Origin of the sequence: Microcoleus sp. K4-B3, assembly GCF_036704615.1 — a bacterium.
In the GTDB taxonomy this organism is placed as follows: Bacteria; Cyanobacteriota; Cyanobacteriia; order Cyanobacteriales; family Microcoleaceae; genus Microcoleus.
Window position 1 is genome coordinate 1 of the sequence record NZ_JAUBSF010000049.1, and the last position, 48679, is coordinate 48679.

Sequence of the window (48679 nt, forward strand, 5' to 3'; positions counted from 1 at the left end):
AGGCTTCGACTTCATCCTCTCCGATTTTTTCTGACGATTTCTTTTGAGTCATTTCAACTCCTACTTAGATTCACATACCTCATAATACAGGATTTATGATTTACAAACCATTTGCGATCGCTATAGATTATTTTCATTTTGACGTTTAGGAATGCGTCTTAAGAGGCTAAGAAGTTGTTCATTGCAAGGGAAAATTCGAGTATTGTAGGTTTTAGTATCCTTTAACTCTCCCTTTGAGTAGGCTTTGCTAACCACTATCACAGTCCTCCCATTTCTTTCTTTGATATCATTCCAATTGAGAGCTATTGCTTCCTCTGGTCGGAAACCTGTTAAAGCTAGAAACTCTACATAACCAGAGTAGTAGGAATGAGAGTAAGCACTAGCAGGTGAACAGAATTCATTACTTGAGAATGACTGAATAATGCTTTTAACTTCTTCAGGCTCAAAGCATTCTTTAGAACGTTTGCTTTTTTGTCCTTTAGGCAGTTGCTTTTTGAGATTGTGATAGGGATTATCACTGATTAACTTAGTTTCAACAGACCAGTTGCAGGCAGCATTGATGTTAGCAATTGCTTTTTTTAGGGTGCTGGAACTGTAATGCTCCAATAATTCCTGCAATAGTAAGTGAGGATTGTCAAGGTCAAGAGCTTCACTGGAAACTTTAGTTAAGCACCTCTCTACTTCTTTCCAGTCTTTTTTTTGAGTTGTTTTAGCTACTCGCTGTACATTGGCTTCCTTGTAGTGTTCCCAAACATCAGCTAGATTGAGCTTAGTTACCCGTTGTACAGGTGCTAGTGCTTGTGCGTGTTTAGGGGAATATTTAGCTAGACTCTCATCGAAGCGTTCCATTAGGATATCGCTGTTGATTTCTTGAGCCTTAGCACTGGCTACCTTGAGAGTAGTATCAGTATCAGCTTTACCGACTGTTATGACGTAACGCTGACCATTGAACCGCCAGCGAATACGATAGCTACCTTGAAATCGCTCTACCGAAACCTTACCGTACTTAGCTACTACACCATCTTTGCTGTCATCAGGGGTGATAAACATGATTTTGGGTATGGGTAAATTTCATACCCGCCTCATACCCAGTTTCTTTGCAGAGGGTATCTAGTAGAGCTTCCAGCCGTTGGTTTACCTCAAAAGTAGTTAAAGCTAGCTGATTTGTAATCAGCCTGTCGCAAGTTCGAGTCTTGTCACCAGCTTTATAGCAGTTTTCACTCGGATTAAATATCGGATTAAATACAGTAGGGACACGGCACTGCCGTGTCCCTATCTGATATCTGCTATTTTGTACCTTTGGAGCGGGCTAGAAGCCCACTCCACAAGAGTTTTAATAAAAATAGGTGCACAAGTTAAATGTGCGACCAATTACAAGGCTTTACCTAACGCAGCGCAGGCTTTTTTCAACCATTCAATTGCTGCTGCATCAAGTACGGGTTCCAATTTCTCGACTACCGAAGCGTGATAATTATTTAACCATGCGAGTTGAGTCTGTGACAGCCGATCGACATTTATTAATTTGCGCTCAAACGGAATATACGTCAGCGATTCAAATCCGTACCAAACCGTACCGTTTTTGGAGGGCATTTCCCTGACAACATAAAGATTTTCGATGCGAATTCCGCCCCATCCCGGTTCGTAATATCCCGGTTCGATGCTGGTTACCATTCCGGCTTCCAGGGGATACTGCACAGATTTGCTGATGCCGTTTGGCCCTTCGTGACCGGCTAAAAACGCGCCGACTCCGTGCCCGGTGCCATGTCCGTAGTCTAGCTGTTCTTGCCATAATACTGCACGGGCGATCGCATCTAATTGCGCTCCCGTTGTTCCTTTGGGAAATTGCTGCATTGCACAGTTGATGTGCGCGATTAAGACTGTGGTGTAGTGTTCTATTTGTAGCGCCGTCGGTTCTCCGATACTTACTGTTCTCGTATCGTCGGTTGTACCTGCTAAATATTGCGCGCCTGAGTCAAGCAGCAGCAATTCTCCGGGTTTTAAGGTAACTTCTGGGCTGGGGGTTCCGTAATGTACGATCGAGCTATTGGCTCCCGCACCTGCGATCGTTCTAAAAGTTAAAGTCTGAAAATCTGTTTCTTGCTGGTAAAATCTTTCGATGGTTTCCTTGACATCAAACTCTGTCACTACCTTACAATTTTCTAGCTGTTCTGTCAACCACTTTAAAGTCAAAGTTTTAGCTCGACTTGCTTTGAAATTGGCTGATTTCATCTGCTCGATTTCAACCGGATTTTTGCGAGCTTTCATCCCTTCTACCGGATGACTCTCAAAAACTATTTCGATGTTGTAGAACTGCGCTTCTTGATGGTTTAATATTAACTGGTACGTGCCTGCTGTGCTGTGTTTCGGGTCTAAAAGTACCCGAACTTTTTTCGGCAAATTTACGCAAGTTTCTAATGTATGCGGATAGTCTGCGTAGGGAAGCAAAGTTACATCCGCCCGCAATTCTTGCTTGATTTCTAGTGAAATCCGTTCGGTGTTTGTAAACAAAAACGCTGAATCTGTGGTGACAATGGCATAGGATATGAAAATGGGAATGTGGGGAATATCCGAGCCTCGGAGGTTGAACAGCCACGCTATTTGATTCAGGTTGGTAATCGGAAGCACATCGATGTTGGCTTTTTGCATCGCTTCCCTGACTCTGGCTAATTTTTCGGCGGCGGTTTCTCCTGTCAGGGATGCAGGTAAGCTAAATATGGGTTCTGCATCAATCGCGGGTAAAGTCTCTGCTGTTTGCCAAGGAGTTTGCGATTGCACTTTGTCTGTCAAATTCTCCCGGATTGGTATGAGTTCAATCTCTGCATTCGCGAATTTTTTCACCCAATTTTGATAGTGCTCTGTCGCTACTGTAAACGGGTCAAAACCCAGGCGAATTTTAGTTGATTCTTGTGTTGATTCTACAACCAGCTTTTCTAAAGTTTCAATTAAAGTTAAATTTCCTTCTAAGCCCAGTTTCGATATTTGAATAATTCCAGTATCTACTTGCAATTCTGCTTGTTCGTAATAGCGGGAATCCACAAACAACCAAGCGGAATCTTTGCCCACCAACAAATCACCGGCGGAACCCGTAAAACCGCACATCCAAGCTCGCCGTTGCTTGGCTGCTGGAACTGATAAATTTAAGTGTTCGTCAACCGCTGGGATGAAATAGCAATCTAAGTCGTAATCGGCCATCAAATCGCGCAAGTCTGCCAGTTTTGCAGCGGAGGTATCTTGAATATTTGTATTTGCTTTTAAGTTAGTGGCAACCATTTTCAAATTTCCTATTTTACTTGTTTAAAATTGTCTTCAAACCTTTAACTAATCTCCTAATACCTGCGGTGGCGGTTGCTTTTTCCAAAGCACCATAAGCAACGCGCAAATAGCAGCCGCTATCCATGCCGAAGGTTGTACCGGGAAGCACTGCTACGTGATATTCGCGAATTAATTGTTCCACTAATTCCATTGTATCGAGTTCAGTATCAACTTTCAAGAAAAAGTAGAATGCTCCGGCTGCTGGGGAAATTGTACACAAGTTTGGGATGGTCTTGAGTTCGTCTAATACGAGTTGCCGCACGGATGCGATCGCCCTTACATAATTATCGCAGTAACCTCTACCAATTTGCAAGGCTCCCAGGGCTGCATACTGAGAAATTACCGGCGGACAAATTAAGATTGTATCTTGAATCTTTCTCACTGAAACGAGCAAGTGTTCTGGTATTACCATATACCCGATCCGCCAACTCGCAAAACCGTAGGCTTTGGAGAGGCTAAATAGAGAAATTGTATGTTCGCTGCTGTTGGGAAAAGCGGCGGGCGAACAGTGTTTGACGCCGTTATAAGTAAAATATTCGTAAGCTTCATCGCTGATGTGATATATGTTGTGCTGGCGACAAATTTCGTTAACTTCCCGGAGTGCTTCGACCGAATAAACAACACCAGTGGGATTATTTGGTGAAACCGTAACGATGGCTCGCGTTTTGTCGGTAATTGCTTTTTTTATAGCATCGATATTAAGTTGATAGTTGGTGTCGGTTTCTACTATCACTGGTCGGCAATTTGCCATAAGTGCCGCCATTTCGTGGTTGAAATAATAAGGGGATTGGATAATAACTTCGTCTCCAGCCGAGGTAATAGCGAGAAGGGCGTTGGTAAATCCCATGTTGCTGCCGGCGGTAACGACAATGCAGTTTTTGCTATTAATTTCTATGTCGTTATCTGTTTTGAGTTTGGCTGCAATAGCATCCTGTAATTGTGGAATTCCTTCGACAGCTTTGTATTTGTGATTGTCGGGATTTGCGAAGAATTCGGGAATTTTATCAAATGATTCTTGTGGCGGATTGTAGTAAACTACGCCTTGTCCTAAAGATATCGTTCCCGGATTTTGGCGAATCAGTTCGCCAACTACTGGAATTATGGGCGACTGTACCGATTGCATTCGAGTCGCGTGATTTTTTATCATATATTATAGGTAATTGTAGGAGCTGGTTTAGTGATAATGTACGTCCTTAAGCAAGTTTACTATTTCACGCACGCGCCTCTCCACTTCAGGATCTATGTAATTCTATTTTAGAACCTTGCGGCGACTTAAATACTTTAACTTGTGCGGGCAATCTTTCGCCCAATTCTCGAACATGGGTAATCACTCCAATAAGCCTTTCTCGCTGCCGCAAAGATTCTAAAATTTGAGTAACGCTTTCGAGAGTTTCGGTATCTAAAGTACCAAATCCTTCATCGAGAAATAAGCTGCCCAAGTGAGCTCCTTGAGACAGTTTTTCTGACAACGCTAAAGCCATTGATAAGGAAGTGGCAAAGGTTTCACCGCCGGAAAGAGTGCGTACTCGTCTAGCTTCGCCGCCGTTCCAATTATCTGCTACCCAGTATTCGCCGTCTTGGTTTCTTAGTTTATAGCGATTTTCGGTTAATTCTTGCAAAATTAATGTGGCACTGCCGACTAATTCTGCTTCTAAATGTTCTAAAATGTAGGATTGAAATTCGTTGGATTTGAGATTCTGCGCTAAGGTGTGATAAGTTTGCTCTTGTTCTGTGAAATTTGTGATTTGCTGTGACAGTCTTTCGGCTTGTTCGAGATTTTGAGCTGCTACTTGAATCCAAGCTAAAAGTTCGGCGCGGTTGTTGTTGGCTTGTTTGAGGTTTTCTTGGGCGGTATGTTTTGCCGATCGCACTTGTGCTAAATTATTCTCATCGGTAGTTCTGCCTGCGATCGCCTCGCTCAAATCTTTCGCCCGCGTCTCTAACTGAATTTTTGATTCGCGGTGAGAACGAATAGCATTTTCCCATTGCGATTGTTCCTGAACAGTCGCAACCGCTGCTAAAAATGTCTCTTCTGTGAAATCAGCCGCTGTTAATTTTGCTGACCAATCCAGGTTTAGTTGCTGTTTATGGGCCTGGGCTTGTCCAAAAACCTCTCCAGCTTGTTGCTCTCTCTCTGCTGCTTGAATAACCGTATTTTGAGCAGTTTGATAGGATTTTTCGGCAACTTTCAACAGATTAGCCAAGTCTTGCTTATCTTCTTCTAAGGCTTTTGCTAAATTAGGATAAGGTTGATATTCGGTAATTTGATAAAGCGCATTTACACAACTTTGCAACTGCTGCTGTCTGCGGTCTGATTCGGCGATCGCATCTTGATATTCTTGTTGTTTAGCTGCTTGAGTCGCCACAGCAAAATTAAACCTTTGCTGACAATTATCATATTCCAATGATGCCAGTTGGAACTGCTGCTCGGTTTCGCGGTATTGGCGATCGCTCTCTTTAAGTATTGCGAGTTCCTGCTGCAACCCCAAGCTTTCCCACTGAGGAGTTTCCAGAATTTGAGCGATTTGCTGCTGCAATTCGGCAACTCTATTCGCAGTTAATTCCAACATTTGAGCAGCTTCCGACTCTTTTTGCAGGCAGGCTGAAACTGCGCTTTTTCCCTCAGCCTCCAACCTTTGAGCAGCTTGAAAAGCCTGATTTGCCGCCGCAAATTTCTGCCGCAAACCAGTGAGATCGACAATATTAGAATTCGGCAAAGGAGGCAGGCGATCGCTCTCAGGATGCACCCCCCCGCACACCGGGCAAGTATCGCCAGAATTCAGCGACATTCTGACAGCAGCAACACTCTCTAAACGTGCCGCTTCCGCATTAGCGGTTTCCGCCGCTTCTAACTCGCGGCTGCACTCTTTTAGCCTGATTTCGGCTGCTTCTAAATTAGTGGCAACCTCCACATAACTCTGTTGAGCCCTTTCCTTCTCTGCGATAGATTTATCCAACTGTTGCTCCTGAGCTTTTCCCTGCTTGGCAAATAGCTGAAATTCCATCAATAAGGGTGCAATTTGCTGCAATTGCTCTAAACGCTTTCCTCCCAGCGAATACTGTTCGAGCTGTGCGGCTGTTTGAGTTACTCGAAAACCCGCACCTTGAATTTTAGTGTTAGCACCTTGCAGTTCTTTATCTGCTGCTTGAAAAAAGCGGAGTTTTTCTTGTTGAATTTTTTGGGCTAGCGCAACTTCTTTTTCTAATTGAGCGCGCTGTTCTTCATATACTTTCGCAGCAGCTAGAGCATCTTCGCGAGCCTTAATTTGTGGCGCTAATGCCTTTTCTTTGGCTTTTGCCTCGTCAATTTTCTGCTGCTCTACTGCTAGCTCTGAACGAGCTTTAATTAACAGTTTTCGCGCTGCCATCGAGGCACGTTCGGCAGTTTCATGCTGACTGCGAGCCGATCGCACTAAAGCCCAATCTCCCTGTAAATGATTGGCAGCTTGCGCTCTTTCTAAACGCTGTGCTAAAATTTTCATCTCAGCAGAATTAGCATTTAATTTAGCCAGTTGTTGTTGCAGCTCTTGCCAGCGAGCGATTTGCGAAAATAGCTGTTCCTCTTCATCTAGATCCTTCTGAGCTTTCATCACAACGCGATCGAACTCAGGCAACTGCTGCTCTAAAATCAAAAGTTGCGATCGTCTTTGAGCCACCTCATCCGCCGTCGGCGCACTCAAATCAGCTAACTGCCTTTCCACCATTTCCCGTTCTTGTTTCAGCAACTTTGCGAGTTCATTTGTTTCCTTCCGCATCTGCTCAAAAATCTCAAATCCCGCTAGCTGCCGCAAAATTTCCCGGCGTTTTGAAGTATCCCCTTTAATAAACTCATCAAACTTGCCTTGAGGCAGAACAATTGCTCGCGTAAAAGTATCAAAATCCATTCCTAAAATCTGTTCAATGGTATTTTGAACAGCAACGATACTCGTCCCCAAAGTTTCCCATTGACCATTTTGCCAGTTGTCTAAAATCACCTTATTTTCGGGAGATTTCGGACGAAAACGCCACCTTCTGGTCACCCGATACTGTGCCGAACCCACAGAAAAACGCAACTGCACTTTTAAATTTTCGCTGCCTTGACTTGCCAAATCACTGACTTGTTTGCCGCTGCGAGTTGTCGTGCCAAAAAGAGCGTAGGTCATGGCATCTAGCAGTGAAGATTTGCCCGCACCTGTAGCACCAGTAATTGCAAACAAATCGAGTTGAGAAAAATCTAAACGCTGTTCGCGGTGGAAGCTGGTAAATCCTTCGAGAATAAGTTCGAGTGGACGCATACTGATTTTAGATTTTAGATTTTAGATTTTGGATTTCTATTACTCTTTACCAGGTGGAGCCTGGTAAAGCAGATCGGGAGCATCTGCCTCCTATGTTTCTATTTAAGCGGGAGGCAGAGCAAGAGTCATATCGGTTCCCAGACGGAGCCTGGGAACCAGTTAATTTGAGATTTTTGATTTGGGATTGTATCTTTTTACCCCTTTAATTATTAACTGTTTCCTTAAACTTCTTGTACAAATTTTTAAATTCCTCCAATACGGCCGGTTTCGGTGTCGTTCCCAATCGGTTTTGATAATAGTTGCAAAACTCTGCTGCCGGATCGAAATTATTGGGATCGATATTAGTTATTTCTGTTGGTTCTAGCGCTGCATCTGGATAGCGCGGTTCAATTAACAGCGCTTGAGAACAGATTTGACGCACTCGATCGGCAAGTCCGATTTGCGGACTGTCCAGTTCGACAATTACTTTCAAGAAACCAGGATGATACTGATGAGCTTGTAAAGTTTTATCGAGATTGTCGTTATGACATTTAAGCACTTTTAACGGCTTGTGGCAAGTCACAGGCTTAAATTCCACCTTTGCCTGACTTCCCGGCTCAACTTCTATCAAGCAAAATCCTTTTTCCTGTTCCGCTTCTCCAAAATCTAACTGAATCAAAGAACCCGAATAATAAGCGGGAGAAGTCTCAGAAATCCGCTGGTGAATGTGGATGTGCCCGAGGGCAATATACTGAGCTTCCGGCGGCAGAGTTTGCGATGACAGCAGGTATTTTTCTCGCGTGTAATAAGCGACTTCGGATTTTGCCAATCGAGCGCCGTCAATGCTCATGTGTCCCATCAAAATATTGACAGTATTGTTTCTAAAATCCCTGGTTAAATCTTCGAGTAAATATGCTACTATTTCGCGGTAATCTTTGCGACGATCGGCATCGCCAGACTGCCAGAGAGAATTAGCATCTAACAGTCTTTGTTCGGAAGCAAAAGGCATCGCTCCTACACAAAGTTTACCGCTTTTTGTATTGAGAGTAATCGTGCCGCCGTCTGCAGATCGCCTGGGTTTGCCTAAAGCGCGAACACCGGCGAGGGAAAGCAATTGCGCGATGCTGTCGATGCGGGATGCCGAATCGTGATTACCGGCGATCGCAATTGCGGGAATTCCTGCCGCTTGGAGTTCGCAGAAAAAGTTATAAGCAATGCGTTCGGCGTAAGCGGGAGGGTTGGGCACGTCGAAAATGTCGCCCGCAACGAGCACAGCATCGACATCCAAGGCTTTTGCTTGCTTCAAAATCTGTTCGAGGGCGATCGCAATTTCGGAAGTGCGATCGATCCCTCGAAAACGTCGCCCTAAATGCCAGTCAGCAGTATGAATTATTCGCATAGTACGAGGAGTATTTTGTTTATGTTAACTGAGATGTTGTACCATTTTCAAGAACGGGCATCTTGCCCGTTCCACAAGAAATTCATTCTTTGTGGAACGGGCATCTTGCCCGTTCATAAAAGCCTGATTTAAAATGGTAAAATATCTCAGTTTTAATGCTTTGTGCGATCGCGGTATAAATATCTGCCACAGTTTATGCCTCTTTCTGTTCTCTAATTGCTATTTCAATCTCATCAGAATATGCCTCAGCATAAGCCCAAGCATTCGCCAAATCAGCGGCACGCAGAGTCGGATAGTCTTCTAGGAGTTCAGCTTCAGAAATACCTAAACGGCGAGCATTCACCAGCACCCAAACAGGAATTCGCGTTTGTCTGATGCAAGCATCGCCGCCGCACACGCCGGGAGTCTTTTGAATTCCCGACCAAAATTTTCTTAAACTTTGGGCTAGTAATTCTATAGCTTGAGCCTTCTCTTCAGGAGTTAAAGCTAAGAGTTGCGGTTGCAATTCTTTCAGTGTCGTATTTGCAGTTATTGAGTTCATAAATATTAACTTTTTTTTGCCATACAGGTATTCTAGCACTGGTGGCTAAATCAAAACTTTCATTAAACAGGCTTCACATCGTGAAACCGAGTATAATCAACCACCCGCCCTCCCGTCGCCGATTTCAAAATAATATCTACAAACCGCATATTCCACAGAATTTCCGACGCCACAAAAGAATGTCGCGCGTGAATATTTTGCGAAACAGTTTCGTCAATTCCTGTTAACGTAATTACAATTTCCGCTTGCTGTTCCATCAAGTCTTTTGCAGTAAGTTGGTACAAAGGACTGCTCTCGTCAATTGGGTGCATAACCGTCCAAGTTAATGCAAAAATCGGAGAGTGACTCCGCATCAATTGCAAATCGTAAAAACGCCGCATAAATTCTCCTTCCGATGTTACCTCGTCGCGGATCAAAGTAGCTCGCTGCTGCGCTTCTAAAATCTGGTTGAAACGCTGATTTGCGGTGCGGTACATCAGAGTCGGAACGCCGTTGAAAGGAGCGATTACAGCTACGCGGCTGAAGATAACTCTAGCTGTTGGTCGAGAAAATCTAGCAAAAGCCAGTCCCGTCACCATCGCCACTCCCCACAAAGCAAAAAGCGCTTGGATCGCGACTATTGTATTGGCGTAATCATTGCGCGGATACATAGCGCCGTAGCCGATCGTCGCCATTGTTTGCACGCTGAAATAAAAGGCATCTTTGAAAGAACCCGGTCGCGCGTTAGCAATGCAATCTCCTCCCGCCAAGTAAGCTAAGGCAAATAAAGAATTCGTGACTGTATACGACAGACAAATGAGTATGAAAAATCGCGGCCAAGAAAGAATTAGCAGCCTGTGGTAGAGGTCGGCAAAATGCAGGCGAGGTACTCCCAACTTGACAATATTTAAGGAGAATTGTCCTTTGCGGCTGACTAAACGAGCTTGTGGCTGGCGGTTGCGGTGAATTTTCATTGCGATTTGTAACTGCGGCTGTTTCAATTTGTAACTATTGCTTTGAGCGGGAAAACTTATCCTTTAGACTGATGTCTGATTCCAAAAATTCGGATAAAAGCGGAGTTTAGAAATGGTTGAGCTTAACTGGCATGACTATCTCGTTATGGTTTCTTTTGTGGCTTCTATTGCGGGTCTAGTCCTGCTGGGTGATAATCGCAACTCGCAGCCAACGGACGAGCGCACTTTGAGCGAGGAAATCCTAATCAAGATGAGCTTTACTTACTGGATAGTGTACTGCATCTCTTTTTTCGGGCTGAAACTTCACCTACCAGAAGATAGCTGGTTATTGCTCAGTTTGAAGCTGACTACGGTTCTTTCTTACTTGTTGACCGCTTCTAGCATACTCAGCCTGCCGCTGCAACGCATGGCTGTCCGACGAGTTGAAGATTAAAAAAAAGGCCTTTGTAGTGAGGACTTCAGTTCTTTCGATCGCGGTGAAGAAAAACTAAAGTCCTGACTGCAAAGCTAATTGAGTTATATTACCGGGCAATAAGCTCACAGTTAGCTGTGAGCTTGTTTAATTGTTTATGATGTGAGGGATGCAGACTAACGCGCCCAAAATGGCTAGGGTCGATCGTACTCGTACTTGAAATTGTCATTCTGTTCCTGCCTTCTTTTGGCTGCGGCAATCTCAATGAGTATCCGTTGGCGAAGCGGGCGCGTTAGCGCATAACATGAGGTGGAGTTGGTGAGCCGCACTGTAGGCGATAGCAAAGCCTGTAGGGGTATGTCACGAACTTAGTTGCTCAGGATTTAAAGCCTTTAGAGTTTTTCTTTTTCTCCTGCGGTTTGGACTTTGATTTGTGAACTTCGCCTAAAGCTTCCTGAAATAAGTTGTGCAGGTGCAAGGGAACGCTGGCAATTTCCGGGAGTTCGGGTTCTAAGGGTTTTTTAAAGTCTTGCAGCAGGGCATCTAAATCGCGATCGATCTGAAAGTCTGGGCGTTCCAATACAGTTTGCAAAATTTGTTCTAATTTCGCTGGATTAACTTTCGCTAACCGCTGGAAAATCCAGGCATTAATTGCAGGATCTTCTAGATAGTTGCGAACCAGCTTCTCGTAACCGGGAATGCTAGAAAAGTCTTCGGCTGCTAGCATTGCAGTAAATTGAGCGTAAGTAGACAAAAAGGTTTGTCCCCAGCGAGGATGAGAAAGTGCTGTCACCTGTTCGGCTTTCTTGAAGCGATCGGGCAATTCGACTTTCGGGATTACCATTTTTGAGTGAGGATCGCTATCGATCGCGACCTCAACTGAAGCAGGATCTGCACCGGCTGCTGCTATAGCTGCTGCTTTAATTTCTTCTGCATCGACTCCGGCATCTTCAACGATATCCGCCAGAGATTTACTTTGATCGATGCCGATATCAGCTAGGCGTTTTTTAGTCATTAATTCCTGAAATTCAGCCAACTGTTTATTCAGGTGATATCCCGATTGCGTCACTTCATCGGTGCCAAAAAATTCGGTAAAATCTTCGTGGTACTGTTCTACAGACTGCCAAGCTTGCTCTAACAATTCCGGCGCATCGCTGTACAAATTCTTTTTGTGATTTTGCTTGAAATTGCCGATCGCCACCGCCAACTTCGGCTTGCCCAATTTCCCCATCGGTATCGGAGGGCCCGAGAGTATCCACCAGTCATCGGTGAGAGGAGCGATCCGAGCCCGCAAGATTTCTCCTAACTTAAAGCGAGACATTTCTTGCAGGAAATTAGCGCTGTTGGGCTTAACAACGTAGTGCTTAGCTGTCAGCCAGTTCGTGAGTTCAAAGCTGTCGGGGAAAAGCTGAGTGATTTCAAATAAGCCGGTGAAGCTTCTATGCCGCCAACTTTCTAGCAAGCTGCGATCGCTCTGGGTTAAATCCGGCTGACTTTCGACAAATAGGTCGATCGGCGTTTTCTCCCCGACTTTACCTTCAACTGTAAAACTGTCAATCACTTGATTTTGCTGAGCAATGTCGTAGCGCTCGCCGGTCGATCGAGCGGCAGCATAAGCTTCCAAAGCTACCGCTAACTCTCCCTCAGCATCCAGCACAAAGTCAATTAAATTTTGCTTGAGTGTCCAAGCTCTTTCCAGCATTTCATCCACAATTTATACCGATTTTGAATCAGAGGATTTAGATTAACAATTATCGGATTTGAGGCCACGAACGCTTTCACGCTCCGGCTGCGGCTAATGTGCATCGCGAACAATGACAGAAATATGCGATCGATGCCTCAGTCCTGAATTAGTTTAATTTTAAGGCTAACAGTCAAAAAAAAATGCCCATCTCAAACAGAAGCATCCCGATTTTGTAAAAAGCGTTTTTTAGGAGTGCGATCGTCCCCCACAGCAAAGCCTCTACATCTCGCTCCGTACTCTGCGGCTCGTACTCCTGTGAAATAAAAATCGTGGTGAAAAATGCGATTTCCACGGAGCATAAAAATACCCTCCCCGATGTAGAGAGGGGCTGAAAATCCCCAAAAACTTAGCTAAACTCGCGTTAAAAATAGTCCCAGGTATCAACAACAGTCCAAGACGCAGCAACCGGGTTTTTTTATCAAAACACTTCGCTGCATTCCCCACCAGGGGTAAAAAACCCGGAACGCTGGAGTTTGTGTGCATCCCAGACTGAGAAATACTTGGCGTCAGCCCTTAGCGGCCGTCTTTGTCAATGTCGCCAGGAACAGCGCGTTCCACGCGATCCCAAGCGTCGCGCGTGGCGTGCTTCGCTTTTTCCCAAGCCACATTAGACTTACCGCGATTTGTTTCGTAGTCGCGCTGCAAATCGTGTTCGATCTCGTTGAAGCTCTTACCAGTACCGCCATAGCGGCTGTATCCCTCATAACCGGTGCGGTATGCAGGCTGATAGTCGTCGTAAGTCGCGCTCGTGTCCACGTAAGGACGGGAACTGTAGTTAGTTTGCCAGTAAGCCTCTTCTACCGTGGGGTCGATCGCCTCTGCCACACCTTTGCCGGCCAAACCGCCGCCAAACGCACCCACAACAGCGCCGACAACTGCTCCTACAGGCCCACCGATCGCACCGCCGATCGCAGCACCCGCAGCACCCGCACTCGCCGCGCCAATACCCGTTCCTACTGGATGAGCCCCTGTTTCCCCGGAAAGCGGGTCGAGGTTAGCATCAGGTTCATGTACCGTTTTTTTGTCATCGCTCATGATATTTTTTTCCTTTTATTTAACTGTAACTATTACTCAGTTTACCTTTTCAATTACTCTGTATTCATCTGCCTTCAGGATGAATCTGCTAGCTTAAAAAGAAGGGGAAACAGGATTTTTTTTCGACGCAAAAACTAGTTTTACACCCTATTCTAACGCGATAAGGTGCGCACTGCGCACCCTACATAATTAGGTTAAAGTCAGTCCAGAGCTATGCTCAATTGTGTACTCACAGAAACTCTGTACTTACCAGCAACTTGAGTTAGATAAAAATCTCTTGATTTATTCCTTGCCAGTTACCTTTTGGATCAAATCTTCAGCTTTTTTAACTATGCCTTCTTGCGGGTGTTCTCCCTTGTACTCCTTTAAGCTTTCGTCGTAAGCTTTCTCGACCTTTGCAGGATTTTGAGAGGTTTTGACTATTTCATCGTAAGCTGCTTGGGGATTCAGATCCTCAAAACTTTCTGCGGGGTCAGTAATTTTAGCTTCTTGCTGCGCCTGACTCCTGTCTTGACCTGCGTAAGCAGCCTGACTGGGTACTACCGCTAGACCTAGCAGACCAATGAAAGCCAGCGTACAGACCAGCAAAATGCTTTGGCTCAATGTTTGTCCGAGAGCTTTTAAAACCCGCTTCATATCAACTTCTCCTCGTATTTTTCCGCAAAGATTATGGTGTTTGTCACCCCTTCACTGCGATCGCACGTTTCATAATTTAGCGATCGGGGCAACTTTGGTTGCAAGTGCTGCGCCCAGAGACAGCGAAAAGGAATATTTACCGTGTTGTGAAATATATTAAACGCCTGCTCGTTAAGTTTACTTCTACCAAAAGATAGATTAGTTCGCTCCGCTCCTAAATAGAAGATTCCTCACATCAGGTACTATGCTCAGTAACAGGCTATGATTGCCCGTTCCACAACAAATAAACTTTCTTGTATCAGAGACACAAAAGCCTGTTTATGAAAGCCTGATTGAGATTGCTACGCCATTTCAGTTATTCGCAACTCGACAAACATCCCAACGCATTTCAAGCCAAAATTTACAAAGATTCTTGATTAATCTTGAGGTGGCGACTCTGCATCGCTTGTTCAAATAATTCGGTAGAAAGAGCTTGCTCTACCGACCAAATGCCCGGTTTTTTTAGTTCTCCTTCTAACATTAATTGAGCTATGCTGCCAGTACCGATGCCAGTAGCGGCGGCAGCATTGGGGTGTACCGCTGTCGAGCAAACTTTAGCGGGTTGACCGTTTTTGAGACCGGTCACTTGCGATCGCACTGCCACACCAACCCCACTAAAACTATTAGTAACACTGGTCATCCCGTAACTGACGTAGGAGAGAAATTCAATCACGGAGTTATTTTTGAGCCAGCTAGCGGGCCAATACTTGGCAACAAACCAGGTAAGGTGATTGTAAAGGTCGGGAGACGTACCAAATTTAGTCACAACGGATTTAACGGGGAAAGTTTCGGGCAAAGTGATTGCTTCCGGCATATCGAACCAGTAAACCCCTGTTTTGCCGTAGGGTGTGGGAAATTCAATTGTTTCGCGATTGCTGTAGGGTTTTACTTGTTGCCACTTGCGATCGACCCAAACGTCAAAAGGTGTTTGCAAGCCTAAAAAAGTGGTTCTCATTACTGTAACACCAGCACCGCCAGAACCTCCTACTACATAACTCAAATGGATGTGTTCTGCTTCATCTAATTGTTCCACATCTCGGCGCACCATGCTGTTAGACACACCGGGAAAAATGCCCGTGTTAATAATAGCAGTAATCCCAGCATTTTTAGCTGTTTCGCGCAATTCTAAAGCTCTGCGAGTAAAACTGCGGCTGTCGCTGACATCAGTATAATTAACACCTGCTTCTATGCAAGTTTTCAGTACACTAGCATCTCGGTAGTGAAAAGGCCCGGCACAGTGAACGACGAGGTTAGAGGATGAAACCGCTTGGTGCAAGGCTGCACTGTCTGCTAAATCTAAAGCTTGATACTCCACCCTATCCGGCGGCAATCCAGGCCCAATAGAGGCTTCAGAGTTGCGTCCGGTAACGGTAATTTCTGCGTCGGTATGGGTAACAAGGTCTTCGGCAACGCTGCTGCCAATTCGTCCTCGGCCCCCGACAATCAAAACTCGGTTTGCCATCGCTCAAAAAAGGGTAACGCTAATCTGAGTTTCTATATTTTCGCGCATAACTTGCATCTGCACAAAGGATGAATTTGTGATAACTCATATCTTGCACCAATGTCCATAACCCCAGAGGGGCGGGGAAAACCAATAAATCAAACTAATTGCATACAAGTTCAATAAACCCCCACCCAAGTATTGACAAGGTTGGGATGTCTGAGTTAGACTATGAGAATATGAACAGTGCGTAATATTTTTAATACTCCCTTATAATAAACCAAAAATAAAACACCATATAATAAACCAAATATAAAACACTATGACAGCAGAAGGTAATGTAGCTGATACGGGTATTGTAGAAGAAGCTAAACAACTAATCGCCGAAAAAGAAGCATCAGATATGCCTGAAGCACTCGAAATATTGAAACAGCAAGCTAAACGCGATAACGATAAAGAAAAAAAGGAAAAAATTAAAACAACCCAGAAAGCCTTTGGTGGCAGACATAGCCGATACAGCGGCAAAAAGAAGAAGACTACAAGGTAAGCTGCTCAAAGAAACATCTCCCAAAATTAGTCTGCAATTAGTGTAGTACCACGAAATTTAGAGAGTTTTGGGGGATGTCGAATTACTCACACTTAGTCATTTTGATACTTGCGTAATACCATTCAATTTAACTGACTAAGTGTGAAAATAACCTAGGCTGGAAGCACTAAAATTTAGGGAGGTGCAAAAATTATGGATAAGCTGACAACTGAAACACTGCTAGATTATTGCGATTCTGACGATTATGCCCTGCAAACAGAAGCATTGATACAGCTTGTAGATGCAGAAGTTTATGAGGCTGTACCGAAGATATTAAGATTGCTAAAATCCGCCGATGAATCAATTAGAGCCGATGCAGCCGAGGCATTAGGTTATCTGGGTTCAGAGGAAGTAGAGACAGTTGGCCTTGCATTAATGCCTTTGCTAAACGATCCAGAAGAACTGGTTAGGTCTGAAACAGTTGAGGCACTGGGAGAACTTGATTATACTCCTGCGGTTGCACCAATAGAATATATTCTCAGAAATGACCCTTCGGCACTGGTTCGCGCATCAGCAGCAGAAACTCTTGGATATTTAGAAGAACCATCCGCTATAGAAACTCTGGAGCTTTCACTGCTTGATGTGGATGAAGATAAAGCAGTTAGAGGGTATGCTGCTAATTCGATCGGGCTTTTAGGTACGCCGCAGCTATTGCCAAAACTTGAAGAGTATCTAAAATTAGAGCTTCCTTTATCAGTAAAAGCTGAATTGCTGGGAGCGAGGTACTGGTTGGGGGCAAAAGAAGATATCGAGAAGCTATTGAGTTTGTTGGATAATGCTGATGAACATTTAGCAACGATCATCCTGAATATTTTAACAGATTTGACCGAACGGGAGGATCAGCCAACATTGGCGAAAGATGCTCCCGATTTAGAAAGGGTATTGAGGGCGATCGCAAATCGTTTTCCCTTCACAGGGAATCAACCAGAAAAAATTCTCGCACTCGCACACTGATAAATCAATACAAACAAACGCAGATGTGATTCATCTGCGTTTATCTGCGTTCATCTGCGCTTGCTAAAAATCTTACTTCTCATTACTCCGAAATACCGACTTACCCTTCGCTTTCAGAGAATTAGCCGCATCTGCCAAAGTCTGCGCGAAAGGCTGCTGCGAGTGCATGAAAACGCGAGCGGTATTGCGTCCCGGCATACCCGAAATCGATCCGCCCGGATGCGTTCCCGCCCCCGTGAGAAACAAACCGTCGATCGGCGTTTTGTAATTAGCCAACTCCGGCAAAGGGCGGAAAAATATCATCTGATCTAGTGTCATATCAACGTGGTAATAATTCCCCTTCAAAGCCCCCAAACGCTCTCCTAATTCTGCCGGACTTTCCACGCGGCGGCCGATAATGGAATTCTTGATATTCGGTGAATATTCTGCTAATTTATCAATGCAGCGATCGGCAACTTTGTTTTTCAGCTCATCCGTCCACCCCGTACCGTGCTGGCCCGTTCCTTCAGCATTTTCGATCATGTAAGGAGCAAAAAATTCAATCCAAGCCGTATGATGTCCGGGGGGAGCCATTGACGGGTCTAGTACCGTCGGAAACACCACATACATCGATGGGTCTGAGTCGGGAATTCTGCCAATTGAAGGGTCGCTGTGAGCGATTTCAACGTGTCTCACCGAGTCTGCAATTAAAACCGAACCGATTAAATATTCGTCCCGATGATTCCAGCGCTCAAACTTGGGCATTTCATTGAGAGCTAAGTCTATTTTGAGAATAGTCTCGTTGTTGTTAACAATTTTGCGCTCCAATCTTTCCCGCAAATTCGGGTCAGCAGCATCGACATCGCTGTCATCCATTAAATGCAGAAACAAGCGCTTAGCATCAATATTAGAAATGACACCTTTTGTAGCGCGGTATTCCGTGCCGCCGGCAACTCGAACTCCCACAGCGCGACCGTCATCAATTAATATTTTTTCGACGTGCTGGTCGGTAAGTACCACACCTGAATAGGTTTTCACTAAATTGAGCAGCGCTTGCACTAATGCACCCGTCCCTCCGCGCGGTCTTGCCATGCCGGGATTGTGTCTCATTGCCAACATAATTGCGCCTACAGCAAGGGTTTTTTGGGAAGGAGGCGCGCCGAGTTCTGCGGCGAATCTTGCTAGGGGTGCTTTGATAAATTCCTCGTCAAACCACTCGTTGAGAATGTCTTCCGCGCTGGTGAGCATCGTGCGAATAAAGTCCAGCGTTTTGTCGGGTGAACCTATCACTGAAAATAAATCTTTGAGCTTTGCAATATCGTAGTTGCCGGCAATATCTATGAGGGATTTTGGTGGCGCATTAAACATGGGAATCATTGCACCTAAAGCCCGCTGCCAAAAGTCTGTATATTCGGCATATTTTTTAGCGTCGCGCTCGTTGTACCGAGCAATTTCAGCACAAGTTTTTTCTACGGATTTGTGCGCTAAGAAATATTTGCCGTCGGGATGCGGACAAAAGGCGACTGGATCGCAGTAAAGATATTCTAATCCGTATTTTTCCAGTTCTAATTCTTCTACAACTGGCCCTAAATGGATAAATTCGTGGTCGATCGCGCAAAGGTTGAATTTAAAATCTGGCAATTCGGGAATCGCAGCTTCAGTAGTTGCCGCGCCGCCGGGAACCGAACGTTTTTCTAACAACAGGACGGTATATCCCGCTTTCAGGAGATAAGAGGCGCAGACCAGTCCGTTGTGACCTGCTCCTATGATAATCACGTCATACGTTTGCATAGATGAAGCTCTGGGGATAGGATATTTTGCTTATTTTACAAATGTTAACAACTTGGCAGTCTCTACCAATAGAAATAGATTCATCTTAAGAGATGAGTTTGAGCATCTTACAAAAGAGAGAGCCTGTAGCAAATATTTAACTGCGATCGCCCTAATTTCCTCTCGGATTTTCAGAGCTATCGCCCTCTCAACAATCGCCCCAGTATTATACAGCATTTAGTCGAGTTTATCTGCGCTTCCCAAAAAAGTTAAGCATCAGCAATATCTGCCAGATAAACCCGAGTTTTTTAAACGGAGGAAGAGGCAAGAGGCTACAGACAAGAGAAAAAGTTTTGAGATTGTTTCCTTCCTCGCAACCCTGCGATTGGAATGAGTTAAGCCGTAGAAAAATTACTTACTCAACACTCAAAACTAATTACCCATTACCAATTACCAATTAGTACATTGAGAAATATTACTTTAGTTCCCGCAATGCTGCCTCAGCTTTTTCTGCACCATCATTGTTGCCTTGCTGGCGGTAAGTGTCGAGGGCTTGTTGAAAAGCTTCAATTGCTTCGGATTTGCGATCGCGCGCTTTGAGTGCCGTACCCATATTGTAATAAGCTTCTGCCCGATCTGGATCGAGCTGAATCACTCGGCGAAAAGTGTTAATCGCTCCTAAAAAATCTTGTTTTTCCAGTTGAATTTCCCCGATTCCTGCGTGTGCTGCCACTAAATTAGGTCGCACCGCAATAGCCCGCTGATAAGCTACCAGCGCTCCGTCGAAGTCGTTTTGAGCCTTGAGAAGTTCGCCAATTTCTAACTGCACTTCTGGATTCCGGGGCTCCAATTTGGCAGCTTCTTCAAAAGCTGCTAGTCCTTCGGAAGCGTGGCCAGTCCGCAGCAAAGCAGTACCTAATTTTAACTGGACGCTGGGCTGTTTGGGAGCGAGTTCGGCTGCTTCTTGGAGCACGGTAACTGCACTGGCAAAATTTCCCTGCTGCATCAATACTAAACCCATTGAAGAATAAGCTTGCCAACTTTTCGGATCGAGGGCGATCGCCTCTTGGTATGCTTTAAAAGCACCGCTGTAATCTTTTTGCTGAAAGAGTACCACTCCCAGACCGATCCGGGCATTGACATTTTTGCGATCGAGCACAGCGGCGCGGCGGTAAGCTGCGGCTGCTGCGGGATAGTTTTGCAAATTCGCCATAGCATATCCTAAGGCGTATTGGAAGTCAGCATTGTTCGGTTCGAGACCGATCGCTTGTTGGTAAAATTCCACTGAGGCTTGATAGTTGCCTTGACGCGCTTCTAAATAGCCAATACCAGAAAAAATCCGCGGGTTTTCTGTATCTAAACGCGCCGCTTGCTGATAAATGGCGATTGCCTTACTGTAGTCTCCTAAATCTACGAACTCGCGCCCTTGTCGCAGCAGAGCATCTAAATTTGAATCATTTTTAGGTTTAACTTCAACTGACGTTTCCGCTGAGAACGCTATCTGCGGCGCTGCGACAGCGAATCCCACTACTAACAGCGTACTGAATACCAAGAGACTTTGTTTGTGGACGGCCATTTGTTTCAAAGAGTGTGTGGAATAAAAGAGCGAACTGCTGTCAGCTTGCCAAACTGACAGCTTAGGGTTTGCCTGGAATTTTTGAGCGGCGAGATGTAGTAAACCTACAGAACTCGACCAACTCAAAATTTTCGCATTTGAGGCCAACTGATGATTGTAACAACAACTGATATCATCCAAGGAGCAGAAATTCAATCTTACTTGGGAATTGTAACTGCTGAGGTGGTCTACGGCACCAACGCCCTGCGAGATTTCTTCGCGGGCATTCGCGACATCATCGGCGGGCGCACCGGCAGTTACGAGGAAGTGTTTCTCAAAGGACAGCGAGATGCCCTCGCGGAACTGGAAAAACGGGCTCAGCGCCTGGGCGCGAATGCCGTAATCGGGGTGGAAGTTGACACCGGCACGATTAATGTAGACTCGAGCGGGGCTTTGCTGCTGATTACTGCCGTTGGAACGGCTGTAAGATTGCGTTAAGCTGTATTTTCTCTATACGTCCGCATTTCCTGTATACATCCGGGAACTTTTCTAACGGGATAAAATAGTCATCAGCCATCAGTCATCAGTCATCAGTCATCAGTCATTAGCTAATAGCTGTTGGCTGAGGGCTGATGACTTTTTCGTTTCTTTCTTCAGACATAGATAGTGGTTATTTCCCCAGGCAGATATAGTGTCTATCAATCTCAGCCACAATCAATGCTTAGGTGAAAGATTGTTAAAAATTAAAGCAACTCTCAGAGGAAAATAAAACCTATGTCATATGTAAATAGACCTGTAGATAACGTTGGTACCGAACCCGTGGTGGTGAATTCAGTCATGGAATACCACGATCGAGTGCGGTGGGGTCCGATTTTTTCAGGTTTGGTAATTGCGATCGCCACGCAATTAGTTTTAAGTGCATTGGGCGCTGCGATCGGGTTGAGCAACATTGCTAATTCAGGAGCTCCGCGCACTATTGCAGGGGACGTAGGTACCGGCGTCGGAATTTGGTCAATTATTAGTTTGTTAATTAGCTTGGGCGTTGGCGGTTGGGTAACTGCTCGCGCTTGCGGCCCGATGAACCGGAGCACAGCGCTTTTGAACGGAGCAATTTTGTGGGCAACTACCTTAACAATTGGCTCTTGGCTGTTAGCCAATGGCGTAGCAGGTACTTTTGGCGTAGTAGCTGCGAATGCAGGAGAAGCGATTAATCAAGCGCAGCAGAGCGGGGTGAATTTGCCGAACCAAGCGCCTAACGTATCTGCTCAGGATGCTCGCAATATTGCTGGTAATGCTGCGAAAGCTGGTTGGTCGTTTTTGTTCGGCTCGCTATTGGGTTTAGTTGCTTCGATGGTAGGAGCATCTGCGGGCGCGCGCACCCCTCGCCATCACTCGTAAAAGTTCGATCGGACATGGAAAGTTTATATTCATGAAAGCACTATTTTTTAGGTGCTTTTTTGTTTGTTTATCGTTCCCAGATTCTACCAGAAAACGCATTTCTGGAGGCAAAGCCTCCAGGTTTTTCAGTGGAGGCAGAGCCTGGTAATGAGTATAATGTTTCACCGAGGAATGTGCGGGCGACGCACCCTAGAAATTAAGCGGTGAAGTATTTGGCTGCTGGGTGATAGGTGATAATTGCGGTGGTTGATTGTTCGGGATAAAGTTGTTCGCTTTCATCCATGTAGAGGTTGATACGATCGCACTTTAACAATTCCAGTTGCTTGTACTGATCAGCCATGTTCGGACAAGCGGGATAGCCAAAACTGTACCGCGAACCGCGATATCTTTGTGCCAGCATATCGCGAATGTTGTCCGGTTCTTCGCTACCAAATCCCAATTCGCGCCGAATTCGCGCGTGAGTCCATTCTGCTATTGCTTCCGCTGTCTGTACCGCTAACCCGTGAAAGTAGAGATAGTCGGTATATTGATGGTTAGCAAACAGCTTTTGCGCGTACTCTGTAGCAATTTCTCCCACTGTCGCTACTTGCATCGGAAATACATCGATTTTACCCGATTCTTTGGGGGCGAAGAAGTCCGCAATGCACAGCCTGCGCGCCGATTTTTGCCGGGGAAATGTGAATGTTGCAGCGGGTGTCGATACATCTTGCCCGCCATCCATGATTTCTGGGTGGTATAAATACAAAGAATTGCCTTCAGCTTGACAGGGAAAATACCCATAAATTGCTTGCGGATGCAGTAACTTTTCGGCGATAATTTTGTGTTTCCATTCTTCCAAAATCGGATAAACTTTCTCAGCTAAGAAAGCATCGTATTCTTCCCGCGATTGGTCTTTTGGCTTGCGGAACTGCCACTGACCGGCAACTAAGGCTTGCAAATCTAAGTGCCAGAAAATTTCCTCAAAGGGGATGTCTTCTCCCTGCAACAGTTTTGTTCCCCAGAAAGGAGGAGTCGGGCGATCGATATCTGCTGCAACTGCTTCGGATCGCCTGGTATCTATCACCACAGGAGTGTCTGCTTTCTTTGCCTCTTCTACAGAAGTTTCTGGCGCAGCTTTAGCTTCTTTAACCGCCCCATTGTCATGCCCTATTTCATCTAAAAATCCTTGCAAGTCTTCCCATTTTCCAGCAGATTTTGCTGGCATGAGTTTGTCCATAAAGTGCAAATCTGAAAACGCATCTTTGCCATAAATTACTTTACCTTTGTAGGTATTTTGGCAGTCTTCATGTACAAACTTGGGAGTCAAAGCCGCGCCGCCCAAAATTACCGGAACCGTGATTCCTTTCTGGTTGAATACTTCCAGATTTTCTTTCATGAAGGCGGTGGATTTTACCAGCAAGCCACTCATGGCAATACAGTCGGCTTTGTGCTTTTCGTAGGCTTCGATGATATTGTCAACTGGCTGTTTAATACCCAAGTTAATCACTCGGTAGCCGTTGTTTGATAGGATAATATCAACTAAGTTTTTGCCGATGTCGTGAACGTCGCCTTTGACAGTAGCGATGATAAATGTTCCTTTGGCGTTGTCCCCGGATTCGGACTTTTCCATGTACGGTTCTAAATAGGCAACTGCCGCTTTCATTGTTTCGGCTGACTGCAATACAAATGGCAGTTGCATTTGTCCCGAACCGAACAATTCTCCGACTACTTTCATGCCGTCTAGCAAGAAGGTATTGATAATGTGGAGGGGCGGATAGGTTTCTAATGCTTTGGCGAGTTGGATGTCGAGCCCAATGCGTTCGCCGTCGATGATGTGCTGCTTGAGGCGTTCTTCGACGGGGAGGTTTGCGTCTTCTGTCCGATCGCGCTTGGTAGTTTTGCCCGCAAACACCGTTGTCAGGTCGCCCAAGGGGTCGTAAACGCAAATATCGCCGTCAAACTCCCGTTCGTCATAAATCAGTTTACGGCAGATTTCTTGGTGTTTGGGGTCGATTTTGGCGATCGGCAAAATCTTATTAGGGCTGACAATTGCCGAGTCCATCCCGGCTTGCATTGCTTCGTGCAAAAACATCGAATTCAAAACTTGCCGCGCCGCCGGATTCAAACCGAAGGAGATGTTAGAAACTCCTAAGATGACGTGACAACCTGGCAATTCTTGGCGAATGCGGCGGATCGATTCGATGGTAGCTTTGCCATTTTTTCTGTCTTCTTCAATCCCGGTGGAAATGGGCAATGCTAGAGTGTCAAAAAAGATTTCCTCGGCGGGAATTCCGTAGGCGACGGCGGCGTTATATGCGCGTTGGGCGATCGCAAATTTTTGGTCGGCTGTTCTCGCCATCCCGTCTTCGTCAATTGTCCCGATAACTATGCCCGCGCCGTATTTTTTCGCCAACTCCAAAACTTGATAAAAACGCGGTTCTCCGTCTTCGTAGTTAGTGGAATTCAGCAAACATTTGCCGCCTGCAACTTTTAAGCCTGCTTCCATCTTTTCCCATTCAGTGGAATCCAGCATTAAAGGGAGAGTTGCATTAGTCACAACGCGGGAAACTAATTCTTTCATGTCTCGCACGCCGTCGCGGCCGACATAATCAACGTTGACATCGAGAATGTGCGCGCCTTCTCGCACTTGTTCCCTGGCCATTGCTACTAAACCGTCCCAGTCTTCGGCGTTTAGCAAATCGCGGCATTTTTTGGAACCGCTGGCGTTGAGTCTTTCGCCGACAATTAAGAAGGAATTCTCTTGTTCGTAGGGTTGGGCGGTGTAAATTGAAGCAGCGGAAGGTTCCCAAGTAATTTCGCGGATTTTGGGTGTTAGAGTTTTGCCAATTTCTGCTAGTTCGCGGATGTGATCGTAGCGGGTGCCGCAGCAGCCACCGATGACTTGCACGCCTAAGTCTTCGACAAAGCGCATCAAGGCCATCTTTAATTCTATTGGCGTGAGTTTGTAGTGCGCGTGTCCGCCGATGTTTTCGGGTAAACCGGCGTTGGGAACGCAGGAAACGACGAAGGGCGAATGTTCGGAAAGGTATTTGACGTGTTCGGCCATGCGATCGGGCCCCGTGGCGCAGTTGAGGCCTAAAATGTCGATCGGGTACGGCTGCAAAATGGCTAGGGCGGCGCTGATGTCGGAACCGACTAACATTGTGCCGGTGGCTTCCATTGTGACTGATACCATTAACGGAATCCGCGCACCTTTTTTCTTAAATACTTCTTCAATGGCATTTAATGCTGATTTAATTTGCAGCACATCTTGACAAGTTTCGACAATAAATAAGTCAACGCCGCCGTCATAAAGTCCTTCTGCTTGTTCCGCAAAAGCGGCGGTGAGTGTGTCGAAATCGATGTGTCCTAATGTTGGCAATTTGGTGCCTGGCCCGATCGATCCTGCGACAAATCGAGGTTTTTCTGGCGTGGAAAATTCGGCGGCGATACCCTTGGCGAGTTCGGCGGCAGTTTTGTTGAGATAATATGCTTTGTCTGCTAAATCGTATTCCGCGAGTACGATGGAAGCGCCGCCAAAGGTGTCTGTTTCGATGACATCGGCCCCTGCTTCGAGGAATCCCCGGTGCACGTTGGCGACGGCTTCCGGTTTGGTGTGGACGAGATATTCGTTGCAGCCTTCGTATTCTTTGCCGCCAAAGTCTTCTGCGGTGAGGTTTTGGACTTGCAGGTTGGTTCCCATCGCGCCGTCGAAGACGATGACGGGGCGCGAGGGGTGGTGGAGTCGATCGAGGAATCTGCTATTCATAAGCGGTCAAAAAAAACGCAGGTGCTATATATTTACAATTTTATCTATTGTGCAATATTGTCAACAATTATGTGACTGTTGGCAAACGACTAATGACTGAAGGATTTAATGCTGCTGACAATAGTTCGATCGTACCTGTAATTTTACCGATCGCCCTGGATAATTGTCAAAATTCTGTTGTGGGCGAGGCTGCGGGGGGAAAACGGGCGAGTTGCGAGGGATTTTTTCGCTTAACTGCTGACCTATTTTGCGAAAATGCGATCGCCACAATTAAACGAGTGATGTTTAAGGGCGATCGGATTCTATTACAGCAAGCCGGGGAAGATGTAGGGGCAATAATTTTGGAATCAGAGTTTGAAAAACTGGACTATTTGATTGCCGAACTCAAACCCTCGCAATTCTTACCTGAAGAAGAGGCATATTATGAAGATGAAAGAGGAATCCACTGCATTTACCCAGACGAACTTGTAGAGGATATTGATAACATTTTAGCCGATGTCAATGAATTTGACCAATTATTTGGTTTGCTACCAACGCAAGAGATGGGAGAGGATGTTGATATTTGTATGCCAGCAGCTATTCTCATGTCTGTAGATAGATTGTGGATACCGGAGTACCTGATAGCCGAGAATCTATCCAGGAAATAATGTTATATTTTTTTTAAAATGGTAGTTTGGCGAGCCAACAAATCGAGAGGAATCGCAAGATGAACGTGCAAACAGTAACTCCGCCCGCTCCCGCCCCAGAGCAAATTATCCGCGAATCTAAGGTTGTTTTAAAAGGCGTTAGCTGGCAAACTTTTCAGGCGTTGCTGGCTGATGTCGGAGACGATCGCGCTTGGAGAATTGCTTATGATAGTGGAGTATTAGAAATTAGAATGCCATATCAAGAACATGAAGTCCCTAAACGACTTCTAGAAACTTTTGTTGAATCCATAGCAGACGATCTAGAAATCGAGGTAATGAGTGTTGGTTCTTTACTTTTAGAACGAGAAGATTTAACTCGGGCGATCGAACCGGATACCTGTTTCTATATCCAGAACGAAGCTTTAGTTAGAAGCAAAGATATTGACTTAGAAACAGACCCGCCACCGGATTTGGCTGTAGAGTCAGACTACACAAATTCTTCTCTAAATAAATTCGTAATTTATGCCGCTATGGGAGTTCCCGAACTTTGGAGATACCGCCGGCAAACCTTAGAAGTGTATCAACTTGTAGAGGGACAATACGAACGAGTTGCTCAAAGTTTAGCTTTTCCATTTTTTCCGGTCGCCGAAATACCCGGATTTATTGAACAAAGCAGGGCAATCGGACAAAGAGCGGCCGTCCGTTTATTTCGGACAAGAATTACAGAGATATTGCCAAATAGTGAGTCGAGCGACTAAGCAATATTATCACAGACTGTAAAACTGATATAATCAAAGAAAAGGCAAGGAGATAAAATCATGGTGGAGATAATTCAAGCCCAAAATGTCAAGCGGCGCGACTTAATAGAAAAGTTTGGATTGCAGCGCACTGACGATGCTCAATTTTTTCGAGAGTGGCAAGACGATTTACCGGAACTGACGGATTTGGAAAAGCAAACTCTAGATGAAGTCAAGGGTGACTACATTCACTTATCCGAGTATGAAATCTTAGAACCTGTCGTCAAGTTGGTGGTACTGTCTCCGCTGTTAAGACTAGCAGGTTTTTATCGCGCTCCTTTTTACTTGAGTGCTGAAAAAGAGGTGATAATTGAATCTGAAGATGAGGGGACAATTGTCAGAGGAAGGCTTGATTTACTGGTTTTTACCCCAGATTTTTGGGTATTGGTAATTGAGGCAAAGAAGGCACAATACTCGCTAGAAGCTGGAATTCCGCAAGCTTTAGCATATATGCTGGGAAATCCTCATCCTGAAAAACCTGCTTTGGGATTTGTCACGAATGGGATAGATTTTATATTCCTGAAATTGACGAATCGAGAAACACCTAAGTATGCTGAGTCCTATTCTTTCCCGCTGCGGAGCGAGGATGGGTTGTACACGGTTCTGAAGGTGTTAAAGCGCTTTGCTCAATTATTCAGGGAATAGGTCTTTGTATTGCAAAAAGTATGTAAGGGCGATCGCTATTATGGATGAAAAGCGCTTCTGTAACTAAAGCATTAAGATTTCTTTCTCATTTTTCTGTTGGAAGGTCTTTTAGGCAGCCGCTTAATTTCACTTTCCCCTCCTTGAACTTCTACTTCTTCTCTAATTTCTATATCTACACTTTTAACATCGCTTCCGGTAGTTTCTTCCTCTTCATCACTTCCCTCATAATCCGGTAAATTTTCTCTTGACTGCACGTCCAACCCACAATTTTGACTCGGCAATTGTGCAATTTCTTGAATAATTTCAGCTTCTCCAATCCCCTGCTCAATTTCTGCCGCCGCTAAATCTTCCTCCGCAGCAGGAAAGTTATCAATTTCTTGATTAATTTTAGTTTCTCTGATTTCCTTCTCTACTAGCTGCATAGATAACTGCTGGTTTTCCCTTGACAATTCCTCAACCTTAGTCGCAAGCATTCTAAGCTGTTCGTTAAGAACGCGAATTTCTCGGTTTTGCTGCTGAATCATTTCTTCGGCATCAGCAAGAGTTCGATTTCTATCTAATATCACCTCATTTCTAGTTTCTAATTCCAAAGCGCTCATGGCCGCTTTAATCACATTATAAAAATGCGGCTTAGATACATCAACTTGTTTAGCATTATGGCGACTTTTTCCCAAAAGTCCAATCTTTTCACCTTGCTTAACAGCCAAAACAAAACCTTGATGATTTTTTATTTTTAATTCCTTGACAAAATCTACTTGAACTAAACTGCAAATATATTTGTGACAGTCAAAATAAAATTCTGCTTTCATCAAAAAGCACCCCTTTCTGCTACAGTCCCGCAGAATTATACCACGAACAGAGTTTTTGCGGGAAATAAAAAAAAATAAATAATCGATCGCCCATTTTGGCCAAAACTAAATTTCATCATCAACCACATCTTCCGACAACTCTACCACACCCGCAATCAACTTCCAACAAGGGTCACCTCCCTCCCAATTATCGGGCCGCCAAGGCATACTCAAACTCACTGTTACCAAACAAGCTTTTTGCGGTCGATACCCCAATTCTAAGTTTTTAATAAACATCGGATCGGTAATTGTTGCAGTCAATTTTTGACCGTGCTGCGTGACAATAGATCCTTTCCATTTATTACCACCTTGCAATCTTTTAATTGGCTCGTTTACCGTAAATCTTACTGCTTTGACTAATTGCAAAGTTAGGCGATCGCACATTGGCAAAGACTGCATATATTCCACCGTAACATATCGCAAATCGTTGTGCAAAATATACTCTTGACTATTGTAATATTTCAGCAAATATGCTGGCGGAACTTTCCCTAATTGCCGCCATTCTCCCGGTAAAACAGAAAGATTTTCACACGCAAAGCCAAAGTCCGGTCCCGTCTTGGCTAGAGGGATTTCTAGAACATCTAACAACGCGGGTTCAAGTCTATTTATCAGCCACATTGCTTTAGGAATTCGGCCATCTGGTAAGTCGGAAACAGGACGCACCCACTTACATTGAAGTTCATTAATTCCGGCGATGCACCTGTCGCCGTTTTTCCAGGAATTAGCGAGACAAATTATTTGAGCCATTCGATTGTAGATTTGAGATTGTAGATTTGAGATTCATCCGACAATGATATAGTATTTTTAATAAATCAAAGATGATTAATTGTGACATTTTTCCACTTCTCGCTGAGATATTCAGCAACTAAGCGGCGGTGACAATTATGAGGTTTTGGTTCGCTACAAAGCAGACACCCGCCGTCTAAAATATCCGATGAAACTTTGTGTTCAATTTGTCGAGCGCCCATCAACTCCAAAAACTTCTGTTCATAAACATCCCAATCTCCCTTGTTCTTTTTATAATCATCCAAAATCTCTTGAGTCGGCGCTAAATCCAGAATGTGAACGTACTCAATATTGCCAATTGTTCGCAAAAAATACTCTAAATCTTTCCGCTTAGCAAAACCCGCCAACTGCGACACATTATTCAGCCGCGTATCTATCACCCTGCGGACTCCCGCTTTCATCAAAGTATCAAAAAATTGCTCGGCGCTTTTTTGAGTAAAACCAATTGTAAATAAATTAATTGCTTTCTTTTGTGACATAAGCGATTTCCAATCCGTGACGATAATAAGCTGTTTCTAAATCAACTATTTCCTGTTTAACTTGAGGCTCTAATTCAAACAAGCTTAGCTGAATTGGCTCATTATTTTTTTTTCCTTTGTTAAACTTGCTCAAAAGTCTTTCTTCTAAATGCTGGTGCGCTTCTAAATTGCCATCGGACAGAATGTGATTAATTTGTAAATTAAATTCTCTGACTTTGTGACAAACTAAAATAGTTCGATGACAAGTAATCGGGTCTTTTTCCGCACACATTAAACTTATTTTATAAGTGGCTGCGTTTTTGAGCAAGCGCTGAATTCCTTGGGAAAATAGAGGAGTTGCTGCTATGCGATCGTATAACGCTTTACCGCTAGAATCGTAACAGCTTAAATCCTCCGGCCTCGCGCCCAACTCTTTGCCTAAAAAAACATATTGAATGCCGACACTTGAGAGATAAGCTTTAATTTCCGATTTATTAAAATGAGATAAATAACGGCTGAACGGATGCGATCGCACGTCCGCAACCGCCGTAATTCCGTGTTGTTGCAGCAGCAAAACAAACGCTTCAATACTCAGATTGGAGTGTCCGATCGTAAATAATTCCATTGCTTCGATCTTACTATTCACTCTTTACCTTGCGGACGAGAGTTTGTGTAGCCCGATTGTTTCAACCTATAGACTTCAACCTGTGGGTTTTTTCACCAAATTTTGAATCAAAATTTGCACGGCCAGCAGCATCAAACCCACAGCCGCCATAGCAAAAACACCCGTCCCCAAAGCAGCCATTCCTACTACCAAAGTTCGCACGGCTACCGAAATTTTAATCGCAGTAATATTGTCCGAATGAACTGGCTTACTTGCAAAACTTTGAGCTATCGACATAGTTAGCGCGTACAAAGGTACCGCAAAGCTGCCCGCCATCAGCGAACCAGTCAGGCACCGCAATACTGTTGGCGACTTGGGTGGCAAAGCATCCTCAGCAGAACTTGGAGGTTGAGAACTAGAATTAGGATTAGTTAAATCAGCCATTGCGATTTTAGATTTTAGATTTTAGATTTTAGATTTCTGGTTAATTAACCAAAACTAAAAGCTCTGTTGGATGACATTTTATCAGTTCTTCGCTCTCAATAGACTCTGCGCAAAGTTAGATTCATCTTGACAATCGCCTGTTAGACGCATTTAACTCAGATCGCGATCGCACCCTCTTCGAGTTACACCCTCGAAATCGGCGGTTTCGTCTCGTTTCCCTCCGAAAAAATCTGAATTCCAGTATTGCTAAACTGTGCTACCCAAAAATCCAAATCGGGAGAAGCGATCGCACTTTTAACCCGTTCCAAAACCTGCTGAGCCTGCTCAGGAGACTCCGCCAGCGCAAACACCGTCGGCCCGGAACCCGACATCATCGTGCCCAAAACCCCCGCCGACTCAAAAGCCTCCCGCAACTGCAACACCTGCGGGTACACAGGCAAAGCAACTTTTTCTAAATCGTTGTGCAGCAATTGACCAATTTTCGATCGATCTTTTTTGGCGATCGCCCCCACCATCGGGCCCGAATGCAGCCGTTCCCGGCGGCACTCCAAATCTTCCGCTGCACAATAGGAACTACTGAACTGCTGGCGATAAGTTTGATACGCCCATGCCGTAGAAATACTGAGATTGCGGTACTTCGCCAACACCACAGAAAAGCCCCCCAAATCAGGCAATGGCGACAGTTTATCCCCGCGACCGGTTGCCAAAGCCGTACCTCCAGTAATGCAAAAAGGCACATCCGAACCCAAAGTTCCCCCCAATTCTTGCAACTCCGACTGAGTAAGTCCCAATTGCCACAGCAAATCCATCCCGACTAAAACCGCAGCAGCATTTGCCGAACCGCCGGCGAGCCCCGCCGCCACTGGAATCTGCTTGTGAATGGCAATCTCGACTCCGCCGTATTTGGCCAAAGCATCGGGGAATTGCTTCGCCAACAAATCCGCCGCCCGGTAGGCCAGGTTATTCTTATCAGGAGGGACTTGCGGGTGATCGCAGCGCACGCGAATCGTGTCCGTACCGATCGCGCGCAAGTCAATTCGATCGGCTAAATCTATGCTTTGAAGTACCATCGCCAATTCGTGATATCCGTCGGGGCGATCGCCTATGATTTCCAGATACAGATTGATTTTTGCTGAAGCTAACAGAGAATATGAACGCATAGGTGATTAAGCCGCAGGTGAAAGAAACCCCTGGTTGAAATTAATTGACACCAGTCCGAGTCCATTTTCTCACAACTCAAAGGAAATATTATGCAGGAAATGTGGAAAACTTTTTTTAGTTCCGGGCCATTTATTCCTCACGGTCACTGCTATCTCTGGCAGACCCCGTTAGTCTGGCTTCATCTTACCTCAGATTCGATCATTGCACTGGCGTATTTTTCCATTCCGATTACATTGGTTTATTTTATTTCCAAACGCGAAGATTTACCCTTTGATTGGATCTTTGCGATGTTTGGAGGCTTTATCGTCGCCTGCGGGATCACTCACATATTTGAAGTTTGGACGCTTTGGTATCCTACCTATTGGGTTTCAGGAACAATGAAAGCAATTACTGCCATAATTTCATTTGCTACAGCCATACTTTTGGTAGACTTAATGCCTCAAGCCCTAGCACTTCCCAGTCCCGCCCAGTTAGAATCCGCAAATTTACTCTTAGAAGCGGAAATTGTGGAGCGCCAATTAGCAGAATGTGCACTACAAAAAGCTAAAGAAGAATTAGAAATTAGAGTTGAGGAACGCACCGGAGAGTTAAAGTCTCAAACTCAAAATTTAGAATTAGCCAACCGACTCCTAGCATCTGAAATTGTCGAGCGCCAATTAGCAGAAGCTGCACTACAAAAAGCTAAAGAAGAATTAGAAATTAGAGTTGAGGAACGCACCGCAGAGTTAAAATGTCAAACTCAACAGATCGAACAAGCATTGTCTGAATTGAAGCAGGCTCAATCCAACCTCATTCAGAGCGAAAAAATGTCATCTTTAGGGCAATTGGTTGCTGGGGTTGCTCATGAAATCAACAATCCGATTAACTTTATTTACGGCAATGTTACTCCCGCTCGCGAGTATGCCGATAGTTTGCTAGAAGTGGTCAATATCTATCAAGAGCAGTATCCCAATCCCCTACCCGTAGTTAAAGAAAAACTCAAGTCTGTAGATTTAGATTTTATCAAATCTGACCTGCGCAAAATATTAATTTCTATAAAAAAAGGTGCCGAGCGCATTCTCGGTATTGTCAAGTCGCTGCGAATTTTTTCTCGCCATGATGAAGCAGAAATGAAATTAGCCGACATTCACGAAGGAATTGACAGCACACTGATGATTTTGCAAAGCAGATTGAATGCTAATCCGGGTTTGGTGAGCATTCAAGTTATCAAAGAATATGGCAATTTACCCCAAATAGAGTGCTATCCCGGACAGCTAAATCAAGTGTTTATGAATATCCTGGCTAATGCTATTGATGCTTTAGAAGAGGACAGCCACAGCCAGTCGATTGCAGCCAATGAAGCTAATCCCCGCCAGATTAAAATTTCTACTCAAATTTTAGACAGTGAAGTGGTAGAAATCCGAATTAGCAACAACGGGTCAGAAATAACAGAATCCGTGAGGAACCAGTTATTTAATCCATTTTTTACCACTAAACCAGTAGGCAAAGGCATAGGATTGGGTTTATCGATCGGCTATCAAATTATCACAGCAAGACATAAAGGCGAATTGCAGTGTATTTCTGCACCGGGGAAAGGTGCGGAATTTATTATTAAAATTCCCATGAGGCTGAAATAAGTAAGCCTATCTCAAAAAACAGAATACCCAGAATCCCGCACCACTTTAAGAATTCGGGTATCTAACAAAATCCTGAACTTCAAACCTCGCACATCATATTATTACTCAAATTTACCCATTGCGCCACGCTTAAATCTTCAGCGCGAGATTGAGGATTTATCTGTAACTCTTCTAACAAGTGAACGAGTTTATCTAAATCCACAGCCCCTTTCAAATTATTTCGCAGCATCTTGCGCTTGCTACCAAATCCCAACTTAACTAAATTCTCCAAATAGCGCGGATTAACCGCCGCAGTTTCTATCTGTCTGGGAAGCAGCCGCACCACGGCAGAATCGACTTTTGGAGGCGGAAAAAAGTCTTTAGACGGCACATCGCAAATTAACTCGCATTCTGCTAAATACTGCACCCGCACTGACAGCGCGCCAAAAGCTGTCGAACCCGGTTTAGCGTAAAGCCTTTGGGCCACTTCTTTCTGCACTAACAGCACGATCGAATCGAAGGGTTTAGCAGCAGGAACAGATATCGTTCCCAGCAGTTTTTGCAGGATCGGGCCGGTGATATTATAAGGAATATTGGCAACAACTTTATTGGGATTTTGGAATTTGGGAAAAGCCGTTAATTCAGCCTCTAAGTCCATTTCCAGGATGTCGCCTTGTAGCAGTAAAAAATTGTCGGTTTTGCCGAGTTGTTTGGCTAGCTTGAGACACAAATCTCGATCGATCTCCACAGCAACAACAGACTCAGCCGCAGGCAGCAAGCGTCGAGTCAAAATCCCCGTACCCGGCCCAATTTCCAGGACGCGATCGCGATCCAAAGAAGCCGCTTTCACAATCTTATCTAAGGCTTTCTCGCTTTTGAGCCAATGTTGAGCAAACTGTTTTCGGGGTCGGGTCGATCGCATTTTTTGAATTTTTGGAGAAATCTTAGCCTGTCATTCTATCACAGCTCAATATCTTTTCCCAACCTACGGTGATGTTTATTTTTGTTAACAGGGGTTGAATTAACCAAAAAAATTGGGCACTATAATAAGAACAAACGATAAAAAATAAATTTATTTCTTCCCAATTACCAACAGCACAACACGTAAGTCACGCAGACACTAATAGCTGTTTTTCCAAATAACCAATAACAAATAACCAATAACAAATAACAAATAACCAATTACCACTTCCCCAAAAATGAAATTCCAACGAGTATTTGGTACATTACCCAAAACCACAGCCAGCGCCCCCGGCCGAGTAAACCTGCTGGGCGAACACACAGACTACAACGATGGATTTGTACTTCCAACTGCGATTCCCCAGCGCACCACAGTACAAATCGGCTTCAGCAGTGACGATCGACACCATGTTTATTCAGCAGAATATGACGAACTCATAAATTTTTCAGACGACGATACCATACCGCAAAAATTCGTCAGTTATATCTGTGGCTGCCTGAGACTTGTAGAAAAAGAAGGATACAAAATACCGCCCATAAATCTCTACATTACCTCGACTGTGCCGATCGGAGCCGGTTTGTCCAGCAGCGCCGCTTTAGAAATAGCAACCCTCAGAGGAGTGCGCGCGCTGCTGAACCTCCCCCTAGACGACGTGCGCCTAGCCCAAATCGGACAGCAAGTCGAAATCCGGTATGCCGGCTTGAACTGCGGCATTATGGATCAAATGGCGTCGAGTTTAGCAGACACCAACACCATGCTATTGATCGACACCCGCAGCCTCGAATGCCGTCCGATACCTTTTCCCACAAACACAGAAATTTTAATAATTGACAGTGGCGAAAGCCACCAACTAGCAGCAGGAAGCGGCTACAACCAGCGACGCGCCGAGTGCGAGGAATCCGCGCGCATATTGGGAGTTAAAGCTCTCAGGGATATCGCCGATCCCCAAGCAGTGGAAGTATTGCCGGAACCCCTCAGGAGGCGAGCGCGCCACGTCGTTACCGAAAACAACCGCGTGCTCGCAGCGGTAAAATCTTTGCCAGCAAAACGTTTTGGCGAGTTAATGAATGCTTCCCACGCCAGCCAGCGCGACGACTACGAAGTTTCGGTGCCGGCAGTAGACACGCTGGCGGCCATCTTGCAGTCAATCCCCGGAGTCTTCGGCGCAAGGCTGACGGGCGGAGGTTTTGGCGGTGCTTGCGTAGCCTTGGTGGAGAGTGGGAAAGCGGGTGCGATCGCATCCGAGGCGATCGATCGCTACCAGCGCGCGGGTTATAGCGGCCGCGTTTTGGTTCCCGAAATTACAGTTAATTCTTAATTCCAGAACTATCTCCCGGTAGGGAAGGCCACCGCACAGTCACGATTACCGAATCCTCCTCGGCAGACCAATAATGAGGCACTCCCGGCAGCCAGAGAGCATAATCTCCTTCGCGAGACAGCAAAATTTCTTGCTCTGGAAATTGCAGGCGAAACCGCCCTTTTACCAGGATAGAAAGCGTCGTGGCTGCCGCATTGACCGCCCACTGAGTCCTCGAATCTCCGGCGGGGTGAGTGCCCCATTTTACCTCTAAAACAGAAGTCGATCGGGCGTCGTCTTCAGGCGTCATAAAATGACCCGCAAACCAACCGCCCCGACTTGCACCTTCAGCGCCCGCATTTCCGAAAACCACTTGAGATGACATCAGCTAATCAGGTAAAAAACAAAGATGCTTAGATCGGACATCTTGCACCATTTTTTATAAGCTTTTTAGGGGCGGGCAGGATGCCCACCCCACAAGAAATTGACTCTTTGTGGAACAGGCATCTTGCCTGTTCTGAGAATGGTGCAAGATGTTAGTTAGATATGACATCTTGCACCATTTTCAATAAGCTTTTGAGGGGCGGGCAGGATGCCCACCCCACAAGAAATTGACTCTTTGTGGAACAGGCATCTTGCCTGTTCTGAGAAAGGTGCAAGATGTGAGTTAGATCGGGGGACACCATCTAACTTATTACTTGCGGCCCGAAGGTTGACCCTCCGCAGTCGCTATTTCCCCAGCTTCCATCAACTGCTTAAAGCGGCGCAAATCGTCGGCAATTTGCTGTTCGGGAGCTTCGCCAAATAGTTTAGCAGCGCCAGCACCAATTGCACCGCCCGGAGGGTTGTATTCGATGACAACTTTTACCTCAGTACCGCGTCCTGCGGGTGCCGGTTGAAAGCGTACAAAACCCGAATTGTCAATATCAGCCCCTTCCACAGACGCCCAAGCAATTAAGCGATTTTCTGCTTCGCGGACAATCTCTGCATCCCATTCTACACTGTTGCCGATCGGCGCGCTGGCAATCCAGTGAGAACGTTTTTCATCAATCACCGCAACGTGTTTGAGATGCTTCATAAACCGAGGCAAATTTTCAAAATCGCGCCAGAAACGGTACAATTCATCAGCCGGTTTGTCGATCGTCACTGTCTTTTCAACTTTAATGCTTTGATTCGGATCGGCAGCCGACTGCAAACCCTCCACAACCCCCAGCCCGCGCGCTGCTAAACCGCCGCCCGCAACCGCCAGCAAAGCACCTCGCAAAGAACGCTGTGACAAACCAAAAAGCACCAGCGCCCCGCCGCCAATTAAAGATGCCCAGCGTTCGGTATCGCCGCTGTTAGTTTGGTTTTGTTTGTCGGAATTTGTGATTGATGTAGATTCCATTGTTTTAAACCTCGTCAATATAATAGCGAAAAATATACGATCGACAGTCCCTAATCAACTCGGCAGAATTTTTTTCATTTTTTAAGAATCTATCTCAACTGCAAACCCCCCTGCCTCTACCTAAAGTAAGGAGTAGCTGTAGGGTTCGTCAATCGATTGAAGAATTGAAGAATTGAAGAATTGAAGAATTGGATAAAGCGACCTCACGGATTCATCCGGGGGCTGGTTATCGGATGCTATAATCGATTGAAGAATTGGATAAAGCGACCTCACGGATTCATCCGGGGGCTGGTTATCGGATACTATGTTTTTTCTTTCTGCACGGATGAATCCGGGGGCTTGTACCCTGGCTGATGAAGGTCAGCATTCATAATATTTCGATTTTTAAAGGCTTTATTTAAGTGAGGCATTTGACAAGTCGATCGAACTTTCGTATTTTGCCTAAGTTGTAGGGTGCATCGTAAAAAAACCAGTTTCTGCGTAAGTCCCGCTCTTAATTTCAAATTAGGGGTGAGTGCTTTTCACTTACCCCTACCCAAACTTTTTGCACCTTTGAAACGGCCGTATAGCTGCAACCAATCGCCACAACAGCCGCGCAATTGCTCCTAAATATACTTGTCGATGCCGAGGGTCAAAATCGTGAATACTCCCAGCAAATGACCTGCGCTCATTGATGCCAGAAATGCGGGTACGCTAACATTGTTGAACAGAGACGGGAAGGGCAAAGGCATTTTCGGCCCCACGCGGGGATGCCAAATTACGCGGCTGAGAACTAGCAATGCTAAGACATTGCAAACAAACATCACTATCGGTTTTTGCCAATTTCCTGATGCTGTGTCAGTCAGAGTGGATTCTATTACTGCCAGTAAATTTGAGTTAATCATCGTTGATGCTCCTATTTTTCGTAGACTATACAGAGATGCTCGATGAAATTTCTTGCCAAAAATACAGCAGGGGCGATCGACTTTACGCAATAAATATCTGTTTTACTCTCAATATTCACCGCTCCAGCGGATCGCCCCCACCCGCAATTGTCGAATCACAGCAAAAAATCTTTTAATGCCATTCAAAAGTAACGAAAGATACAAAGGGACACAACCATAGTCGCTGCCATTTGTAACTTTGAGCCTGTCTGGCAAGGGCGGCATTTACTCACGCTGCCAGACAGGAAATACAGCTACTCATTAGTGAGCAATGTAGGTAGGCAGAAAGTGAAGAATGTCGCGCAGAACGCTATATCCAGCGGCGTCCCAAAGCAAATAAGCTAAGAAACCGATCATCGCTAAGCGACCGTTCCAAAGTTCTGCTTGCGGGTTGAAGCCAAACAGAAAGGCATTCCGATCTTTGCCGTTGTAGGCATTAGCCGTAGGAGGCAAGTTAGTAGGACGAGTTTCCATGTTTTTACATTCCTTAACAATGTTTCGCTTCTCATGGTAGCGACCTAATTTCTGCTTGGATATCTGCCTGTAGGCTCAAGCTAAACACAAGTCTAAAGGAGGATTTTGAAACAAGAAAAAAAGTGTTAACTTTTGTTACGAGAAATTTTTCAGCGAGATCCTGTATCTGTAGATACTGAATACAACCGCAAGTTTAGAGGGCTGCAGTGAAATGCCCGATCGCCCTGCAGCGACAAACAACGGCGCTTTTGACTCGACAATACTGAATCCGCGCTCTGCTAGAGGCAAGAAAATTTAGTAAATTTCAACTTAAAACCCGAACACGATCGCCCTTGAGTTAACTAAAATAGGAGATAAACAGATCGATCGGGAGAAACAGTTATCGAAACCATCTACGGCAATCTTCAAGGTTTAAAGTCCAGCCAGCTCAAGCAACTCGAAAAGCTGTACCACCAGCGACTACCGGGCGACCGCATCACCACAGCAGAATTCGCCCAGCGCGTCGCCGCCATCAGCACGGAAATAGACAAACCAATCTGCACCTACATCAACCGCCGCGGACAAGTAATTCGCGTCGGCGTGGGTACACCCCGCCAAACGCAGATTGCGCCCTTAGAACTGCCCCGCTACGGGGGAGGTCGCCTCAGCGGCATTCGCTGCATCGCCACCCACCTGAAGCCAGAAACCCCAAGCGAAGCAGCCCTCACAGCAATGGCAATTCAGCGCCTGGATGCCCTCGTTTGGCTGACACTGACCGGCGGAGGATTTCAGCGCCGCGGCGGCGGTGCGACTGGTTACATCCAAGAAACTTATCTCGCTCACTTGATACCCCAGGGAGACCAGCCAAATTTTGAGTTCTCTGTTTTGAGCGCTCAGTTAGAACCAGATTCAACTGATGAAATAGAAGAGCCTTCAATTCAAAAGTCACCAATCAAAACTCAACACTTTCCCTGGAAAATATCAGAACCGCTGAATTTGGACGAACTCGCCGACCAAGACTTTCTGGATTTGGTGGAAGGACTCGAAGCAGAGTTTGAAGCAGAGTTTGTCGCTAAGCAGGTCGATGCAGACCAAGACAAAGTGCTGTTAGTAGGTGTAATGACTCAGCACATGACTCAGTTGGATTTTGAGGACGGGCTCGCAGAAATCACGCGGCTGGTTGAAAGCGCCGGGGGTCAGGTGCTGCAAACAGTGCGCCAAAAACGATCGCGCCCCCATCCGCAAACAGTCGTCGGCGAAGGCAAAGTTCAGGAAATTTCCCTCACCGCTCAGACGATTAGCGCTAACCTCGTGGTATTCGATCGCGACCTGGCCCCCGCACAAATACGGAACTTGGAAACTCAGATAGGTATTCGCGTAGTCGATCGCACAGAGGTAATTCTCGACATCTTTGCCCAAAGAGCTCGATCGAGCGAGGGTAAATTGCAAGTCGAACTCGCTCAGCTAGAGTACGCCCTGCCCCGGCTCAGAGGTCGCGGTCAGGCAATGTCGAGACAGGGTGGCGGCATCGGTACCAGAGGCCCCGGGGAAACCAAACTTGAAACCGAACGGCGGACGATCGCCAAACGAATTTCTCGATTGCAGCAAGAAGTAAATCAACTGCTGGCCCACCGCTTCCGGCTGCGGCAGAACCGCCATCATCACGACGTACCCTCAGTGGCGATCGTCGGCTACACCAACGCCGGTAAATCGACTCTGCTCAACCTGCTCACCAATTCCGAGGTTTATGCCGCCGACCAGTTATTTGCCACCCTCGACCCCACAACGCGACGGTTGACCATTCCTGGCACTGTCACTGGGGAACCGCTGTCGATCGTCCTCACAGATACAGTGGGCTTTATTCGCGAACTGCCCCCCGCCTTGATCGACGCTTTTCGGGCTACCCTCGAAGAAGTCACTGATGCCGATGCTTTGCTGCACCTCGTCGATCTCTCCCATCCCGCGTGGCAGAGCCAAATTCGATCGGTGATGAATATTTTGACAGATATGCCCGTAACTCCCGGGCCAGCCCTTGTAGTTTTTAACAAAATTGATGCCGTAGATGGAGAGACTCTCGCCCTCGCCCGAGAAGAGTTTCCTCAAGCCGTATTTATTTCCGCGGCCAAAGGTCTCGGGATGGAAAGTCTCCGCGATCGACTAGCTCAGCTCATTCAATACGCCCTCTACCCTCGGTAAATACTTAAATATTCCTTTTAACTGGTTGACAGTCAGGAATACACGTACATATACTGAGGACAGATATCGTCGAACCATGAGATTATAAAAGAGTAGTCAGATTGTGCATTGCAAAGTACAATACAGCAGCTCTCGTTTGCGCTCGGTTAAATAATTAATTTCAGGAGGCGGCGGTCAAGGTAAAAACATTCTTTGTTAATGGCTGTAACGGCTGTTGGTTGAGAGGTTGCCAAAAGATGTTGCTTCACTCTGTGCAAACCACTACCTAGTGCAAACCACGGTACGCGACGTCAAGGTGAAAGAGAATAATATTATTAAAGTGTTTGGGCGGTCACCTCAAGCGCTATACTATCTTTTACAGGCGCCCGCGAAAGAAAACATCCATTTATTGTAAGAAGTGTAAAATCCTTGCCCGTCGTGCAGCGCTAATCTCTAGGACTATTTCTATTTTCAGATTTTACCACTGTTTAACTAAATAGTTATGTTTACGCCACTGGCAAAACTAGCAATTGGACTCTCTGCCACAATGGCAACAGCGTTTTACTATCTAGCTGCTGCCCCTCCGGCTTCAGCAGTCGATGTGTGCGGGCCCGGAAACTTTTCAAGTGAGTGCGCCAAAGCCCAGGCAAGCAGCGAGCAATCAGCAACAACCTCATCATCAGCAGCATCCCTGCGAAACCCGGTACAGCAAGAGCAGGTAGTTGAATCATCACCAGCAGTCATACCAGACCCGGTACAGCAAGAGCAGGTAGTTGAATCATCACCAGCAGTCATACCAGACCCGGTACAGCAAGAACAGGTAGTTGAATCACCACCCGCAGACCCGGTACAGGAAGTACCCGCAACCGAACCACCACTAACGGCGCCCGCTGCGGGGGACTTGGGAAACATATACACCACCTCCACCTCCGAGGGGTCAAGAGCTACTATCCCTGAACCGGGTACGGTGGTAGGACTCATGGTGACAGGCGCAGGAATCATCTGTTCCGGCAGAAGACGAAACAAGCAGGTTGGTCAGCAACGGTAGGCAGGCCCAACCTGCTGCTTGTTTTCAAACTCTCTCCGTTTTTTCAAGCGCGGGTGTTTTTTTTATTTTTAGGGTAAAATTAAAGAAAATTGTATAAATAATAACTTTACAGCTTGCTGCAACTATTATATAAAAATTAAATAAGATTGGTTAAGATTACAATTAAAAAATATAGTTATTATTTGAGCGTCCGATGACCCCTAAAATAGAAATTTACACTTGGAGAACCTGCCCGTTTTGCATTCGTGCCAAAGCACTGCTGAAGCGAAAAGGGGTGGATTTTACAGAGTACGCGATCGACGGAGATGAAGCAGCACGAGATCAAATGACCGATCGAGCCAACGGAGGTCGCACCCTCCCCCAGATATTCATTAACGACCAACACATAGGTGGCTGCGACGAGATCCACCAACTCGATACTCAAGGCCTGCTCGATCCGCTGCTAGCAGCAAAATGAGGCATGCCCTGTGGAATTTTCAGTTAGCCCAAATTTTCCGGCGACCACTTCTTAATTTTAACTGACAATGAAATTTGCATTCATCATCGATCCCCTCGCGCGACTAATTCCAGGACACGATACCAGCGTAGCGCTGATGGAGGCAGCTCAAGAGTTGGGTCACGAAGTCTGGGCGACTCAAGCCAACGAATTAAGCGTCATCGGCGGGAAAACTTGGGCAATGCTCAGTCGGGTAGCGCTCACCCCAGTAAAACTGGTAGATGGACGCTGGGAGGCTGCTGAAGCTTGGTACAACGTGGAACAGCCTACTTTGCAGCCTCTCGAAGCAATGGACGCAGTATTTATGCGGACAGACCCCCCAGTCAACATTCCTTACCTCTACGCTACTTACCTTCTAGACGGCATTAATCCTGCTAAAACTTTGGTAGTTAACAGTCCCAAAGGATTGCGGGCGGCGAATGAAAAAATGTATGCTTTGCAATTTGAGGGAGCGATCCCCGAGACAATTGTTTCTCAAAACAAGCAGGTAATTCGGCAATTTGTTGAGAAAAAAGGAGCGGCAGTTCTTAAACCCTTGGGCGGCAAAGCTGGCGAGGGGATTTTGTTTTTGGAAGCGGGCGATCGCAATCTCAACTCCCTGGTCGAAATTAGCACTCAACAAGGGCAAATTCCAGTGATGGTTCAGACTTATCTGCCGGAAGCCAAAGACGGAGATAAACGGATTATCTTGTTAAACGGCAAGCCCATCGGTGCTATCAACCGTATTCCCACGGGCAATGAATTTCGCGGCAACATGGCCGTCGGTGGCCGAGTCGCAAAAACCGAAATTACCGATCGCGAACTGCAAATTTGCGCTCAGTTAGAACCAGTGCTGCAACGGGACGGACTCTACTTTGTTGGCATTGATATTATTGGCGGTTATCTCACAGAAGTTAATGTCACCAGCCCTACAGGGATCAGAGAAATTGACTTGTTTGACGGCGTTTGTTTGGGCAAACAAGTAATAGAATGGGTGGAGAAGGAAGAAGGAAGAAGGAAGAAAGAAGAAGGATGAGGGAAGGAGGAAAGCACGACACAGATTAGGACACAAATACACGGATTAATTATCGACCGTCAGGCCGATGTAGAAGTCATTAGTTATTTGTTAGGCGTTGCTGAGTTAGAGTATGAATAGGAGGAATAATTTATGCAATGCCCAGAATGTAAATCAACCCATATCCGTAAAAATGGCAAGAAGAAAGGAAAACAGAATCACATTTGTGTCCAATGTGGTCGTCAATTCATTAATCAGTATGAACCCCACCCTTGGTTATAGCGAGAGCATCAAACGTGATTGCCTAAAAATGTACGTCAATGGTATGGGTTTACGGGCGATAGAACGAGTTAAGGGAGTTCATCATACCACGGTAATAAATTGGGTAAAACAAGTCGGAAAACTGTTACCAGATGTTTATGACCCTGAAGTCATTCCAGAAGTTGGTGAGCTCGATGAATTACAAACTTATGTAAAAAAAAACAGACAAAATCTGGTTGCCGACGGCGGTTGACCACTTTCAACCAGGAATTTTAGGATGGGTATTAGGGGATCGTAGTGCTAAGACATTTGAACCATTATGGGACAAAGTAAGTGCATGGAAATGCTACTTTTATGTAACTGATGGATGGTCTGTATATCCCATGTTTATTCCTGATGGGTGTCAGATTATCAGTAAGACTTATATGACACTCCTTAGAAGGGGAAAATACAAGACTAAGACATCCGGATAGCCAGACTACATCGCAAGACTCTTTGTTATTCTAAATGTGAGAAAATGCTCGAGCATTCTATTAAGTTATTAATACATTACTTAAAATTTCACGATATTCCCATTCCTGGGGCATTCATACCTTGATTCAGCAACGCCATTTGTTATTTGCTACAAATGCCCAATGCCCAATGTCCAATGCCCGATGCCCAATTCCCAATTCCTAATTCCCAATTCCCAATTCCCAATTATTAAATTATGTCAAAAATTGGCGTTGCAGTAGTCGGTACAGGTTTCGGTCAAAAAGTGCACCTTCCCGGATTCCAGGCACATCACCGGACAGAGGTTGTGGCTGTTTACCACCGGAACTTAGACAAAGCAAAGGCGATCGCCTCTACCCACAATATCCCCTACGCTTGCGACTCGATCGCCGATATAGTAGCCATCCCAGAAGTAGCGGGTGCCAGCATTTCCACGCCGCCATTTTTGCATTATGAAATGGCAAAAACCGTCTTAGAAGCAGGCAAGCATTTATTATTAGAAAAACCCACAGCCCTGACAGCCAATGAAGCCAGGGAACTTTATCGATTGGCAAACAACGAATCTCAAACCGATTTAAAAAAGGGTGGTGCGAGAGCAATTGCCACAATGGACTTTGAGTTTCGCTTCATCCCCGCATGGCAAATGCTAGCAGAATTATTGGCAGCAGGATATGTGGGAGAAAAGCGCTTAATTAAGATTGATTGGCTGGTTTCGAGCCGTGCTGATGCTACTCGCCCTTGGAATTGGTACGCGCAAAAAGAGCGAGGCGGCGGAGTTTTGGGCGCGACAGGTTCTCACGTTTTTGATTATATTAGCTGGCTGTTCGGCCCCCCGCAGAGGCTTTCTGGGCAATTGATTACAGGAATTTCGGCGCGGCCAGACCCCAATGATTCGGGAAATTTTAAATTAGTTGATGCAGATGATTCTTGCACGTTGATGTTGGAATTAGCCGGGGGAACGCCTTGTCAGGTTTGTTTGAGTTCTGTTACTTATCAAGGGCGGGGACACTGGGTGGAAATATACGGGAGTAAGGGTACGTTGGTGTTGGGAAGCGACAACCAGCAAGATTACGTACACGGATTTCGCTTGTGGGGTTCCCAAGGTGGAGAACCTTTAGCTGAAATCAAAATTCCTCAAAGATTGGAGTTTCCTCAAGTTTATCCAGACGGGAGAATTGCACCGTTTATTCGAGTAGTAGATAGGTGGGTAGAAGCAATAGATGCGGGTCAATCGTTGATACCCTCGCTCAGAGAAGGGGTTTACTCGCAGTTGTTGATGGATTTGACCCAGGAGTCGAATGCTACGGGAACTTGGGTAGATTTACCGAATTTAGATAAATTTTTGGGCACTAAGTAAAAGTAATAACTCCCAAAGCAATCTCGCGCACTCGATCGCACCCCAAACCCGATAAACTACGAATAGATAAACTCAATCCAACCCTATATCCAGAGTCGATAGTTGTGAATGGCGCGCCCTGAAAGTCCTTGCCTCAGTATAGCGATCGCTCGCCTGAGAACCGCTGGGGCAAACCATTTTGCCACTTGGGTTCTACAAGCTCCTTATCCCAGCGGGTACGTTCACCACGACTGTATGTGGCCCGATACCCTATCCCAATCATGGAAAGCTTGGCAGGAAATGTTTTCGCCTTCCGGGACAATTCACGAATTGCCCCTAAATCCAGATGGCAGTTTCGTCTCGCCGGAAAACAGCCAGAATATACTGGCACAAACTGAACAACGAACCCCTCACTCGCTACAGCTACCTCCACCGGCGCCCTCTGTGCCGATCCACCTCGGTCAAGTGGGGTGGGGCGACAGGGGGGAGCAGAATCCGCCGCCACCACCAGCCAGCTACAGCAGTCGCCTGATGCAGCATTTGGGGATTAATCTTTGGCAGTGGCTGTTTGAAGGGCCGATTCAAGGTAGTCTCCAGGAAAGTAAAGGTATCGCGATCGGGCAAAATCTACCCCTGCGAGTCCGCATAGACTTGCGCGAACCGTATTTAATTGCTTTGCCTTGGGAAATTATGCAGCCTCAAGCCGGTCAACCGGCCATTTCTCTGTCGCAGCAACTGCTTTTCAGCCGTACTACCAGCAATGTTGAACCTTTGCCGCCCCTGCATCCTGCAGAGTCGCTCAACATTTTGCTAGTTTTGGGACAAGCAGAACCCGGTCGCGGTGCTAATTCTCTTTTTTCCAGGAGCAATAACGGTCATTTGCAGTTGGAAGCAGAAGCACTCGCCCTAGCTGGCGTTCTGGAAAGCGCTTTTCAAATCGACGACAGCGGCAAATATTTTGACATCAGCGTTCCGACTCGCGTCGATACTTTGATCGAACCTACTGCGGCGGAACTAATTTCTCGGCTGGAAACGCAAACTTACAACATTCTGTTCTACGCCGGTCACGGGATACCGGGTCCCGACGGCGGCTTGCTGTTTTTGGGGCCGGAAACCGCGATTAATGGCACTGAACTGGCTCAGGTTTTAGTTCGGTGCCGCGTGACGCTGGCGGTGTTTAATGCCTGCTGGGGTGCTCAGCCGGCGGTGGAGAGGTTGCACTCAACTAACGGCCAGCAACAGGCGATCGCCCGCAGCAGTTTGGCTGAGGTACTGATCCATCACGGGGTGCCTGCGGTGTTGGGGATGCGGGACTCGATCGCCGATCGCGAGGCCCTGAGTTTTATCCAAACTTTTGCCCAAGCTTTGGCCGGGCGGATGTCGGTCGATCGGGCCGTCGCCGTCGCCAGACAGCAGCTACTAACGCTTTACAAGTTCAATCAACCGGCTTGGACGCTGCCGGTGCTGTATATGCACCCTGAGTTTGACGGTCAACTAACTGAGCCGGTAGATGACCTGAAAACTGAATTGCCTTTAAATTCTTCTACTTGGCTGGGACGCTTGCCGTCTTGTGCTTACTTGCGGGGGCGCGATCGACCAAATGCCAAATCCACCGAATCGACCAATCAGGTTTGGCCGATTCGCGCGGGTATGGTTCGAGTCGGACGCTGGGAAGAAAACGACGTAGTGATTCGAGAACAGTGGGTTTCTCAAAAACACGCCGAGATTTTCTGCAGAAACAGTATCGGAGATAGCCGGGAAGAACCTAGCTACTTCCTGCGGGATTTTTCTCGCTACGGGACTCTAGTTTTGGGCTCTGAGGGATGGCTGAGAGTTCACCACCAAGAATTGCTGCTGCGCAGTGGCACTCAACTAAAATTTGGCAGTTCTCAAGGTCAGATTTTTGAGTTTACTATTGAGGTTCCCAAAACTTCGGGGTACAGTGAGACTGATTGCGGAACGAATTAAGATGCGGGTGTAGCTAATGAAGGCGAGGGGCGAGCGGCACAGCAAAGTTCTGGGCGTTGAATCTCCAGTCTGAATTTAAAAGAGTTACTTACCACTGATAGCTCGCAACTAGCTCTTGGCACAGTCCCCCTTCTATAATTTTCCTTTTCCCCCTGAGGTATTACATCATGGCTACCCAATCTCCTGATTCCCAATATTTTCGCGACTCGCAAACTCAGGCCCAGATGGAACTTCTCGCCACAATTGTTCAGACTGATGTTGCTTATCCCTGGAATCCGGCACAGCTTGAATCAGAATCTTATTTGGCTGCCCTAGAACAGGAATTTGCACTGTCTGATTCCTTCAGCGACAGCGATATTGCCCAGAAGTCGCAAGTTTTATTCGCGCAATTAGAACAAGTTTGGCTGGCGACTGCTGTGCAAAAGTCTTTGCGTGAGAAATTTGCTCTCGTTCCTCAAGATTTTCTGGCCCGCATCGCTCAAAGCGTTCAAAACGCAACTGTTAAGTATCAATCTTTAGCTGACCAAATGGTAGAGTGCGTGTTAGATATTTTGCCTCAGTGGGCTGAGGAAGATTTGCAGGTGTTGGCGCGTCCTTTGGCTTATGCAATGCGAGAGGTAGATTCGGAAGGGGTGGAATTGGTCGTGGCGACTAGAAGACCTTGGGCAGAATTGTCGGAAATAGAACAGGCGAGAGTTAGTTTAGCTGTCGCCCGCTATGCAATCTCGGAATTAGCAATTTCTGATTAATTGTTTGATGACTGGGTTTTTGTGCTGGGATCGCGGTTATTTTTTTAAATAAATATAAAATTTATCTACCTTTAGCTAGATGTCAAATTAGTCTAATTGTTAAACTAGATGGATTGCTATACTTTAATATAGCGATCCTATTTGATTTGTAGACACGTTGACACTCCTAGTAGTTTTATGAGGATTCTCTGTCCTCACTACAAACGAATTTTATTGCGGTTGTTCGATCGCACATAATATCAAGGATCTGTTGCTGTTATAGCCACCGCGCGTGACGGTTAGGACTTCTTAATTGCTGAAATCATTGCGTTCGATTGCTTCTGACTTCTCTCCTAGATCACTAAGAGTGTTCCAACGAAAAAATGATCCAAAATTTCACTCACTTCGACAAAAGATTTCAACGAACCATTTAGTCAAAGT

The 48679-nt window shown here is 45.8% G+C and carries 44 protein-coding genes, 1 tRNA gene and 1 pseudogene; 19 read left to right on the plus strand and 27 right to left on the minus strand.

Annotated elements, in window-relative coordinates:
• Positions 1-120: 120 nt before the first annotated feature.
• The gene (locus QUA78_RS19685; RefSeq protein ID WP_333306274.1) at positions 121-1050 is read right to left on the minus strand and encodes a tyrosine-type recombinase/integrase; all 930 of its coding nucleotides are present in this window, start codon (positions 1048-1050) and stop codon (positions 121-123) included.
• A 77-nt stretch (positions 1051-1127) separates the two neighbouring features.
• Between QUA78_RS19685 and QUA78_RS19690 the strand changes: the two genes are divergently transcribed.
• Positions 1128-1206, plus strand: a tRNA-Thr gene (locus QUA78_RS19690).
• Between the two features lie 165 nt (positions 1207-1371).
• On the opposite strand, the gene QUA78_RS19695 is transcribed toward QUA78_RS19690, so the two are convergent.
• The 6 genes from QUA78_RS19695 to QUA78_RS19720 all read right to left on the minus strand — a co-directional run bounded on the left by QUA78_RS19695 (position 1372) and on the right by QUA78_RS19720 (position 10458).
• Complete coding sequence (locus QUA78_RS19695; RefSeq protein ID WP_333306273.1) at positions 1372-3270, minus strand: aminopeptidase P family protein; 1899 nt, start codon at positions 3268-3270, stop codon at positions 1372-1374.
• Positions 3271-3286: 16 nt separating this feature from the next.
• Positions 3287-4459: a pyridoxal phosphate-dependent aminotransferase gene (locus tag QUA78_RS19700; RefSeq protein ID WP_333306271.1), complete on the minus strand. Its 1173-nt coding sequence runs from the start codon at positions 4457-4459 to the stop codon at positions 3287-3289.
• Positions 4460-4544: 85 nt separating this feature from the next.
• On the minus strand, positions 4545-7586 hold the full coding sequence (locus tag QUA78_RS19705; protein ID WP_333306269.1) for an SMC family ATPase: 3042 nt from the start codon (positions 7584-7586) through the stop codon (positions 4545-4547).
• Positions 7587-7788: 202 nt separating this feature from the next.
• Positions 7789-8964, minus strand: coding sequence for an exonuclease SbcCD subunit D (locus QUA78_RS19710; RefSeq protein WP_333398978.1), 1176 nt, complete (start codon positions 8962-8964; stop codon positions 7789-7791).
• A 193-nt stretch (positions 8965-9157) separates the two neighbouring features.
• Entirely contained in the window at positions 9158-9505 is a 348-nt protein-coding gene (locus tag QUA78_RS19715; RefSeq protein ID WP_333398979.1) for a DUF433 domain-containing protein, read from the minus strand.
• Positions 9506-9567: 62 nt separating this feature from the next.
• Complete coding sequence (locus tag QUA78_RS19720; RefSeq protein ID WP_333304673.1) at positions 9568-10458, minus strand: ion channel; 891 nt, start codon at positions 10456-10458, stop codon at positions 9568-9570.
• A 145-nt stretch (positions 10459-10603) separates the two neighbouring features.
• Here QUA78_RS19720 and QUA78_RS19725 point away from each other — a divergent pair, with 145 nt between their 5' ends.
• Positions 10604-10891 carry a hypothetical protein gene (locus QUA78_RS19725; RefSeq protein WP_333304671.1) on the plus strand — a complete coding sequence of 96 codons (288 nt, stop codon included), beginning with the start codon at positions 10604-10606 and terminating at the stop codon, positions 10889-10891.
• 355 nt (positions 10892-11246) lie between these two features.
• On the opposite strand, the gene QUA78_RS19730 is transcribed toward QUA78_RS19725, so the two are convergent.
• The 5 genes from QUA78_RS19730 to QUA78_RS19750 form a co-directional block, all read right to left on the minus strand.
• A complete protein-coding gene (locus tag QUA78_RS19730; protein ID WP_333304675.1) occupies positions 11247-12572 on the minus strand; it encodes a hypothetical protein in 1326 nt (441 codons plus the stop codon).
• 191 nt (positions 12573-12763) lie between these two features.
• Complete coding sequence (locus QUA78_RS19735; RefSeq protein ID WP_333304670.1) at positions 12764-12913, minus strand: hypothetical protein; 150 nt, start codon at positions 12911-12913, stop codon at positions 12764-12766.
• Between the two features lie 214 nt (positions 12914-13127).
• Entirely contained in the window at positions 13128-13649 is a 522-nt protein-coding gene (locus tag QUA78_RS19740; RefSeq protein WP_333304669.1) for a hypothetical protein, read from the minus strand.
• Between the two features lie 282 nt (positions 13650-13931).
• The gene (locus QUA78_RS19745) at positions 13932-14285 is read right to left on the minus strand and encodes a hypothetical protein (RefSeq protein WP_333304668.1); all 354 of its coding nucleotides are present in this window, start codon (positions 14283-14285) and stop codon (positions 13932-13934) included.
• A gap of 400 nt (positions 14286-14685) precedes the next feature.
• Positions 14686-15786 carry a saccharopine dehydrogenase NADP-binding domain-containing protein gene (locus tag QUA78_RS19750; protein ID WP_333304667.1) on the minus strand — a complete coding sequence of 367 codons (1101 nt, stop codon included), beginning with the start codon at positions 15784-15786 and terminating at the stop codon, positions 14686-14688.
• 301 nt (positions 15787-16087) lie between these two features.
• Here QUA78_RS19750 and QUA78_RS19755 point away from each other — a divergent pair, with 301 nt between their 5' ends.
• A complete protein-coding gene (locus QUA78_RS19755; RefSeq protein ID WP_333304666.1) occupies positions 16088-16312 on the plus strand; it encodes a polymorphic toxin type 34 domain-containing protein in 225 nt (74 codons plus the stop codon).
• A 192-nt stretch (positions 16313-16504) separates the two neighbouring features.
• Positions 16505-17305 carry a HEAT repeat domain-containing protein gene (locus QUA78_RS19760; protein WP_333304665.1) on the plus strand — a complete coding sequence of 267 codons (801 nt, stop codon included), beginning with the start codon at positions 16505-16507 and terminating at the stop codon, positions 17303-17305.
• A gap of 72 nt (positions 17306-17377) precedes the next feature.
• On the opposite strand, the gene crtO is transcribed toward QUA78_RS19760, so the two are convergent.
• Both crtO and QUA78_RS19770 read right to left on the minus strand, forming a co-directional pair.
• On the minus strand, positions 17378-19075 hold the full coding sequence (gene crtO / locus QUA78_RS19765) for a beta-carotene ketolase CrtO (protein ID WP_333304664.1): 1698 nt from the start codon (positions 19073-19075) through the stop codon (positions 17378-17380).
• 454 nt (positions 19076-19529) lie between these two features.
• Positions 19530-20630, minus strand: coding sequence for a tetratricopeptide repeat protein (locus tag QUA78_RS19770; RefSeq protein ID WP_333304663.1), 1101 nt, complete (start codon positions 20628-20630; stop codon positions 19530-19532).
• 150 nt (positions 20631-20780) lie between these two features.
• Between QUA78_RS19770 and QUA78_RS19775 the strand changes: the two genes are divergently transcribed.
• Together QUA78_RS19775 and QUA78_RS19780 are read left to right on the plus strand one after the other, a co-directional pair.
• Positions 20781-21107 (plus strand): YbjQ family protein, encoded by a 327-nt coding sequence (locus tag QUA78_RS19775; RefSeq protein ID WP_172184303.1) that lies wholly within the window; start codon positions 20781-20783, stop codon positions 21105-21107.
• A 276-nt stretch (positions 21108-21383) separates the two neighbouring features.
• Positions 21384-22007: a hypothetical protein gene (locus QUA78_RS19780; protein WP_333304662.1), complete on the plus strand. Its 624-nt coding sequence runs from the start codon at positions 21384-21386 to the stop codon at positions 22005-22007.
• Positions 22008-22203: 196 nt separating this feature from the next.
• On the opposite strand, the gene metH is transcribed toward QUA78_RS19780, so the two are convergent.
• Positions 22204-25755: a methionine synthase gene (metH, locus tag QUA78_RS19785; protein WP_333398980.1), complete on the minus strand. Its 3552-nt coding sequence runs from the start codon at positions 25753-25755 to the stop codon at positions 22204-22206.
• A gap of 92 nt (positions 25756-25847) precedes the next feature.
• Between metH and QUA78_RS19790 the strand changes: the two genes are divergently transcribed.
• From QUA78_RS19790 to QUA78_RS19800, 3 genes are read left to right on the plus strand one after another with little or no spacing between them, the layout of a single operon-like run.
• Complete coding sequence (locus QUA78_RS19790) at positions 25848-26402, plus strand: type II toxin-antitoxin system Phd/YefM family antitoxin (RefSeq protein WP_333303651.1); 555 nt, start codon at positions 25848-25850, stop codon at positions 26400-26402.
• 59 nt (positions 26403-26461) lie between these two features.
• Positions 26462-27139 carry a Uma2 family endonuclease gene (locus QUA78_RS19795; protein ID WP_333303652.1) on the plus strand — a complete coding sequence of 226 codons (678 nt, stop codon included), beginning with the start codon at positions 26462-26464 and terminating at the stop codon, positions 27137-27139.
• Positions 27140-27199: 60 nt separating this feature from the next.
• Positions 27200-27823 (plus strand): type I restriction enzyme HsdR N-terminal domain-containing protein, encoded by a 624-nt coding sequence (locus QUA78_RS19800; protein WP_333303653.1) that lies wholly within the window; start codon positions 27200-27202, stop codon positions 27821-27823.
• A 71-nt stretch (positions 27824-27894) separates the two neighbouring features.
• Here the strand turns inward: QUA78_RS19800 and QUA78_RS19805 are convergent, their stop codons facing one another.
• The 6 genes from QUA78_RS19805 to ispE form a co-directional block, all read right to left on the minus strand.
• Positions 27895-28632, minus strand: a complete 738-nt coding sequence (locus QUA78_RS19805; RefSeq protein ID WP_333303654.1) for a hypothetical protein — start codon at positions 28630-28632, stop codon at positions 27895-27897.
• A 105-nt stretch (positions 28633-28737) separates the two neighbouring features.
• On the minus strand, positions 28738-29418 hold the full coding sequence (locus QUA78_RS19810) for a dual OB domain-containing protein (RefSeq protein ID WP_333303655.1): 681 nt from the start codon (positions 29416-29418) through the stop codon (positions 28738-28740).
• A 65-nt stretch (positions 29419-29483) separates the two neighbouring features.
• The gene (locus QUA78_RS19815) at positions 29484-29936 is read right to left on the minus strand and encodes a DUF488 domain-containing protein (protein ID WP_333303656.1); all 453 of its coding nucleotides are present in this window, start codon (positions 29934-29936) and stop codon (positions 29484-29486) included.
• Positions 29914-30540, minus strand: a complete 627-nt coding sequence (locus tag QUA78_RS19820; RefSeq protein WP_333303673.1) for a DUF488 domain-containing protein — start codon at positions 30538-30540, stop codon at positions 29914-29916. The genes QUA78_RS19815 and QUA78_RS19820 overlap by 23 nt, the downstream gene beginning before the upstream one ends.
• A gap of 75 nt (positions 30541-30615) precedes the next feature.
• Complete coding sequence (locus QUA78_RS19825) at positions 30616-30963, minus strand: DUF3082 domain-containing protein (protein WP_333303657.1); 348 nt, start codon at positions 30961-30963, stop codon at positions 30616-30618.
• A gap of 182 nt (positions 30964-31145) precedes the next feature.
• A complete protein-coding gene (ispE, locus tag QUA78_RS19830; RefSeq protein WP_333303658.1) occupies positions 31146-32123 on the minus strand; it encodes a 4-(cytidine 5'-diphospho)-2-C-methyl-D-erythritol kinase in 978 nt (325 codons plus the stop codon).
• A gap of 90 nt (positions 32124-32213) precedes the next feature.
• On the opposite strand from ispE, the gene QUA78_RS19835 reads away from it, so the two are divergent.
• Positions 32214-33740 (plus strand): ATP-binding protein, encoded by a 1527-nt coding sequence (locus QUA78_RS19835; protein WP_333303659.1) that lies wholly within the window; start codon positions 32214-32216, stop codon positions 33738-33740.
• A gap of 79 nt (positions 33741-33819) precedes the next feature.
• Here the strand turns inward: QUA78_RS19835 and rsmA are convergent, their stop codons facing one another.
• Positions 33820-34641, minus strand: coding sequence for a 16S rRNA (adenine(1518)-N(6)/adenine(1519)-N(6))-dimethyltransferase RsmA (gene rsmA / locus QUA78_RS19840; RefSeq protein ID WP_333303660.1), 822 nt, complete (start codon positions 34639-34641; stop codon positions 33820-33822).
• 277 nt (positions 34642-34918) lie between these two features.
• Here rsmA and galK point away from each other — a divergent pair, with 277 nt between their 5' ends.
• A complete protein-coding gene (gene galK, locus QUA78_RS19845) occupies positions 34919-35998 on the plus strand; it encodes a galactokinase (RefSeq protein WP_333303661.1) in 1080 nt (359 codons plus the stop codon).
• Here galK and QUA78_RS19850 read toward each other — a convergent pair.
• From QUA78_RS19850 to QUA78_RS19870, 5 genes are all read right to left on the minus strand, one after another.
• Complete coding sequence (locus tag QUA78_RS19850; protein ID WP_333303662.1) at positions 35988-36362, minus strand: signal peptidase I; 375 nt, start codon at positions 36360-36362, stop codon at positions 35988-35990. The two genes, galK and QUA78_RS19850, sit on opposite strands and share 11 nt — an antisense overlap.
• A 309-nt stretch (positions 36363-36671) precedes the next feature.
• Positions 36672-37364: an SRPBCC family protein gene (locus QUA78_RS19855; RefSeq protein WP_333303663.1), complete on the minus strand. Its 693-nt coding sequence runs from the start codon at positions 37362-37364 to the stop codon at positions 36672-36674.
• 605 nt (positions 37365-37969) lie between these two features.
• Positions 37970-38248: a Photosystem I reaction center subunit PsaK gene (locus QUA78_RS19860; RefSeq protein ID WP_333303664.1), complete on the minus strand. Its 279-nt coding sequence runs from the start codon at positions 38246-38248 to the stop codon at positions 37970-37972.
• A 300-nt stretch (positions 38249-38548) separates the two neighbouring features.
• Positions 38549-38761 carry a chlorophyll a/b-binding protein gene (locus QUA78_RS19865; RefSeq protein WP_006634547.1) on the minus strand — a complete coding sequence of 71 codons (213 nt, stop codon included), beginning with the start codon at positions 38759-38761 and terminating at the stop codon, positions 38549-38551.
• A 404-nt stretch (positions 38762-39165) separates the two neighbouring features.
• On the minus strand, positions 39166-39291 hold the full coding sequence (locus QUA78_RS19870) for a hypothetical protein (protein ID WP_263053573.1): 126 nt from the start codon (positions 39289-39291) through the stop codon (positions 39166-39168).
• 49 nt (positions 39292-39340) lie between these two features.
• Here QUA78_RS19870 and hflX point away from each other — a divergent pair, with 49 nt between their 5' ends.
• From hflX to QUA78_RS19910, 8 genes and pseudogenes are all read left to right on the plus strand, one after another.
• Positions 39341-40936 (plus strand): GTPase HflX, encoded by a 1596-nt coding sequence (hflX, locus tag QUA78_RS19875; RefSeq protein ID WP_333303666.1) that lies wholly within the window; start codon positions 39341-39343, stop codon positions 40934-40936.
• A 481-nt stretch (positions 40937-41417) separates the two neighbouring features.
• On the plus strand, positions 41418-41963 hold the full coding sequence (locus tag QUA78_RS19880) for a PEP-CTERM sorting domain-containing protein (RefSeq protein WP_333398981.1): 546 nt from the start codon (positions 41418-41420) through the stop codon (positions 41961-41963).
• Between the two features lie 193 nt (positions 41964-42156).
• Positions 42157-42420, plus strand: coding sequence for a glutaredoxin 3 (gene grxC / locus QUA78_RS19885; RefSeq protein ID WP_333303668.1), 264 nt, complete (start codon positions 42157-42159; stop codon positions 42418-42420).
• Between the two features lie 67 nt (positions 42421-42487).
• Entirely contained in the window at positions 42488-43474 is a 987-nt protein-coding gene (gshB, locus tag QUA78_RS19890) for a glutathione synthase (protein ID WP_333303669.1), read from the plus strand.
• 132 nt (positions 43475-43606) lie between these two features.
• A pseudogene (locus QUA78_RS19895) lies at positions 43607-44312 on the plus strand (IS1 family transposase).
• A gap of 111 nt (positions 44313-44423) precedes the next feature.
• Complete coding sequence (locus QUA78_RS19900) at positions 44424-45563, plus strand: Gfo/Idh/MocA family oxidoreductase (RefSeq protein WP_333303670.1); 1140 nt, start codon at positions 44424-44426, stop codon at positions 45561-45563.
• A 108-nt stretch (positions 45564-45671) separates the two neighbouring features.
• Positions 45672-47510, plus strand: a complete 1839-nt coding sequence (locus tag QUA78_RS19905; protein WP_333303671.1) for a CHAT domain-containing protein — start codon at positions 45672-45674, stop codon at positions 47508-47510.
• A 167-nt stretch (positions 47511-47677) separates the two neighbouring features.
• The gene (locus QUA78_RS19910) at positions 47678-48259 is read left to right on the plus strand and encodes a hypothetical protein (protein WP_333303672.1); all 582 of its coding nucleotides are present in this window, start codon (positions 47678-47680) and stop codon (positions 48257-48259) included.
• The last annotated feature ends 420 nt before the right edge of the window (positions 48260-48679 follow it).

Bases quoted from the DNA above. Each gene is read 5' to 3' on its own strand.
- QUA78_RS19865 (WP_006634547.1), bottom strand. From the start codon at position 38,761: ATGGAAACTCGTCCTACTAACTTGCCTCCTACGGCTAATGCCTACAAC.
- QUA78_RS19795 (WP_333303652.1), top strand. From the start codon at position 26,462: ATGAACGTGCAAACAGTAACTCCGCCCGCTCCCGCCCCAGAGCAAATT.
- QUA78_RS19780 (WP_333304662.1), top strand. From the start codon at position 21,384: ATGTCATATGTAAATAGACCTGTAGATAACGTTGGTACCGAACCCGTG.
- QUA78_RS19805 (WP_333303654.1), bottom strand. From the start codon at position 28,632: ATGAAAGCAGAATTTTATTTTGACTGTCACAAATATATTTGCAGTTTA.
- metH (WP_333398980.1), bottom strand. From the start codon at position 25,755: ATGAATAGCAGATTCCTCGATCGACTCCACCACCCCTCGCGCCCCGTC.
- QUA78_RS19835 (WP_333303659.1), top strand. From the start codon at position 32,214: ATGCAGGAAATGTGGAAAACTTTTTTTAGTTCCGGGCCATTTATTCCT.
- QUA78_RS19700 (WP_333306271.1), bottom strand. From the start codon at position 4,459: ATGATAAAAAATCACGCGACTCGAATGCAATCGGTACAGTCGCCCATA.
- QUA78_RS19775 (WP_172184303.1), top strand. From the start codon at position 20,781: ATGATTGTAACAACAACTGATATCATCCAAGGAGCAGAAATTCAATCT.
- rsmA (WP_333303660.1), bottom strand. From the start codon at position 34,641: ATGCGATCGACCCGACCCCGAAAACAGTTTGCTCAACATTGGCTCAAA.
- QUA78_RS19770 (WP_333304663.1), bottom strand. From the start codon at position 20,630: ATGGCCGTCCACAAACAAAGTCTCTTGGTATTCAGTACGCTGTTAGTA.
- QUA78_RS19735 (WP_333304670.1), bottom strand. From the start codon at position 12,913: ATGCTCCGTGGAAATCGCATTTTTCACCACGATTTTTATTTCACAGGA.
- QUA78_RS19710 (WP_333398978.1), bottom strand. From the start codon at position 8,964: ATGCGAATAATTCATACTGCTGACTGGCATTTAGGGCGACGTTTTCGA.
- QUA78_RS19910 (WP_333303672.1), top strand. From the start codon at position 47,678: ATGGCTACCCAATCTCCTGATTCCCAATATTTTCGCGACTCGCAAACT.
- QUA78_RS19685 (WP_333306274.1), bottom strand. From the start codon at position 1,050: ATGTTTATCACCCCTGATGACAGCAAAGATGGTGTAGTAGCTAAGTAC.
- QUA78_RS19900 (WP_333303670.1), top strand. From the start codon at position 44,424: ATGTCAAAAATTGGCGTTGCAGTAGTCGGTACAGGTTTCGGTCAAAAA.
- QUA78_RS19715 (WP_333398979.1), bottom strand. From the start codon at position 9,505: ATGAACTCAATAACTGCAAATACGACACTGAAAGAATTGCAACCGCAA.
- QUA78_RS19855 (WP_333303663.1), bottom strand. From the start codon at position 37,364: ATGGAATCTACATCAATCACAAATTCCGACAAACAAAACCAAACTAAC.
- QUA78_RS19730 (WP_333304675.1), bottom strand. From the start codon at position 12,572: ATGCTGGAAAGAGCTTGGACACTCAAGCAAAATTTAATTGACTTTGTG.
- QUA78_RS19800 (WP_333303653.1), top strand. From the start codon at position 27,200: ATGGTGGAGATAATTCAAGCCCAAAATGTCAAGCGGCGCGACTTAATA.
- QUA78_RS19705 (WP_333306269.1), bottom strand. From the start codon at position 7,586: ATGCGTCCACTCGAACTTATTCTCGAAGGATTTACCAGCTTCCACCGC.
- QUA78_RS19790 (WP_333303651.1), top strand. From the start codon at position 25,848: ATGACTGAAGGATTTAATGCTGCTGACAATAGTTCGATCGTACCTGTA.
- QUA78_RS19825 (WP_333303657.1), bottom strand. From the start codon at position 30,963: ATGGCTGATTTAACTAATCCTAATTCTAGTTCTCAACCTCCAAGTTCT.
- QUA78_RS19815 (WP_333303656.1), bottom strand. From the start codon at position 29,936: ATGTCACAAAAGAAAGCAATTAATTTATTTACAATTGGTTTTACTCAA.
- QUA78_RS19810 (WP_333303655.1), bottom strand. From the start codon at position 29,418: ATGGCTCAAATAATTTGTCTCGCTAATTCCTGGAAAAACGGCGACAGG.
- ispE (WP_333303658.1), bottom strand. From the start codon at position 32,123: ATGCGTTCATATTCTCTGTTAGCTTCAGCAAAAATCAATCTGTATCTG.
- galK (WP_333303661.1), top strand. From the start codon at position 34,919: ATGAAATTCCAACGAGTATTTGGTACATTACCCAAAACCACAGCCAGC.
- QUA78_RS19905 (WP_333303671.1), top strand. From the start codon at position 45,672: ATGGCGCGCCCTGAAAGTCCTTGCCTCAGTATAGCGATCGCTCGCCTG.
- gshB (WP_333303669.1), top strand. From the start codon at position 42,488: ATGAAATTTGCATTCATCATCGATCCCCTCGCGCGACTAATTCCAGGA.
- QUA78_RS19725 (WP_333304671.1), top strand. From the start codon at position 10,604: ATGGTTTCTTTTGTGGCTTCTATTGCGGGTCTAGTCCTGCTGGGTGAT.
- QUA78_RS19860 (WP_333303664.1), bottom strand. From the start codon at position 38,248: ATGATTAACTCAAATTTACTGGCAGTAATAGAATCCACTCTGACTGAC.
- QUA78_RS19755 (WP_333304666.1), top strand. From the start codon at position 16,088: ATGACAGCAGAAGGTAATGTAGCTGATACGGGTATTGTAGAAGAAGCT.
- QUA78_RS19740 (WP_333304669.1), bottom strand. From the start codon at position 13,649: ATGAGCGATGACAAAAAAACGGTACATGAACCTGATGCTAACCTCGAC.
- QUA78_RS19760 (WP_333304665.1), top strand. From the start codon at position 16,505: ATGGATAAGCTGACAACTGAAACACTGCTAGATTATTGCGATTCTGAC.
- QUA78_RS19850 (WP_333303662.1), bottom strand. From the start codon at position 36,362: ATGTCATCTCAAGTGGTTTTCGGAAATGCGGGCGCTGAAGGTGCAAGT.
- grxC (WP_333303668.1), top strand. From the start codon at position 42,157: ATGACCCCTAAAATAGAAATTTACACTTGGAGAACCTGCCCGTTTTGC.
- QUA78_RS19720 (WP_333304673.1), bottom strand. From the start codon at position 10,458: ATGAAAATTCACCGCAACCGCCAGCCACAAGCTCGTTTAGTCAGCCGC.
- QUA78_RS19750 (WP_333304667.1), bottom strand. From the start codon at position 15,786: ATGGCAAACCGAGTTTTGATTGTCGGGGGCCGAGGACGAATTGGCAGC.
- QUA78_RS19880 (WP_333398981.1), top strand. From the start codon at position 41,418: ATGTTTACGCCACTGGCAAAACTAGCAATTGGACTCTCTGCCACAATG.
- crtO (WP_333304664.1), bottom strand. From the start codon at position 19,075: ATGCAAACGTATGACGTGATTATCATAGGAGCAGGTCACAACGGACTG.
- QUA78_RS19745 (WP_333304668.1), bottom strand. From the start codon at position 14,285: ATGAAGCGGGTTTTAAAAGCTCTCGGACAAACATTGAGCCAAAGCATT.
- QUA78_RS19695 (WP_333306273.1), bottom strand. From the start codon at position 3,270: ATGGTTGCCACTAACTTAAAAGCAAATACAAATATTCAAGATACCTCC.
- QUA78_RS19820 (WP_333303673.1), bottom strand. From the start codon at position 30,540: ATGGAATTATTTACGATCGGACACTCCAATCTGAGTATTGAAGCGTTT.